At 70.6% G+C, this 57,671-nt stretch carries 40 protein-coding genes and 3 pseudogenes; 27 read left to right on the top strand and 16 right to left on the bottom strand.

Annotated features, from left to right (window positions below):
- Positions 1–330: 330 nt before the first annotated feature.
- A complete protein-coding gene (locus IE294_RS37775; RefSeq protein ID WP_189893757.1) occupies positions 331–1,041 on the bottom strand; it encodes a DUF4232 domain-containing protein in 711 nt (236 codons plus the stop codon).
- Between the two features lie 288 nt (positions 1,042–1,329).
- On the opposite strand from IE294_RS37775, the gene IE294_RS37770 reads away from it, so the two are divergent.
- A complete protein-coding gene (locus IE294_RS37770) occupies positions 1,330–3,645 on the top strand; it encodes an ATP-binding protein (protein WP_189893755.1) in 2,316 nt (771 codons plus the stop codon).
- Between the two features lie 223 nt (positions 3,646–3,868).
- Here IE294_RS37770 and IE294_RS37765 read toward each other — a convergent pair whose 3' ends face one another.
- Positions 3,869–5,980, bottom strand: coding sequence for a LamG domain-containing protein (locus IE294_RS37765; protein ID WP_189893770.1), 2,112 nt, complete (start codon positions 5,978–5,980; stop codon positions 3,869–3,871).
- Between the two features lie 439 nt (positions 5,981–6,419).
- Between IE294_RS37765 and scoE the strand changes: the two genes are divergently transcribed.
- The 11 genes from scoE (at position 6,420) to IE294_RS48180 (ending at position 23,517) form a co-directional block, all read left to right on the top strand.
- Complete coding sequence (scoE, locus tag IE294_RS37760) at positions 6,420–7,301, top strand: (3R)-3-[(carboxymethyl)amino]fatty acid oxygenase/decarboxylase (protein ID WP_435858141.1); 882 nt, start codon at positions 6,420–6,422, stop codon at positions 7,299–7,301.
- On the top strand, positions 7,298–7,858 hold the full coding sequence (locus IE294_RS37755) for an FcoT family thioesterase (protein WP_189893753.1): 561 nt from the start codon (positions 7,298–7,300) through the stop codon (positions 7,856–7,858). Before scoE ends, IE294_RS37755 begins: the two co-directional genes overlap by 4 nt.
- Entirely contained in the window at positions 7,848–13,301 is a 5,454-nt protein-coding gene (locus tag IE294_RS37750) for a type I polyketide synthase (protein WP_189893751.1), read from the top strand. The genes IE294_RS37755 and IE294_RS37750 overlap by 11 nt, the downstream gene beginning before the upstream one ends.
- A complete protein-coding gene (locus IE294_RS37745) occupies positions 13,291–14,721 on the top strand; it encodes a beta-ketoacyl synthase N-terminal-like domain-containing protein (protein ID WP_189893750.1) in 1,431 nt (476 codons plus the stop codon). The genes IE294_RS37750 and IE294_RS37745 overlap by 11 nt, the downstream gene beginning before the upstream one ends.
- A gap of 65 nt (positions 14,722–14,786) precedes the next feature.
- The gene (locus tag IE294_RS37740; protein ID WP_189893748.1) at positions 14,787–16,373 is read left to right on the top strand and encodes a long-chain-fatty-acid--CoA ligase; all 1,587 of its coding nucleotides are present in this window, start codon (positions 14,787–14,789) and stop codon (positions 16,371–16,373) included.
- 11 nt (positions 16,374–16,384) lie between these two features.
- Positions 16,385–17,641 carry a cytochrome P450 gene (locus IE294_RS37735; protein WP_189893746.1) on the top strand — a complete coding sequence of 419 codons (1,257 nt, stop codon included), beginning with the start codon at positions 16,385–16,387 and terminating at the stop codon, positions 17,639–17,641.
- Positions 17,642–17,916: 275 nt separating this feature from the next.
- Entirely contained in the window at positions 17,917–19,164 is a 1,248-nt protein-coding gene (locus tag IE294_RS37725) for a cytochrome P450 (protein ID WP_189893742.1), read from the top strand.
- A 38-nt stretch (positions 19,165–19,202) separates the two neighbouring features.
- Positions 19,203–20,729 (top strand): UbiD family decarboxylase, encoded by a 1,527-nt coding sequence (locus tag IE294_RS37720; protein ID WP_229917732.1) that lies wholly within the window; start codon positions 19,203–19,205, stop codon positions 20,727–20,729.
- A 138-nt stretch (positions 20,730–20,867) separates the two neighbouring features.
- On the top strand, positions 20,868–21,347 hold the full coding sequence (locus IE294_RS37715; RefSeq protein ID WP_189893740.1) for an HIT family protein: 480 nt from the start codon (positions 20,868–20,870) through the stop codon (positions 21,345–21,347).
- A 341-nt stretch (positions 21,348–21,688) separates the two neighbouring features.
- Positions 21,689–22,075 carry an EthD domain-containing protein gene (locus IE294_RS37710; RefSeq protein WP_189893738.1) on the top strand — a complete coding sequence of 129 codons (387 nt, stop codon included), beginning with the start codon at positions 21,689–21,691 and terminating at the stop codon, positions 22,073–22,075.
- Between the two features lie 701 nt (positions 22,076–22,776).
- Positions 22,777–23,517, top strand: a complete 741-nt coding sequence (locus IE294_RS48180) for a PQQ-binding-like beta-propeller repeat protein (protein ID WP_306433505.1) — start codon at positions 22,777–22,779, stop codon at positions 23,515–23,517.
- Positions 23,518–23,712: 195 nt separating this feature from the next.
- Here IE294_RS48180 and IE294_RS37700 read toward each other — a convergent pair whose 3' ends face one another.
- A complete protein-coding gene (locus IE294_RS37700; RefSeq protein ID WP_189893736.1) occupies positions 23,713–24,678 on the bottom strand; it encodes a trypsin-like serine protease in 966 nt (321 codons plus the stop codon).
- A gap of 376 nt (positions 24,679–25,054) precedes the next feature.
- A pseudogene (locus IE294_RS48175) lies at positions 25,055–25,347 on the bottom strand (Rossmann-fold NAD(P)-binding domain-containing protein); the annotation flags it as partial.
- 2 nt (positions 25,348–25,349) lie between these two features.
- On the opposite strand from IE294_RS48175, the pseudogene IE294_RS48170 reads away from it, so the two are divergent.
- Positions 25,350–25,451, top strand: a pseudogene (locus IE294_RS48170) (transcriptional regulator); the annotation flags it as partial.
- A 588-nt stretch (positions 25,452–26,039) separates the two neighbouring features.
- Here the strand turns inward: IE294_RS48170 and IE294_RS37695 are convergent.
- Positions 26,040–27,305 (bottom strand): ROK family transcriptional regulator, encoded by a 1,266-nt coding sequence (locus IE294_RS37695; RefSeq protein WP_189893734.1) that lies wholly within the window; start codon positions 27,303–27,305, stop codon positions 26,040–26,042.
- Positions 27,306–27,495: 190 nt separating this feature from the next.
- Here IE294_RS37695 and IE294_RS37690 point away from each other — a divergent pair, with 190 nt between their 5' ends.
- From IE294_RS37690 to IE294_RS37665, 6 genes are all read left to right on the top strand, one after another.
- Positions 27,496–28,623, top strand: coding sequence for an MFS transporter (locus tag IE294_RS37690; protein ID WP_189893732.1), 1,128 nt, complete (start codon positions 27,496–27,498; stop codon positions 28,621–28,623).
- Between the two features lie 127 nt (positions 28,624–28,750).
- On the top strand, positions 28,751–29,914 hold the full coding sequence (locus IE294_RS37685; protein ID WP_189893730.1) for a sedoheptulose 7-phosphate cyclase: 1,164 nt from the start codon (positions 28,751–28,753) through the stop codon (positions 29,912–29,914).
- On the top strand, positions 29,911–30,705 hold the full coding sequence (locus IE294_RS37680) for an SDR family NAD(P)-dependent oxidoreductase (RefSeq protein ID WP_189893728.1): 795 nt from the start codon (positions 29,911–29,913) through the stop codon (positions 30,703–30,705). Before IE294_RS37685 ends, IE294_RS37680 begins: the two co-directional genes overlap by 4 nt.
- A 23-nt stretch (positions 30,706–30,728) precedes the next feature.
- On the top strand, positions 30,729–32,267 hold the full coding sequence (locus IE294_RS37675; RefSeq protein ID WP_189893726.1) for a GMC family oxidoreductase: 1,539 nt from the start codon (positions 30,729–30,731) through the stop codon (positions 32,265–32,267).
- Between the two features lie 16 nt (positions 32,268–32,283).
- Positions 32,284–32,889 carry an HAD family hydrolase gene (locus tag IE294_RS37670; protein ID WP_189893724.1) on the top strand — a complete coding sequence of 202 codons (606 nt, stop codon included), beginning with the start codon at positions 32,284–32,286 and terminating at the stop codon, positions 32,887–32,889.
- A gap of 14 nt (positions 32,890–32,903) precedes the next feature.
- Positions 32,904–34,133, top strand: coding sequence for a DegT/DnrJ/EryC1/StrS family aminotransferase (locus tag IE294_RS37665; RefSeq protein ID WP_189893722.1), 1,230 nt, complete (start codon positions 32,904–32,906; stop codon positions 34,131–34,133).
- A gap of 101 nt (positions 34,134–34,234) precedes the next feature.
- Here IE294_RS37665 and IE294_RS37660 read toward each other — a convergent pair whose 3' ends face one another.
- The 3 genes from IE294_RS37660 to IE294_RS37650 form a co-directional block, all read right to left on the bottom strand.
- The gene (locus IE294_RS37660; RefSeq protein WP_189893720.1) at positions 34,235–35,005 is read right to left on the bottom strand and encodes an SDR family NAD(P)-dependent oxidoreductase; all 771 of its coding nucleotides are present in this window, start codon (positions 35,003–35,005) and stop codon (positions 34,235–34,237) included.
- Entirely contained in the window at positions 35,005–36,645 is a 1,641-nt protein-coding gene (locus IE294_RS37655; protein WP_189893718.1) for a flavin-containing monooxygenase, read from the bottom strand. The genes IE294_RS37660 and IE294_RS37655 overlap by 1 nt, the downstream gene beginning before the upstream one ends.
- Before the next feature lie 114 nt (positions 36,646–36,759).
- On the bottom strand, positions 36,760–37,659 hold the full coding sequence (locus IE294_RS37650) for an alpha/beta hydrolase (RefSeq protein ID WP_189893716.1): 900 nt from the start codon (positions 37,657–37,659) through the stop codon (positions 36,760–36,762).
- 305 nt (positions 37,660–37,964) lie between these two features.
- Between IE294_RS37650 and IE294_RS37645 the strand changes: the two genes are divergently transcribed.
- Positions 37,965–38,687, top strand: a complete 723-nt coding sequence (locus IE294_RS37645) for an SDR family NAD(P)-dependent oxidoreductase (RefSeq protein WP_189893714.1) — start codon at positions 37,965–37,967, stop codon at positions 38,685–38,687.
- 661 nt (positions 38,688–39,348) lie between these two features.
- Here IE294_RS37645 and IE294_RS37640 read toward each other — a convergent pair.
- Positions 39,349–41,025 carry a sigma-54-dependent Fis family transcriptional regulator gene (locus tag IE294_RS37640; protein WP_189893712.1) on the bottom strand — a complete coding sequence of 559 codons (1,677 nt, stop codon included), beginning with the start codon at positions 41,023–41,025 and terminating at the stop codon, positions 39,349–39,351.
- Between the two features lie 168 nt (positions 41,026–41,193).
- Entirely contained in the window at positions 41,194–41,868 is a 675-nt protein-coding gene (locus IE294_RS37635; protein WP_189893710.1) for a GntR family transcriptional regulator, read from the bottom strand.
- A 227-nt stretch (positions 41,869–42,095) separates the two neighbouring features.
- On the opposite strand from IE294_RS37635, the gene IE294_RS37630 reads away from it, so the two are divergent.
- The 3 genes from IE294_RS37630 to IE294_RS37620 are packed head-to-tail and all read left to right on the top strand — an operon-like array spanning position 42,096 to position 45,795.
- Positions 42,096–43,586: an NAD-dependent succinate-semialdehyde dehydrogenase gene (locus IE294_RS37630; protein WP_189893708.1), complete on the top strand. Its 1,491-nt coding sequence runs from the start codon at positions 42,096–42,098 to the stop codon at positions 43,584–43,586.
- Positions 43,583–44,821 (top strand): iron-containing alcohol dehydrogenase, encoded by a 1,239-nt coding sequence (locus IE294_RS37625; RefSeq protein WP_189893706.1) that lies wholly within the window; start codon positions 43,583–43,585, stop codon positions 44,819–44,821. The genes IE294_RS37630 and IE294_RS37625 overlap by 4 nt, the downstream gene beginning before the upstream one ends.
- The gene (locus IE294_RS37620; protein WP_229917730.1) at positions 44,818–45,795 is read left to right on the top strand and encodes a 3-hydroxyacyl-CoA dehydrogenase; all 978 of its coding nucleotides are present in this window, start codon (positions 44,818–44,820) and stop codon (positions 45,793–45,795) included. The genes IE294_RS37625 and IE294_RS37620 overlap by 4 nt, the downstream gene beginning before the upstream one ends.
- Before the next feature lie 236 nt (positions 45,796–46,031).
- Here IE294_RS37620 and IE294_RS37615 read toward each other — a convergent pair whose 3' ends face one another.
- From IE294_RS37615 to IE294_RS37600, 4 genes are all read right to left on the bottom strand, one after another.
- Entirely contained in the window at positions 46,032–46,826 is a 795-nt protein-coding gene (locus tag IE294_RS37615) for an SDR family NAD(P)-dependent oxidoreductase (RefSeq protein ID WP_189893705.1), read from the bottom strand.
- A gap of 232 nt (positions 46,827–47,058) precedes the next feature.
- Entirely contained in the window at positions 47,059–48,417 is a 1,359-nt protein-coding gene (locus IE294_RS37610; RefSeq protein WP_189893704.1) for an MFS transporter, read from the bottom strand.
- A 40-nt stretch (positions 48,418–48,457) separates the two neighbouring features.
- Positions 48,458–49,546: a mandelate racemase/muconate lactonizing enzyme family protein gene (locus IE294_RS37605; RefSeq protein WP_189893703.1), complete on the bottom strand. Its 1,089-nt coding sequence runs from the start codon at positions 49,544–49,546 to the stop codon at positions 48,458–48,460.
- Positions 49,534–50,490, bottom strand: coding sequence for a 2-dehydropantoate 2-reductase (locus IE294_RS37600; RefSeq protein WP_189893702.1), 957 nt, complete (start codon positions 50,488–50,490; stop codon positions 49,534–49,536). The genes IE294_RS37605 and IE294_RS37600 overlap by 13 nt, the downstream gene beginning before the upstream one ends.
- Positions 50,491–50,669: 179 nt before the next feature.
- On the opposite strand from IE294_RS37600, the gene IE294_RS37595 reads away from it, so the two are divergent.
- Entirely contained in the window at positions 50,670–51,365 is a 696-nt protein-coding gene (locus IE294_RS37595; protein WP_189893701.1) for a GntR family transcriptional regulator, read from the top strand.
- A 395-nt stretch (positions 51,366–51,760) separates the two neighbouring features.
- Here IE294_RS37595 and IE294_RS37590 read toward each other — a convergent pair whose 3' ends face one another.
- On the bottom strand, positions 51,761–52,048 hold the full coding sequence (locus tag IE294_RS37590; protein ID WP_189818996.1) for a hypothetical protein: 288 nt from the start codon (positions 52,046–52,048) through the stop codon (positions 51,761–51,763).
- A 234-nt stretch (positions 52,049–52,282) separates the two neighbouring features.
- Here IE294_RS37590 and IE294_RS37585 point away from each other — a divergent pair.
- A pseudogene (locus IE294_RS37585) lies at positions 52,283–52,546 on the top strand (serine hydrolase domain-containing protein); the annotation flags it as partial.
- Between the two features lie 618 nt (positions 52,547–53,164).
- Here IE294_RS37585 and IE294_RS37580 read toward each other — a convergent pair.
- Positions 53,165–54,169, bottom strand: a complete 1,005-nt coding sequence (locus IE294_RS37580; RefSeq protein WP_189893700.1) for a GlxA family transcriptional regulator — start codon at positions 54,167–54,169, stop codon at positions 53,165–53,167.
- Between the two features lie 587 nt (positions 54,170–54,756).
- On the opposite strand from IE294_RS37580, the gene IE294_RS37570 reads away from it, so the two are divergent.
- Together IE294_RS37570 and IE294_RS37565 are read left to right on the top strand one after the other, a co-directional pair.
- The gene (locus tag IE294_RS37570) at positions 54,757–55,725 is read left to right on the top strand and encodes an alpha/beta hydrolase (RefSeq protein WP_189893699.1); all 969 of its coding nucleotides are present in this window, start codon (positions 54,757–54,759) and stop codon (positions 55,723–55,725) included.
- A 333-nt stretch (positions 55,726–56,058) separates the two neighbouring features.
- On the top strand, positions 56,059–57,378 hold the full coding sequence (locus tag IE294_RS37565) for an epoxide hydrolase family protein (protein ID WP_189893698.1): 1,320 nt from the start codon (positions 56,059–56,061) through the stop codon (positions 57,376–57,378).
- The last annotated feature ends 293 nt before the right edge of the window (positions 57,379–57,671 follow it).

Here is a 57,671-nt window from a genome sequence, read left to right as displayed (position 1 = left end):
CGTACGCGGCCACGGCATCGACTCCGGGCATCACGTAGCCGAAGAGGCTCCACGGGCGGTCGCTTCTTCCCTGGCGGACTTCTTCGCCGGACGGTCCGGGTGAGAAACCTCTGGGCCGCCTCCCGCCTGGCGTGCCGGTCCACCAGGCGGGAGGCGGTGGCGCGTTCGCACCGGTCAGTGGTCGGTTCGACGGCAAGCACGCGGTTCGCCGCATGAGCGGGGGCCGGCCCCCGCTCTCGCGCCTGCACCAGACCGGAAACCCGGTCGTCGCACATCCCTGTCCGGCCCGCCGCATCCGACTCGGAGACCTGCCGTTCGGTGGGGCGGGGCTCAGAAGTCGTCGGCGCCGTTGCGGAGTTCCGGGGTCCAGTAGCCGGTGAGGGCCTTCGCCGGGTCGACGGCGATGCCGTCGCTGCCGGGCGCGGTGACGGCGATGACCGTGGAGTCGCCCTCCAGCATGACGGAGAACGCGGACACGGGTTCGTTCGCCTCGTCGACCCCGCCGTCCGACAGCTTCACCAGGGCGTAGGCCGGGGCACCGGCCGCCAGCACCACGGGGGTGGCCGGCTTGCTCTTGGCCACGGCCGGGACGTCCTGCTTGTGGCTCTCCAGGAACTGGATGTGCGGGAAGCCCGTCAGCCGGCAGGAGCGCCCGGAGGTGTTCTTCGCGGTCAGGACGATGTGGGTGTAGGGCGGCCCGTCCTGCCTGGCGGCGGTGACGCGTACGTCCCCCGCGGTGCACACCGGCGTCGAGGCGGTCACCTGTCGGCCGGACGCACCGGTTGAACCTGTGGAGGCAGCGGTGGAACCGGCCGACTCCTTCGATCCCTTCGACCCCGCCGAGTCGGCCGACCCCGCCGAGCCGGCCGATTCCTTCACGTCGGAGGTGCCGGTGGCCGCCGGGGACGTCGCCGCCGTGGCCGCGGGGGCCGTCGCGGACGAGGACGTGGTGTCCGAGTCGCTCTGGCAGGCGGTGAGGGACAGCGTGAGAGCCGTGCCCGCGACGGCGAGCAGCAAGGAGGAGTGGCGGAAGGTGGTCATGGAGGGGTCCCCCGTGTGGTGCGGGGCCGCGGCTCGGTGCCGTCGGCCGGTATCGGACTGCTTGCTTGGCCTTTTCGGGTGGTCAGTCGCCCGTGCCCGGCGGGTGGCCGCAGGGCGGGTCGGTACATGCGGCGGTCGGCCGGTGCCGCCGGCGCGTTCCGCGTCTGCCATCAGTTGATCATTTCCGGTCGCTCTCGCCCAGGCGGTTCTCCCGGCAGAAGTAACGTCGTCCATACTTCTGCCGGGGGGCTCGCATCCGGACGGGCCGGATGATCGGGGACTTCGACGGTGCGGGACGGCACGCCTTGCGCGGGGGAATTCGGGCAGCAGTTGCGGGATCTTCGGGCCCGCTCGGGGATGAGCCAGGAGGCTCTGTCGGATGCGGCCGGGGTGAGTGTCAGGGCGCTGGCCGACATGGAACGCGGGCGTACCCGGGGTCCCCAGCACCGTACCGTGCAGGCGCTGGCCGAGGCGCTGGGAGTGGACGAGGCCGGGGCGGCGCGCCTGGAGCAGTCCGCCGCAGCCGGCCGTCCGCGTCCCCGCACGGCCACCGGTCCGGCGGGCTCCGGCACCCTGGCCCTGCCACGCGACATCCAGGACTTCACCGCGCGCGGTGACGCCCTGGCCCGGCTGGCGGAGCTGGTACCCGACGCCGGCGCGGGCCTTCCGGCGGTCACCGTGGTCGCCGGGCAACCCGGCCTGGGCAAGACCGCGTTCGCGGTGCACGCCGCGCACCGCCTGGCCCCGCACTTCCCGGACGGGCAGTTCGCCCTGGACCTGCACGGCATGGATGCCGAGCCGACCAGCCCGCGGGACGCGCTGGCCCGGCTGCTCGGCGCGGTCGGGGTCGCCGACGCGGCGATCCCCTCGGGCACCGACGACCGGGCCGGTCTGTGGCGGTCCCTGGCCGGCGAGCGGCGCCTGCTCCTGCTGCTCGACAACGCGGCCGGCGAGTTCCAGGTCGAGCCGCTGCTGCCGGGTACCGGTGCGTCCTTGACGATCGTCACCAGCCGTCAGGCGCTGGCGGGTCTGGAGTCCGTCCACCGTACCGACCTGGCCCTGCTGCGGCGCGAGGAGACGGTGGAACTGCTGAGCCGCATCATCGGCCCGGACCGGGTCGGCGCCGAAGCGCAGGCCGCACGTGACCTCGCCGACCTGTGCGGGCACCTGCCGTTGGCCGTGCGGATCGCCGGCCAACGGCTGCTGAGCCGGCCGCACGAACGCCTCGGCAAGCTCGTCGCCCGGCTCGCCACCGAGGCCCGCAGGCTGGACGGCCTCCAGGCCGGAAGCCTGCGGGTGCGTGCGGCCTTCGCGTTGTCCTACCGGCAACTGCCGCCCCGCTCGCAGACCTTGCTGCGCCGCGCCGCGCTGGCCGCCGGAACGGACTTCAGCCCCGAGACCGGCGCCCTCCTGGCCGGCCTGACCTGCGACGAGGCGGCCACGTGCGCGGAGGAACTGACTGACGCGGGGCTGCTCCAGAGCGATCCCACCGGGGAGCGGTACCGCTTCCACGATCTGCTCAGGCTCTACGCCGCCGAGCAGATCGATGCCGAGGACGGCCCCGAGGTCCGGGATGCCGCCCTGGACCGGACCGCGCTCTGGATGCTGCGCCGGGCCACCGCCGCCGCACTGCACTTCGACGTCGACCACGAGCAGACTGCGTCGCGAAGCGACCCGGACCCGGACCCGGACACAGCGCCCATCGGCCGGGAAGAGGCACGGGCCTGGCTGGAGGCCGAGCGGGCCGAGTGGCTCGCCGCGCTGCGCCGGGCCCACGACACCGGCCGGCATCGGCAGGTCCTGGACGCGGCGCAGGCGATGCACTGGTTCTCCGACCTCAACCAGCACTGGGAGCAGTGGGTGGAGGTCTTCCGGCAGTCCGCCGACTCCGCCCGGGCGCTGGGCAGCAGGCAGGAGGAGGCCGTCCACCTCAACTACCTCGCCTGGGCCTACAACCTCTGTGTGCACGACCCGCTTGCCGCGCTGACGGCCGCCGACAGTGCGCTGGCGGCAGCCCGCGAGTGCGGGGACGGGCTCCAGCAGGGCTGGGCACTCGGTTACGGCGCGGGGGCCCTGCACCGGCTGGGCCGGACGGAGGAAGCCCAGCAGCGCTTGCGGGACAGTGCCCGCTGCCTCGCCTCGCAGGAATCCCCGCAGGGCCGGCTGGCCGAGCTGACGACCCTGAACAGCCTCGGCACCCTGCTGCGCCAGGCCGGCCGGGCGGCCGAGGCTCTGGAGATCCACCGCCGCAGCGAGCGGATCTGCCAGGCGGGGGTACCGGGCCGCACCATCGAGGTGGTCGGGCTGTATCACGCGGTCGCCCGGCAGCAGATCGGCAACGACCTGGCGGCCCTGGGACGCTGGCACGAGGCCGAGGAGCCGTTGCGGCAGGCCCTCGCCGCCTTCGACGCCGCGCAGATGCCGGCCTGGTCGGAGCAGGCCCGGCTCGATCTGGGGCGGGTACTCGGCGCCACCGGGCATCCCGAGGCCCGCACGACGCTCCTCGCCGCCCGCGACGCCCTGGTCGAGCTGCGCAACCCGCGGCAGGTCGAGGCCGCCGAGGCACTCGCCGCACTCGACGCGGACGGCGCCCGCACCGCCTGACCCCGCGGCAGTGCGGGCCACCCGTCACGCCGGCCCCGAGGACCCGGTTGTCCCCATGAGCGCCCTCCCGCCGGCGCCGTACCGTCCGCGGCCGACGGGTGTCCGGCCACCGCCTTACTCCACCGCGTCCAGCGTCGCCCCCTCCCCGCCCGGGACGAGGCAACACATGGCACGGCACCGCGTACCCAGGGAGTCAGAGGGCTCCGGGCTCAGCACCGGCGGATCAGCACAGGCAGGGATCCGTCCCCAAGCCGAGGCCCGGCACGTCCGTGTCCCGCAGTGCGCCGGAGAAGGCCTGGACCTCGTCCACGTCACCGTGGAGGTACTCGCCCCAGCCGTCACCGACTCTGCCCCGACCGATCTGGAGGGCACCGGTGCTGTGCCAGCCGTCGGGGAGGCTCGCGGTCGCCTCGGCGTTCGTCTGACCGTCGAGGTAGAGCGTGATCGTGTCGGTTCCGTCGTCGTAGGTCACGGCGAGACGGTGGCCCAGCCCCTCGCCACCGTCCGCGCCCTCGATCTGGCACACCACCGTCTCGTGGGCACCGGCCTCGTCCTTCTCCGGCATCACCAGCTGCCAGGTGTGCGTGGACGGCTCGTAACGCACCTTGAACGCGTCCGTGTGGTCGCCGGCCTGCGACAGCACGGTCATCGGGTGGGCCGGTTCGGAGTCCGCGAGGCGTACGACGACACCGAGGGTGAAACTGTCCCCGGTGTCCACGACGGGTCCGTCGGCAGCGGCGTGGCCGGATGCGCCGTCCAGGTGCAGATGCCCCTCGCCGACGAGGGCCGGCGGGCCGTAGGCGCAGTCGGGGTCGATCTCCGGGAGACAGCCGTTGCCGGAGTCGCGGTGGATCGAGGCTCCCCCGCCGAGCCGCAGCGGCGCGCCGTCCGACTGCTCGGGGCTCGTGCCGTCCGCCTCGGTCTCCAGCGACCAGTGGCCGAGTGACTCCGGCTTTCGCCGCGCCAGTTCGGCCGCCTCGCCCGGTACGACGACCCGGTCGTGTACCTGTACGTCACCGATGTCGCCCTGCCACCGGTCGCGGTACCCGGTGGCACCCTGCGCCCGTCCGATCTGGAACGCGCCGGGCGTCCCGGCGGGAGTCGCCTCAGCCGGGCTGCCGACCTCATGACCGTTGACGTACAGGTGCGCGCGACCCGTCTCGGCGTCGTACAGCCCGAGCAGATGGGCCCACTCTCCGGTCTCGGGTGCGCCGCCGGACACCGTCGTGTCCCCGATCGTGAAGGACCAGGCGGGCCCGCTGCCCGGGGTGCGCAGCCCGAGGGCGAAGCCGGGCCGCACGTCCGCGTCCTGGCTGGCGACGGTCATGGCCCGGCCGGTCTCCGCGGGGCGCGCCCAGGCGCTGACCGCGAAGGACTCGCTGGTGTCGGCGACCGTGGCGTCCGGGGTCAGGAAGCCGTGGCCGCTGCCGTCGAGGCGCACGGTGGCGGTGGTCCCGGTCCCCGCGGGGGCCGGGCCGCCGAAGGTGACTCCGGTGCCGGCGCGGGCGGGGGCGCCGGTCTCGGCGGAGGCCGTCCGGGAACCTGCCGGGTCGTCCAGTTCCCAGCGGGCGACAGGGGGACGCCCGGACTTCACGTTGAAATCGTAGCGCGACTCTCCGCTGCTGCGGCCCGACCGGTCGATCGCGCGGACCGTCAGATCCTTGGGCCCCGAAGTCAGCGGCAAGTAGGGGATGGTCACGGCAGCGCCCGGCCGCTCGGGGGCCACGGTGCCATGAGGACCGCCCAGGAAACTGTACGTGTACGACACCACGTCGTCCGAGGGCGAGTCCACGGTGAAGTGCCCGTAGACGCCGACCCCGTCCACCCAGAACACGTCCTCGGGCCTGGGGTATTCGGGGGAGCTGATCGCCGCCTTCTCAGGGTTCGCGTCGTCGTACACGAACGAGCACACCGAGCCGTCGCCTTCATCGCTCCATGCGGACTTCGCCTGGCCGTCGTTTGCGCGGACGTGCCAGGAGACGACCGTGTTGGCGGGTGTGTCGTCCGGTAACGTCCAGTAGAACCGCGAGCCCGACGACAAGGTGGTGGTCGTGTAGGTACGGCGTTGCTCCGCCCCGGCCGGGTCGGTCCACCAGGCTTCGAACTCGCCCTGCACCGGGCTGGACTCGGAGGGCTGGTTGTCCTCCTCCGGGTCGTACAGCAGGGCACTGAGCCTGGGCGGCGCCGACACGTATGGCGTGTCGTCACCGGTGGCGCAGGCCTTGCTCTGTGACTGGAGATCCTGGACCAGCGGTTGCTTCGGCGGCAGGTTCTCCGCCGCGAACGCAGTACCGGAAGCAATGGCCAGCAGTGCCGCCGCGCAGCCCCCCACCACCGTCCGTCTGCTTCCGCCTGTCCTTGCGAACCTGGTCAAGTAGGCCTCCTCCGTGGGCGATCGACGCTCGTGGCCGACACGAACCGCATGAAGCTAACAGCCTCCACTGACAGCGCTGAAAGGGTTTTCCGTTCGCTCGAAGTGACGAAGCGTTTCCGGGCGGTGTCGTGGAGACCCAAGGGCCGTGAGTCGTTCGATCACCGGCCGGTCTCAGGCGGCGCCCTGGCTGGACTCGGGTACTCACACCGGTCACGAAGTTCACCGGCACCTTCGTGCGCAGTCGATCATCGCCGCGTGCGGCAGTCGACGGTGCCGCTCCCGCGGACACCCTGCTGTGCTTCAGATCACGTGTCAGGGTGTGAACCTCTTCTGGCGGTCCGTCAGTAGTGAGAGACGAGGGTGACTCGCTGGTACGCACCGGCCGACGAAGGGATGTCTTGTGAGGATCGACGCTGGGACCGACCGCCTGATGGGTGCGACGGTCACGGGTTTACACCTGAGCAGCGCCTCGGAGACGGAGGTGGCAGAGCTCAGGGAGGCCGTGTACAGCAACCGCATCTTGCTGATAAAAGACCAGAATTTGGCCCCCAAGGAGTTGGTGGAACTGGGCAGGGCTCTGGGCACCATAGAGGTGTATTACGAGCCGATGTACCACCATCCAGAACACCCCGAGATATTCGTGTCCGGTACGAAACCGGGCGAGAGTTTCGAAGGGGTTCCGCAGACGGGCAAGTTCTGGCACGCGGACTACTCCTTCATGGCCCATCCCTTCGGTATAACGATGACCTCTCCGCAGATCGTCCCGAAGGGAAAACGCGGGACCTACTACATCGACATGGCGAAGGCGTTCGCGGCGCTGCCGGAAGATCTCAAGGACCTGCTCCGCGGCACCAGGGTCGAGCACAGTCCTCGGCGGTATTTCAAGATCCGCCCATCTGATGTGTACCGGCCCATCCACGAGCTCCAGGCGGAGATCGAGGAGATCACGCCGGCGGTGTTCCACCCGACCGTCTTCCGGCACCCCGTGACGGGGGAGGAAATCCTCTACGTCAGTGAGGCAGCCTCTTTCGGTTTCGTCGACGAGGACGGGCGGCGGCTGGCACCGGAGATCCTGCACGAGGTGCTGGAACGGACCGGGCAGCTCGACCAGACCTTCACCCACCCGAACATCCACCTCCAGACCTTCACCGAAGGCGACCTGCTGGTCTGGGACAACCGCGCTCTCGTGCACCGCGCCCTGCACAGCCCCAAGCCCGAACCGGCCCAGTCGTACCGGGTCACGGTGCACGACCAGCACCCCTTCTTCGGAGCCGGCGCGTGACTCACGGGCCCCAGACCGACCAGGAACTGCTGGCACGCGTGCTGAAGCCGTACCGCCCGAACAGCCGGTACCTGATCGAGGCGCATGTGGCCGAGAAGCCGGACATGGCCGTCGCGGTGGGACGGTTCGAGATTCCCGAATCGTGTTACATCGACGACACCGGACACTTCAACGCGGTCGAGTTCAACATCTGCTACAACCAGCTCGGCTACTACCTGATCGCGAAGTGCGTAGCCGACGGCATCTTCCCGGAGTTCTCGGCATGGTCGCTCGCCGATTTCTGGGAGCACCAGTTGTCGGATGTGCTGATCCAGCAGATGAGCAGCCGGTTCAAGCGAATGATCGATCCCCGCTCGTTCGAAGGTGAGGTCGTCTTCCACAAGCCGGTCGTCTCCGAGCGCCCGGGGCGGCCCGCGATCATGCGGATGGAAACGGAATGCACTTTCCGTGACGCCGGCAGCGGATACGCGGAGGGTGAGGTGACCCTCGCCTTCACCAGGCTGATCCAGTCGGGGGGCCGGACGGAAGCGGCAGGGGAGGGCGTCCGTGCGGAGTAGCACCAGGTTGGTCGAACTGCTGGAGCTGGTTCGGTCCACGGTGGCTGACGTGCTGGGGTACGCCTCCTCGGAGGACGTCGACCCGGACGTGCCGTTCCAGGACCAGGGCGTCGGCTCGCTCCTGGGTGTGGAGGTGCGTGAACGCCTCTCCGATGCGCTCGGTGTCACCCTGCCTTCCACTGTCGTCTTCGACGCACCCACTCCGCAGGCGGCAGCTGTCTACCTGGAGCGCCTGCTGGATCCGGAGGCGGGTGAGGAGCAGTCGGTGGACGGGGGGCGGACGGCGGTCGACGACGACCCCGTGGTCGTCGTCGGTATGGCGTGCCGGCTCCCGGGCGGGATCGCGTCCCCCGAGGACTACTGGAGGATGCTCGCGGACGGCCGGGAAGGAATCGGACCGCTTCCCACGGACCGTGGCTGGGACATCGACGGGGTGTACGACCCCGACCCCGCGGTACCAGGCACCATGTACGTGCGCGGTGGGGGGTTCCTCGACCGCGCCAAGGCGTTCGACGCCGCGTTCTTCGGCATCTCACCCCGTGAAGCGCTGGCGATGGACCCGCAGCAGCGACTGCTGCTGGAGACGTCGTGGGAAGCCGTGGAACGGGCCGGCATCGCGCCGGACACGCTCTCGGGCACCGAGACCGGCGTGTTCATCGGCACCTACGACTCCCAGTACTCCACCCTCCTGGCGCCCGTCTTCGACCAGGTCGAGGGCCACCACAGCACGGGCACGCTCATCGGGGTCGCGGCCGGCCGCACGGCCTACTGCCTGGGACTGCAAGGGCCCACGATGTCCGTCGACACGGCCTGTTCGTCGTCGCTGGTCTCCCTGCACCTGGCCCGCCGGGCACTGCTGAACGGCGAGTGCGACGTGGCGCTGGCCGGCGGCGTGACGATCATGGCCGAACTCACCCCGCACATCGAGTTCTGTCGTGAACAGGCGTTGTCCCCCGACGGCCGCTGCCGCTCGTTCGGGCAGGACGCCGACGGATTCGGTCCGTCCGAGGGCGTCGGCGTCCTGGTCCTGCAACGCATGTCGGACGCGAAGCGCTCGGCGCGTCGGATACTCGCGGTGGTACGCGGTTCGGCCGTCAACCAGGACGGCGCCTCCAACGGGCTGTCCGCTCCCAACGGCACGGCCCAGCGGCGGCTGATCCGCAAGGCACTCAAGGACGCCGGCCTGACCGTCACCGACGTCGATGTCATCGAGGCGCACGGCACCGGCACCCCGCTCGGCGACCCGATCGAGGCGCACGCGCTGCTCGCCACGTACGGGCAGCGGCCCGCCGACCAGCCCGTACTGCTCGGTTCCGCCAAGTCCAACATCGGCCACACCCAGGCGGCGGCCGGTGTCGCAGGTGTCATCAAGGCCGTCCTGTCGATGCGGCACGGTGTGGTACCCAGAACACTGCACGCCACGCAGCCCTCCAGCGCGATCGACTGGTCGGCCGGTGCCGTGCGCCTGGTCGACGAGGCGCAGCCCTGGCCCGATCGCGGGCACCCGCGCCGGGTGGGCGTGTCGGCCTTCGGGGTGAGCGGCACCAACGCCCACGTCATCCTGGAGCAGGCCCCCGCCCGCGGTACGGCGCCTTCGGCCTCGCCGGGCGCCGACGGGCCGGCCGTCTGGACGTTCGCCGCCAAGACCTCGTCGGCCCTGCGCGCCTACGCCGAACGCCTGCGTGAGCTGGCGGACGACTCACCCGACCTCGCGGCGGTCGGACGGGCGCTGCGGGAGAGCCGTACCGCGTTCGCGGAACGCGCCGTCGTATTCGGAGCCGACCGCGCCGAGTTGGTGCGGGGCCTCGCCGCGGTGGCGGCCGGGGCGCCGGCGGGCCGGGCCGTGGTGGGTACGGCACGGCACGGTGCGGATCCGGTGTTCGTCTTCCCGGGGCAGGGATCGCAGTGGGCGGGAATGGGCCGGACACTGCTGGCGGAGTCCTCCGTGTTCGCCGAGTGGATCGAGAGGTGTGAGGCGGCGTTCCGCCCGTACGCGGACTGGTCGTTGACCGAGGCCCTGCGCGACGGCACCGGTCTGGACCGGGTGGATGTCGTGCAGCCGGCGTTGTTCGCCGTACTGGTCGGGCTGGCCCGGCTCTGGCAGCATCACGGGGTGCGACCGGGTGCCGTCGTCGGGCACTCGCAGGGCGAGATCGCGGCGGCGTACGTGGCCGGTGCGCTGTCTCTCGACGACGCGGCACGGGCGGTGACCCTGCGCGCGAAGGCCATCAGCACGCTCGCCGGCCGGGGCGGCATGGCGGCGGTGATGTCGAGCCGCACGGAGACCGAGGAGCGGCTGCGTCCCTACGGCGGCACACTGTCGCTGGCCGCCGTGAACGGTCCGGCCGCCATGGTGGTCTCCGGCGACGCGTCCGCGCTGGACACCTTCCTCGCGGAAGCCGACAGCGACGGTGTCTGGGCCCGCCGCGTACCGGTGGACTACGCGTCGCACTCGGCGTCCGTCGACACCGTCGAAACGGCGGTCCGCGAAGCGCTCGCCCCGATACGTCCCCGTAGCACCGATGTGCCCTTCTGCTCCACCGTGTCGGGTGATGTCGTGGACGCGGCCGGACTCGACGCCGACTACTGGTACCGGAACCTGCGGCAGACCGTACGGTTCGAGGCGGCGGTACGCACCCTCCGGGCCCGGGGCCACCGCACGTTCATCGAGATGAGCCCCCATCCCGTCCTGGCCAACGCGCTGCACCAGATCGACGACGAGGCGCTGGTGCTGCACTCGCTGCACCGCGAGCGGCCGTCACTGGCCGACTTCCTGGTGCAGGTGGGCGCGGCCTATGCCGGCGGCGTCGAGGTCGACTGGGAAACGCTCCTGCCGCCGGGTGAGTCCGTGCACACGGACCTGCCGACCTATCCCTTCGACCGGCGGGAGTACTGGCCGGCCGCCTCCGCACCCAGGACCTTGCTGGGCCCTGCGCTGACGCACGCGGGGTCGGGCGAGACGCTGCTGAGCGGCAGTGTCGGGCTGGACAGCCACCCCTGGCTGGCCGACCACGCGGTGGGGGACCTGGTGCTGTTCCCGGGTACGGGCTTCGTCGATCTGGCGCTCCAGGCGGCGCGGGCGGCAGGGGCCTGTGGCGTGGACGAGTTCACCATCGAGGCGCCGTTGATCCTCTCCGACACCGTGCGCCGCGACCTCCAAGTGATCGTCGGGACGGGCCGGACGGATGCGGTGAACATCTACTCGCGCCCGGCCGGTGCCGGGTGGGACCAGCCGTGGACCCGCCACGCCTCCGGGACACTGGCGGACACTCCCGGCGTCGTCACGGCGCCCGCGGTCAGCCGGCCGCCGGCCGGGGCGGAACCCCTGGACCTGCCGGCCCTCTACGCCGACGCCGAGCGGCGGCAGTACCGGTACGGGCCGGCCTTCCGACGGATCTCCGCCGCCTGGCGCACCGGGGACAGCGTCTACGCCGATGTGACGCTCGACCCGGCCCAGTCGTACGAGGCGGCGCACCACATCCTGCATCCGGCCCTCCTCGACGCGTGTCTGCACCCGATGGCCGTGGCGCTCGACGGGACGGCGGGCCCGAGCCTTCCCTTCCTCTGGCACGGAGTCAGGGTGCACCGGCCAGGTGCCGCCCAGCTCCGCGTACGGCTGCGACGGGTGGCCGCCGACGAGGTGACGCTGACCGCGACCGACCCGCAGGGGAACGCGGTGCTGTCGGTCGAACGGCTGCTGGTCCGGCCGGTCACCGTGGACCAACTGATGCGGGACACCGGTGCCGCCCGCGAGGGGCTGTTCCAGGTGTCCTGGAAACCGGTGGCCGTACGGCCGTCCCGCAGCGAGCCCCGTGTCCTCGATCTGGGCACGACGGGGCTGGACGAGCTGCGCGCGTCACTCGCGGAAGGCGCCCCGGCGCCCGAAGCCGTGGTGGTCATGTGCCCCTCCGCCGACGGACCGCCCGCCGAGGCGGGCGAACACGTCACCGCCCGTGTCCTGGCATGCCTCCAGGACTGGCTGGAGCGGGACGAACTCAGCGGCTCGCGGCTGGTGTTGGTGACGCGTGATGCCGTCGCCGCGGTGGACGGTGATCCGCTCACCGGCCTGTCGCAGGCACCGGTCTGGGGCCTGGTCCGCAGCGCCCAGGCCGAATATCCGGACCGGGGCCTGGTGCTGCTCGACCTGGACGACGAGACGCCGCCCGGCGACGTGCTCGGCACGGCCGCCACCGCCGAACACCCCCAACTGGTCGCGCGCAAAGGTGTCCTGCTGGCACCACGGCTGGCCCGCGCGGGCGCGGGAGGAGAGGTCCCGGACCTGGCGGACGGCACCGTCGTGATCAGCGGGGGGCTCGGCACCCTGGGCTCGCTGGTGGGCGCCCACCTCGTCCGTACCTACGGCGTCCGTCACCTGCTGCTCCTCGGCCGGCGTGTGAGTGACGGCAGCCAGGCGGTCGTCGCGGAACTCACCCGGCTCGGCGCCGAGGTGACCGTCGCGGCTTGCGACGTCTCCGACCGCGACGCCCTCGCCGCCGTCCTCGCCGATGTCACCCCTCCGCTCGTGGGGGTCGTGCACGCCGCCGGCGTACTGGACGACGCGCTGTTGCGCGACCAGGACGAGGAGCGTCTCGGGCGGGTCATGGCAGCCAAGGCACGAGGTGCCTGGAACCTGCACGAACTCGCGGGCGACGTCCCCTTGTTCGTGTTGTTCTCGTCCGCTTCGGGTGTGCTCGGCTCGCCCGGCCAGGCCAACTACGCCGCGGCCAACACGTTCCTGGACGCCCTGGCGGCGCGGCGCCGGGCCGAGGGCCTCAGCGCCCACTGTCTCGCCTGGGGTTTCTGGGAGGAGGCGAGCGGCATGACCGGCCACCTCGACGAGAGTCACGTGCGGAGGATGCGCAGGCTCGGAGTGGTCCCGATGTCCACTCCGTACGGTCTCGCCCTGTTCGACGCGGCCCTGGGCGCGGACTGCGGCGCGTTCGTCACGGCGCGCCTGGACCTGGCCGGTGTGCTGGAACAGACGATGCCCGTGATGTTCGAAGGCATGGTCCGCCGGTCGACGGCCGGGCCCGGCGCCGCCCCGGCCACACCGCGTGTGGAGCTGGTCGGCGTGGCACCGGAACGACGTCAGTCCGTCGCTCTTGAGCTGGTCCGGACGACGATCGCCCAGGTGCTCGGTTACGAGAGCGTCGACGAGGTGCCGGTCGAACGGGGCCTGCGCGAGCTGGGCGTCGACTCCCTGACCGGTATCCAGCTGCGCAACCAGCTGAACGCCGCGACCGGTGCGCGACTGCCCGTCACCGTCGTCTTCGACCATCCGAGCCCGGCGGAGCTGGCGGACGGACTGCTGGAGGCACTGGGGCTCGCCGAGGTGCCGCCGGCACCGGAACCCGTCCGCGCGTCCGTCCCGGAGTTCTCGACGGACGAGGAGCTGTTCGCGTTCCTCGACCGCGAGCCGCGGGAGGCAGCGGATGGCAGGTGAGAACGAGCTCCGCGACTATCTGCGGCGGGCCGTGGCCGAACTGCATGAGGCGCGGGAGATGATCCGGGCCAGGACCGAGCCCGTCGTCATCGTCGGCGGCAGTTGCCGGTTACCCGGAGACGTCACGAGCGTCGAGGCGCTGTGGAGCATGGTGACCGACGAGCGTGACGCCGTCTCGACGCCGCCCGCCGACCGGGGCTGGGACCGCGCCGAGGCGGAGCCGACCGGAGCGTTCCTCTCCGACGTCACCGCCTTCGACGCGGAGTTCTTCGGCCTGACGGAGCGGGAGGCGGCGCTGCTCGACCCCCAGCACCGGCTGCTGCTGGAGACCTCCTGGGAGGCACTCACCAGGTCGGGTTTCGACCCGCCCGCGCTGCGCCGCAGCCGCACCGGGGTGTTCACCGGCCTGATGTACGGCGACTACTACCACAGCATGCGGGACCGAGTGCCGGACACCGAGCGAAGCACCCTCATGCTCGGCAGTTCGACCAGTCTCGCCGCCGGTCGCCTCGCGTACTCGTACGGGTTCCACGGTCCTGCCCTCACCGTGGACACCGCGTGCTCGTCCGGGCTGGTGGCGCTGCACCAGGCGATATCGGCCCTGCGCAACGGCGAATGCGACCTCGCCCTGGTGGCCGCCGCTTCGGTGGCGTCCTCGCCGGTCGTCTTCGACTTCTCACGCTCCCAGGGCTTGCTTTCGAGCGACGGACGGTGCCGGTCGTTCGCGGCCGACGCCGATGGCTGGGGGCTCGGCGAGGGCGTGGCGGTACTGGTCCTGCAACGCCTCTCCGACCACGAACGGACGGAGCTGCCGGGGCTCGCGCTCGTGCGTGGTTCGGCGGTCAACCAGGTGGGCCGGGGTCCGGCCCTGACGCAGCCCACCACGGCCTCGCAGCGGCAGGTCATCGAGGCGGCGCTGGGCAGCGCCGGTCTCGGTGCCGCCGACATCGACGTGGTGGAGGGGCATGGCACCGGTACGCCGCTGGGTGATGCCGTCGAGGTGCGGGCGTTGGGTGCGGCGTACGGCGCCCGCCGCCCTGCCGACAGGCCGCTCCTCCTCGGTTCGGTCAAGTCCAACATCGGGCACACCCAGGCACCGGGAGGGATCGCGGGCATCATGAAGACGGCGCTCGCGATGCGACACGGTGTGGTGCCCAGGTCGCTGCACGCGGACAAGCCCTCCGAACTGGTCGACTGGCAGACGGCGAACGTCCGGCTGGTCGACGCGGCCACCGACTGGCCCGAGCGGGACGGCCCGCGCCGGGCAGGTGTGTCGTCGTTCGGCATCAGCGGTACGAACGCCCACGTGATCCTCGAACAGCCGGCTCCCGAGGTCGTCGCCCGCGCCAGTGGGCAGCCCGATCCGGTTTTCCGCCGGCGGCGCCACTGGCCCGACCGGCGCGGGACGGGAGACCAGTGATGACGACCGGTGGGAGCGGCCTCACACCGGCCGGCCCGTTCACTTCCCAAGACGACGGAGAAAGCATGGACAGTCTGGATCGGGTGCTGGCCCGGCACGCTGTGAGCCGTCCGGACCAGCTCGCCTACGTCTGTGACGGGCGCCGTGTCACCTTCGGTGAACTGCATGCGGCGAGCGACACGTGGGCGCGGGCGTTGCACACGTACGGCTTGGGTGTCGGCGCGCGTGTCGCCTATCTCGGCAAGGACTCCGTCGACTTCGTCGTGCTGCTGTACGCCTGCGCGAAGGCAGGTGTCGTCCTCGTCCCCGTCAACTGGCGGCTGGCACCGGCCGAACGGACCTATCTGCTGAACCACTCGGAAGCTGAACTGCTGTTCATCGAGGCCGAGTTCATCGACCCGGAGGACAGGACACCGGTCGCGGACCGGCCTCTGCCCAGGGTGGTCCTGCCCAGCACGCCGCAGGAGGACGACAGTGCCCAGCCGAAGGACGCGGTCCTTCTCGAGCACTGGCTGCGCAACGCGCCCGACATGACAGGCGGTACCCGCGCGCACCGTTCCGGCGCGGACACACCCGTGGTGCAGATGTACACCAGCGGCACGACCGGATTTCCCAAAGGGGTGGTACTGGCCCACCGTTCCTTCTTCGCCGTCCGGGAGGCGCTCGACCGGTCCGGTCTGGACTGGATCGACTGGCGGCCGGACGACGTCAGTCTCGTGTGCGCGCCCGCTTCGCACATCGGTGGCCTGTGGTGGACCGTGCAGGGGGTCAACGCCGGCGTCACCAGCCTGGCGATGCGCGTGTTCGGCAGCCGAGAGGCCGTGGAACTCATGGAGGGGTACGGCGTCACCACGATGTGCCTCGCCCCGGCCATGCTCACCATGCTGCTGCGGGAGCCCGAACGGTCGGACGCCACCTTCCGCCGTCTGCGCAAGGTCGTCTACGGCGGCTCCCCCATTCCCGAGGTTCTGCTGCGCCGCTGCATGGAGACGATGGACTGCGCGTTCGTGCAGATCTACGGGCTGACCGAGACCGGCAACACGGCCGTGTGCCTCCCGCCCGCCGATCACCTGCGGGACACCGCCCTGCTCCAGGCCGCGGGGCGGCCCTACCCGGGGGTCGGTCTGAAGATCGTGGACGACGACGGCGCGGAACTCCCCGCGGGTGAGGTCGGCGAGGTGTGCGTGCGGTCACCCGCGCAGATGGTCGAGTACTGGCGCGCGCCGGACGCGACCGACGAGACGGTGGTCGACGGCTGGGTCCGTACGGGCGACGCCGGGTACCTCGACGAGGACGGGTACCTCTACATCTCGGACCGCTTCAAGGACATGATCATCAGGGCGGGCGAGAACATATTCCCGGCGGAGATCGAGGGTGCGCTGGCCGCCCATCCCGCCGTCGCCGACTGCGCCGTCGTCGGCATACCCGATGAGCGCTGGGGCGAGGCGGTGCTCGCGTTCGTCGTGCCGGGCGCGGGCGCGGCGCCCTCACCTCGGGAGCTGAGGACCTTCTTGAGGGAGCGGATCGCTGACTACAAGGTCCCCACGGCCTTCCGAGTGGTGGAGGACCTCCCCCGGAGCGCCATCGGCAAAGTGCTCCGGCGCACCCTGCGCGCACCGTTCTGGGCCGGCCGGAGCCGGCACGTCAACTAGAAGGACTCGATATGACCGACGCCACGACAGGCCGGGCCGGACTCGACGAAGAGTTCGAGCCGGTGTTCCAGCCCTACACCGCCAAGGCGGACAGCCCCTGGCAGGAACTGGCCGTGGACCGTGCCCGCTGTCCCGTCGCCCACTCGCGGCATTTGAACGCCGTGCAGATCACCTCCTACAGCGGGGTGAAGGAACTGCTGCTCAAGCACGAGGACTTCACCGGTACCTACAGCACCCTGTGGCCGCTGGAACAACCCCTGGCGGTCGACAACCAGGTCTTCTCCTCGGCCGATCCGCCCCGGCACACCCGGCAGCGCAAGCTGTTCATCAAGGCGATGTCGGCCTCGCGCATCGGTACTCTTCGCACGTTCAGTGAGGAACTGGCGAACCGCCTCGTCGACGACATCATCGGCGCAGGCGAGTGTTTCGACCTGGCTTCCGCGTACGCGCGCCGCATCACCGAGGGCCACATCGCCGAACTCCTCGGGCTGCCCGAAGCCGAACGCGAGCGCTTCCTCTATCTGTCCGGTCTCTTCGAGCTCAGCACCGCGGACCCCGAAAGCCATTCGTACCAAGCCGAGATGCGGGAGTGGCAGGACACCCTCGCCCGCATGGTGCGCGAGCGGCGCCAGGCCGGCCCGGAGAGCGATGACCTGATCACCCAGCTGTGTTTCGCCGAGCACGAAGGGGACCGGCTGGCGGAGGGCGAGGTGGCATCGCTCATCCGCGCCATGATCAGGGCCGGCAACACCTCGACGGCGGCGGCGATCGTCAACACCGTGCACGCTCTGGAGGCACACCCACAGCAGAAGGCCCACTACCTGTCCGACATCGACCGGCTCACGCTGCCCCTGGTGCACGAGGGGTTGCGCTACGACGGTCCGGTCCTCGGCCTGTGGCGCAGGTGCAAACGGGACACCACCATCCAGGACCGTCCCGTCCGGGCCGGCGAGCGAGTCTTCACCGTGCACACCGCCGCCAATCACGACCCGGCCGTGTTCGAGCGGTCGGACGAGTTCGTCATCGACCGCGACTGGTCGCGGCTTCCCTCCCACCTGGCCTTCGGTTACGGGATCCACCACTGCATCGGTATGAACCTGGCGCTGCTCGAATGTGAGGTCGCCCTGTCGACGCTCTACAAGAGGCTGCCGGGTCTGCGGCTGCGCCCGGACTTCGTCGCGCCCCAGGCCCCGGGGCCGGTGGTCCGCAACTGGCTCAGCCTGGAGATGGAGTACGACCGCGAGGCGCTTGAGGGAGCCGCCGTATGAGTAGACGTCAGATCTCGGGCGAACCAGGGGTGCTGTCCGTCGACCACACGTTGTGCAGTGGCACCGGGCACTGTGTGGACAGACTCCCGCAGCTGTTCACCATCGAACATGGCCGGGCCTGGCTGGCAGACGCAGCAGCCCTGAGCACCGTGGACACGCAACACCTCCACGAGGTCGAAGCCGGCTGTCCCTGGTTCGCCATCACCTATCAGCCTCGTCCGCCGGCCCCGGCCGAGGAATCCTCGCCAGCTACCCCAGGACTGGAGTGACCAGCCGTGTCCGACACACCCCCCACCCCGCACGCCCCCGACGACAGCCTCCGCTTCAAGCCCTACACGGCCAAGGCGGCGTGGCCGTGGCAGGACCTGGCCGCCGATCGCGCGACCTGCCCCGTCGCGTACTCCGCCGAGCTGGACGCCGTCCAGGTCACCTCCTACTCGGGAGTCAAGGAAGCCCTGCTCCGGCACGACGCGCTGTCGAGCACCTACAGCGACCTGTGGCCGCTGGACGAGCCCCTGCCCGAGCACAAGCAGGTGCTCGGCGCCTCGGATCCGCCGCGCCACACCCGGCAGCGCCGGCTGCTGGTCAAGGCGTTGTCGGCCTCGCGCATCAAACACATGCGCCCGTTCAGCGAGAGACTCGCCGACGACCTCGTCGACGAGATCATCGCGACCGGGCCCGTGTTCGACCTCGTCACCGCCTACGCACGTCGGATGAGCGAGGGACATGTGGCGGAACTGCTGGGCATACCCGGCGAAGAACGCGACGCCTTCGCCCGGATGGCGCAGCTGTTCGAGGCGAGTATCGAAGACCGCGCCAACCACGGATTCAGCGCCGAACTCAACGACTGGATCACGCACCTGACGGAGCTCGTGCGCGCACGGCGCGCCGGCGAGGACACGGGCGACGACCTGATCACCCAGCTGTGTCTGGCCGAGGTGGAGGGCGACCGGTTCGACGAGAAGGAGATCGCCGCCCTCATCCAACTGCTGGCCGGAGCGGGCATCAGCACGACACAGCAGGCCATCGTCAACCTCGTCTACCTGCTGGACACACATCCCCAGCAGCGGACCGCGTACCTGGCGGACATCGACGGTCTGACGACGAGCCTCGTCAACGAGGGGCTGCGCTTCGACGGCCCGGTCCTCGGCCTGTGGCGCAGGTGCCTGAAACCGACCACCGTGCAGGACACCCGGATCAACGTACTCGACAAGGTGTTTCCCGTGGTCGCCGCGGCGAACCACGACCCTGAGGCATACGACCGTCCGGACGAGTTCGTCATCGACCGTGACTGGTCGGCGCTGCCGCCGCACCTGTCCTTCGGCCACGGCATCCACTACTGCGTCGGCATGAACCTCGCACTCCTCGAACTCCAGGTGGCGATCAGCACGCTGTACCGACGGCTGCCCGGGCTGCGGACCGTGAAGGGCTGCGAACCCCGGCAGATGCCCGGCCCCGTGGTGCGGAGCTGGCCCACCCTCTCGATGGAATACGACTCGCCGGCCGGGGTGCGGAACACATGACCACACACGACAGAGATCCCGGTTCCACCACGTCACGGATGACCGGACCACCCTCCGCCATGGACGCACCCCACTTCCACGACGACCTGCGTGGCTATCTGGACGCCCTGGAAAGGAGGGGGGACCTCAACCGAGTGACACGCGAGGTCTCCGCCCACCTCGAAGCCGCCGCCGAGACCCGGCTCAGCGTCGAACGCAGACTCCCGGCCCCCTTGTTCGAGAACATCGCCGGGGTGGCCCCGGGGTTCCGGCTGCTCGGCGGTGTGGCGGCACTGAGTTCGCACCCCGACAAGCCCATGGCCAGGGTGGCGACAACCCTGGGAATGCCCGTCGACACAAGCGCGGCCGACATCGTCGACCGTCTCTGCCACGTGATGGACGCGCCTGCCGTACCTCCGGTGGTGGTGAGCCGCGACCGGGCGGCGTGCAAGCAGAACGTCCTGCTCGGCGACGACGCGACGCTCGACCGTTTTCCCATACCCCGCGTCCACGAGGAGGACGGCGAACGGTATGTGAACACCTGGGGCATCGTCGTCACGTCCACCCCCGACAAGCGGTGGACGAACTGGGCCATCACACGCGTCATGTACCTCGACGGAAAGCGGATGACCGGACTGGTCCGGCCGACGGCACACCTGGGGAAGATCTGGCAGGAGTGGGTCGACATAGGCGAACCCATGCCCTACGCCCTCGTGCAGGGCGGACCCCCCGCCGTGTGTTATGCCGGGGGCCTGCCCATTCCCTACGAGGTCGACGAGGCGGATTTCGTCGGCGCACTGCACGGCCGCCCCGTCGAGCTCGTCGCCTGCGAAAGCGTGGATCTGCTGGTCCCGGCCACCTCCGAGGTGGTGGTCGAAGGACACGTCTCCGTCACCCGCGATGCCACGGAAGGGCCCTTTGGGGAGTACGCCGGCTACATGCCGACCACGACCTCCCAAGAACCCGTCTTCTCCGTGGAGGCGATCACCCACCGCGACGATCCCATCTGGCCGCTGGTGGCGGAGGGACGGCCGGTGGACGAAACACACACAGTGTCAGCCGTCGGACACGCAGCCGTCGTGCTCAGAGCACTGCGCCGGGCACATCTGCCGGTGACCCTGGCATGGATGCCGCCGTCGACCGCCGCGCACTGGCTCGTCGTCACCGTCGCGGACGACTGGCGCGAGCGGCTGCCCGGCCTGGACACCGCCGCCCTCTGCCACCGCATCGGAGAGGTACTGAGCGAGGTACCCTCCGGACGTCTCGCGTCGCATGTCTTCGTCCTGGACGACGACATCGATCCCACCGACGACGCCGAACTGATGTGGGCACTCGGCACCAGGGTCCATCCGACACTGCGCCGCGAGGAATGGACGGGACCGATCCTTCCCCTCGTAGCGTGCTACACACCGGAGGAACGCCAACGAGGCCGGGGCCCCGTAGTGGTGCACGACGCCTTGCAGGCACCGGCCGGAGCCGGACGCCAGGTACAGAGTTCGTTCGCCCAGGCCTACCCGGCGGAGATCCGGGCACGTGTGCTTGCCGCTCAGCAGAGGACGGCCAGGACCAGGCCGGAGTGTCGGTGATCAGGTGCGGCTTGCGTATGGCCGGTGCCCCCTGCGGGGGTGCCGGCCATGCGGATGTAGCGGTGCAAGGGCGCAAGCCGCCCAGGTCGCCAGTCCCCCTTGTTCCGGGTGGTGATCGCGACCGGGTAGGTTCTGGACATGGTTGACGACTGGCGGACGGATCGGATCGGGAGTGCCCTGCGAGGCGAGAACCCCGCAGTCGTGCGGCGCTTGACCGCGGGGTTCGCAGCGATCGGCGATGTGCAGTTCCTCCCGGGCTACTCGGTGCTCCTGGCGGACGATCCCAAGGTGGAAAGACTGTCGGACCTGCCCAGGGACAAGCGGCTGGCCTTCCTGTCCGACATGGACCGACTCGGAGAAGCAGTCGAGCGGGCATCCCGTCGCATGGATGCGGCCTTCCGGCGGGTCAATCTGGAGATCCTCGGCAACACCGACGGGTTCCTGCATGCGCACGTGTGGCCCCGGTTCGAGTGGGAGCCGACCGACCTGGCGCGCATGCCGGTATGGCTCTACCCCCGCGACAGGTGGACCGACGAGCAGTACTCACTCGGTCCGCAGCACGATCCGCTGCGCGAAGCCATCGGGGACGAGCTGGACCGTCTGCGCTCGACGACCTGACAGCAGGCGCATCCTGAGGCGGTCGTCTTGAGCACGCCCGGAAGGTGGGCGCGCAGGTGCTCGACCCCGACCGGATACGGCGCGGCGCCGCACGTGTTCTCCGAGCCGTGACACCGAGGTGACGGCGGATATGTGGCTCGTCAATGGATCTCCGAGATGGATGGGAGGGAGGGTCGGTCCGGGGTTGCGGCGGTGCCGGCGACCGCCGGACAGGTCCGCAGGTGTCGGTAAGATCAGCGCCCTACGAGTCACAGGAGCACCACCAGCCCGGGCGCCCAGGACAGCCAGACGACCACCACGGCCCCGCTGCGCCCACCCCGACCCCATACCGGAGATTCCTGATGGCACAACTCGTCAAAGGCGTCGCCTGCATCCGCCGCCGGGCCGATCTGCCCGCGGAGGAGTTCACACGTTACTGGCTGAAGAACCACTCGCGGATCGTGCAGGCAGTCGCCGGCACCCTCGCCATCCGCCGCTACGTCCAGAGTCACTTGCTCCCCGGCCCCCTCACCGAGCAGTTCACCGCCTCCCGCAATGCCATCGAACCCTTCGACGGACTCGCCGAAGTCTGGATCGACGCCGACGAGTTCGGCGACGGGACGACGATGACCGAGGAACGCCTCAAGGCCAACCTCGCCCTCCTGGAGGACGAGGGCAACTTCATCGACCTCGAACGCTCCGCGTTCTTCTTCACCGTCGAGTACGAATTCGTCAGCCCGGAAGCCTGACCGGAGACCGCCCCGCTCAAGGCGAGATCTCGCACGTAAACGGTCACCGGCTCGACGTCACTACCCAAGCCGTTCACGACGAGGTGCGGGGGTGCTGCCCCTTGGCCGGGACGACCGCCCCGGCCAAGCTTGGCGACGCGTTTTTCGGCCTCGTGCTGCGCGCTGTCGGTGGCGCGCCGGGTGGTCAGCTCGGCCAGGTCCCTGCGGACCTGGGCAGCCTTGTCGCGGATGCTGGCGGTGGGGTGGGGCTCTGCCCACGCGAGCTGCTGCTCCCATGAGCCGTCGACGGTCGTGACGCTGTCGGCCGGGACGGCTACCGCAAGGGGGGTAGCCGGGGGCCGTGTCGCACGTCTCGTCCGCGTCGAACCTGCGCTCCGGGGCACGAGGGCGGTGACCTCGTCCTCGGGCAGGCCGGTCGCCTCGGTGAGAAGTTCCTCGGCAGTGGGAGGGAGGGCGAACGAGGTGAACCCGCCCACACCGCGGATCTCGGCCAGGGTCTGGGCGACGTCATGGGCCGGCTGATGCCGGTCGAGCAGGTCGCGCAGCCGGATGAGCCACGCCGCCGGATCAGGGCGTCCCCGGCCAGGATGCCGCACGCTGCGCGGCTGGGATCTCACGACGGAGAGCTGCGTCCGGGAACACGTTGACCCGGCCCGTGCCTTCTTCCAGTTCCTCCAGTTTCCCCGGACGGGCGCACCCTCGTGCATGTGGGCGGGGAGCAGGTGCATGCCTTCGACGCCGCGACCGACCCCGCACTGTGGTCCCTCACGCTCGAAAACCCGATGGCGGAACCAGTGATCGCCGTCGGCGCGCGGCGGGGCGTCGTGGCCGACGGAACGGACATGCTTGTGTTCGACCCGGCCACCGGCCGGGTTGCTACGAGACTGAGGGGTCCTGCCAGGATCTACTCCCTTCGGCTCGAACAAGGACTACAACGCGACCAACACCGCGGGCTACCGGAACATCGTCTCGGTCACCCGCGGCACCGACGACCGGCAGGCCGTCATCGACCTCAAGGGAGTCGACACGTGGTGGTCGAGCCTGTGCACGACGTTCCTGCATCCCAAGGCCGCCACGGTCGCCAACTTCAACGACGCCTATGTGAAGAAGGCGCATCCCGAATGGGACGCGGGTCCCTACACCGTCGGCACGGGCAGGTCGACTACGCGTCCACAGGCAGCGCCGAGGGCTTGAAGCAGATCAGCGGCGTCAACGGAACCGAGACCGTCGCGGCGGCGGCCCCTTCGAGTACTCGCTCTACGTCAACTCGAAGTCCGCGGTGCTCAAGGACGTCGACGTGCGCAAGGCACTGCTGGAGAGCATCGACAGGACACAGATCGCCAAGATCCAGTTCCAGGGCCTGGACTACTCCGAGCCCCTTCCCGGCTCGGCGCTGCTCTACAGTTTCCAGAAGGGCTACTCGGACAACGTCTCGTCGGTGATCAAGACGCGCCCGACGACGCCGAGAAGACGCTCGACGCGGCCGGCTGGAAGGCCGACGGCAACGGCGTCCGGGAGAAGAACGGCACCAAGCTCAGGGTGGGCTACATCCTGCTCGGCGACGACCCGCTGGAGAAGGCGACGGCCAACGTCGGCTGGCCGAAGTGACTCTTCATCACCCGTTGCGGCGGTTTCGCTCAGCGCGCGGTGCGGGTCTTGCGGCGGCGTACGGCGAGGGCGGTGCCGCCACCGGTGGCGATCAGCGCGGCAGCCACGCCGACGATTGCCGGGGTGTTGTCGTTCGTGCCGGTCTCGGCGAGGTCGGAGCCCTTGGCCGCGGTCGGCGCGGCGCTGTTGGTCTTCATGGTCTTGCCGATCCAGCCCGCGTAGACGGGCACGTTGGTGTAGAGGCCGGGGCCCTGCGAGCACGGCACGTTCGGGGCGCCGGGCCCCGAGGTGACGCCGATCAGCTCCCAGCGGCCGTTCCGGCCCTTTTGGATCTGCGGTCCGCCGGAGTCCCCGAAGCACGCCATGGCCTTGGGCACGGTGGTGATCGTGCACAGCCGGGTCCGGTCCGCGTAGCCGGGCGCGCACTCGGACTCGGCGCCCCTGCGGGTGTTCAGCTCCTGCAATCGGGCCGGGAACTTGAACGCGGTGTCGACGGTGGTGCCGAAGCCCAGGAGCCGGGTCGCGGTGCCGGGCGGCCCTGCCTGCTCGGCGATTTCGATGGGCTGCTGGGCGACCGGGCGGTCCAGGCGTATCAGCGCGATGTCGTTCTTGTTGGCGGCCTTGTCGTCGCCGTTCACATAGCCGGGATGGACGAAGGTCCGGTCGATCTTCCGGACGGTGCCGCCGGACTTGCGGTGGTCGCTACCGACGCGCACGATGCCGTCCAGCTTGAGCCCCTCGACCTTCACGCAGTGAGCCGCCGTCAGCACCCATCGCTGGTCGATCAGCGACGCCCCACAGTTCCCGTCGCGCAGTCCCTGGTCCGGGGCCGACGCCGGAATGACCGCCATGAAGGGGTAACTCTCGGTTGAGTCCGACCCGTTGACGATGGCTCCGGCGCTGCCGGCCATGACAGTGACGCAGGACGCGGCGACGAGAGCGCCGACGGCAACGGTGCGGGCGGTACGGCGGCGCGGCGGCTTGAGGCTGAACACAGAGGGTTCCCTTTTTGCTGGGTGGATCCGAACGCGTTCAGCCTCGCTGCCCGAAACCTGCCGCACCATCCGGCCAACGGGTCGCTCGATGGTACGGCCAGCCCCCCTCTGTACCGGGAAAGGAGAGCCTCCTGGACGGTCGGACGGTCCGCCGCGGATGTGGCGGCAGGCCGCGGTGGACGCAGGCGGCCTGTGCGGGGTGTCCGTCACCGTCTACCGAGTATCCGTCCAGCGGGGCCTGGGCGGCGGCCAGGCTGCTGACAGGAGCGGGTGTAGGCAGCTGGGGCTGGGCGCTCTCCCCGAGGATCTGCTCGATCGCGTGGACCACCCACCGCTGCGACACCCGTCCCCGGGGCCACCCATGACTGATGAACCATCACCAGGGCACGGGCGTTCCGTCCCAGGAGAAGAAGCCGCCGGTGGGACCGTCGTCCGGAAGCAAGGCCAGGTGGACGGCGCCCTGCGCGGCCTCGGCCGGGTCACCGCCGTCAGCGGCCCGGGGTTGAGATCGGTGACCCGCAGGCCGGGGGCGAACGAGTTGACCTTGACGCCGTCCTCGGCCGGCGTCTGGGCGTAGAAGACGGGGAGGGCGTTGAGGGCGGCCTTGGACGACCGGTAGGCGGCAGCGCGCCCGCTTCCCGGGGTGAACTGGGGGTTGGGTCGTGTGCTCCCTGCTCGTGCCCGAGGATGACCAGGAAGTTGTCCTGATCACCGCTGACCCCGGAACACCTGCCGAGCGGGCCCTGCGCGGGCCGGCCAGGCAGGCGCCCTGAGACGAAAGACACGCACACCGACGGCCCAGCGGACCGCCGACGGGCAGCCCCACGTGAGCGGCCCCGGCCCGCCCGCCGGTGAGAGCGGGGAGGACCTTGGCGCGCCCCCATGCCGGCCCGTCCCGCCACCTGCGCGCGGCGTTCAGCGCTCCCCCGGGCGTACGACCCGCCGTGCGCGAAGGCCGCACCCTCCACCATCACAGTGACCCAGGTCACATGAGGCCCCGGGAACTCCCCCGTTCTCGCCCCGACTCCTGTACTGCAACGCCGGCCAGGTTGCCGCCGATACAGGGAGAAGAGGGTCCGAGATGCCCGAACGCCGGATACCGCCGGACGCGCGGGCCGCACCGGTGAGTCAGGCCGTGAGCCCGGAGCCGGGCGCGGACGTGCCACCGTCGCCCCGCCCGGCGGGCGAGCCGACCACCAGCGTCGCCCCCCGTGCGGTGCCGGGGCTATGGAGCACCCTGCGGCCCCTGTGGCGAAGACGGGGAGAACGGTGAGGGTGTGGTCGGGGCGGGGCGTCTCGCCGAAGTCGTCGTCGGCCGATGCGGTGAGGCCGGCGGAGCCCCGCCCGGTCCGCCGCGTTGGTCAGCGGTTTCCCGGCCGGCTGGACGAAGCGGGCAGCAGGTCCGATTCGATGGCTTCCAGTGCCATACAGGCGCCTCCGACGGCAGCGGCCTGGTTGTGCAGGGAGGACAGGGCGAGGGGCGGGGGCAGCAGGGTGCGGGAGACGAGTTTCTGCCGCAGGACGTCGAGCACCCAGGTGCCGCCCTGGACGACGCCTCCCCCCAGCACCACGATGTCCGGGTCGAGGACGAGGATCAGCGGTGCCAGTCCTACGGCGAAGCGGGTGATGAAGTCGTCGGCGATCGCCCGCGCCACCGGGTCCCCGGCCTGGGCGGCGGCGAAGACGGTGGTCGCCCGAACCGATGCGGCGTCTCCGCCGGCGAGTGCGCGCAGCGCCTGGCCGTCGGGGCGTCGTGCGGCCGCTCTGCCGAGCGCCGCGATGGCCGCCGCGCCCACCGCCTGCTCGAAGGTGCCCTGGTCGGAGGAGTGGCGGGCGCGGGACGTGTGCGGGGAATCGAGAACCATGTGTCCTATCTCGCCTGCCGCCGACGAGGCGCCCGTATGGAGGCGGCCGGACACCAGGATGCCCGCCCCGACACGGGTTCCCCAGTGGACGTAGGCCACGGTGCCGAGTCCCCGTGCGGCTCCGCGCCGCGATTCGCCGATCACCGCGAGGTTGACGTCGTTCTCGAAGAACACCGGGAAGCCGAACCGTTCGCGCAGCCGGGTGCAGTGGTTGTCGCTGTTCCACCGGACCAGGCGCGACCCCTGGGCCAGGGTACGGTTCCGGTGGTCGACGAGACCGGGGACGCCCACCACCAGCCTCCTGACCATGCCGTGCTCTATTCCGGCCGCCGCCAGCAACGCCTCGATCTCGGACTGGAGTTCCGTCACCAGGTCGTCCATGCCCCGCGCCGAGGCAGGGCGTGCTTCGCGGCCCGTGACGATGTGACCGGCCATGTCCATCACGACGAGGAGCAGGCGACTGGGGCCCACCTCCGCCCCCAGCACGTAGCCCGTCTCGGCACGGAAACGCACCAACCGTGCCGGCCTCCCCAGGCGGGGACCCTCCGTCCCGGCGGTGCGGTCGTCGACGTATTCCACGAGGGCGTCGGCTTCGAGGGAGGCGACGAGTTGGGTGACTGTGGGGCGCGAGATCCCGGTCCGGTCCGATATGTCACTGATGCGCAGCGGGCCGGAGTCCCGCAGGACGCGGAGGACCTCCTTGGCGTTCGCGCGCCGAAGGTCGGCCGGTGTTCGATTTTGGCGATTATTCAACTCCGGCACGACCGGGTCCCCCTTGACACTCCGTTGCCCCGTGCATATATAAAGTAAGGTACTTAATAAAGTCTTCCGCTGCAACGAAGCCGCTCGCCCCTACCACATGCTGCGCGAGGGAGTACGGATGGAGTCCGCGGCCAAGCCGCCACGATTAGACGCTTCTGTGCAGGTGGGGCGGCGATTTCACCGGGACCGCGTGACGTGGGTGCTGTTCGCGGAACTGTCCGCCGTCGGGTACTTCATGTACGGCTTCGGCCCCTCGATCCCCTTGCTCATCGACGAACTCGGGTTCTCCCCGCAAGCGGCGGCCCTCCACGGCGCGGCCCTGGGCATCGGTGCCGTCGCGGCCGGCAGCAGCAGCGCGCTGCTGGCCTCGTGGCGAGGGCGCGACGCCGTACAGCGGGCCGCCCTGTGCACGCTGGCCGTCGGCACGGCCGTTTACTACGCGGGCGGCACGTTCGTGGTCACCCTGTGCGGCGCGCTCATCGCCGGATACGCGGCCAACGTCGTCGTCAACACCACCGCGGCCGCTCTGTCGGACCACCACGACAGCGCCGCACCCGCCGCGATCAGCGAAGCCAACGGCGTCAGCCTCGGCGTGGGACTGCTCGCTCCGCTCGCCCTGGGGACCGCGGCCACGGTCGGCCTCGACAGCCGGGCCGGACTCCTTCCGGTCATCCCGTTCGTCGCCGTGGTCCTGTTGGCATCCCGGCGGACACGGCTGCCCGACACGCGGCGGGCTCCGGACTCCCCCGGCGACCGGTCCCCTGCGGGAGGCGGACTCGGGTATGCCTTCTGGGTCTCCTGGTGCGTGTTCCTCCTGTGCGCCGGGGTGGAACTGGCGATGACGTTCTGGGCTTCCCAGGAGCTGCGCGACCGTGCGGGGATGAGCAGCGGCGCCGCGACCATGGGCGTCACGGCCATGCTCCTGGGCATGGTCTCCGTCCGCCTGGCGGGCAGCCGGCTGACGAACCGCTGGTCGAGCGGGCTCCTGCTGGCAGGGAGCATCGGCGTCAATCTGCTCGGCTTCGCGGTCTTCTGGTGGACGACCACTCCCTGGACAGCGCTGTCCGGACTCGTGCTGTGCGGCTTCGGAATAGCGCTGCAATTCCCGCTCACCGCTTCCCGGGCGATCGCGGCTTCACACGGCCGGCCCGACCGGGCGATGGCCCGCATCGGCGTGGGCGAAGGTCTCGCCGCCGCCGGAAGCCCGTACATCCTGAGTTCCCTCGCCGACTCGGTGGGAATACACCTCGCCTTCCTGATGATCCCCGTGCTCCTCTGCGGCGCGACGCTCGGCCTGCTGCTGGGCTCCAGAACCTGACCAGTCGACCGGCCCGCCGGAAGCAGACCCCTCCGCGCTCCCTGCCCTCCCGTCCCCCAACTCCCGCCATGTGCCGGTCAGTCATGCCCGGCCGCCCGTACCGGAAGCACCGGAAGGAAACCACCCCATGCCCCCCAGTCGCTGGACGGTCAGTACCCGACTCGACGTCCGCTACGACATCCGCGAAACGCCCGGTCTCCTCGACCCCGCCAACCCCACGCTGGCCGACATCCTCACCAGCGACGCACGAGGCGGTCTCAGGCTGGTATTGGTCGACCACGCGGTCGCCCGCTTGTACGGCGCCCGCATCGAGCAATACCTCAAGGAATACAACATCTCCCACCGATTACTTGAGCTCTCCGGTGACGAGAACCGCAAGACGATGGGCCAGGTCCTGGGGATCATCAGCGCCCTCAACGATGTCGGCACCCTGCGCGTGAGCGACGCTCCCGTGGCCATCGGGGGCGGCGTCGTCCTGGACGTCGTCGGCCTCGCGGCGAGCCTGTACCGCCGTGGCATACCGCACACGCGCATTCCCACGACCCTGCTCGCCCAGGTCGATGTCAGCGTCGCTGCCAAAACGGGGGTGAACTACCAGGGCTACCGCAACCGCATCGGCTCGTACAACCCGCCGCCGCTCACCCTGATCGACCCCACCTTCCTGCGTACCGTGTCCGCACGGCACATCAGCAATGGCGCGGGCGAGATCTTCAAGATGGGGCTCATCAAGGACGCCGCCCTCTTCGAACTCCTGGAGCGCTGCGGCCCAGCGCTGGTCGCGGGGAAGTTCCAGTCCACGACGGCCGCCGAGGCGATCGGGCGGGCGATCGCCGGCATGATCGACGAACTGGAGAACAACCTCTGGGAGAAGGAACTCCGGCGCGCGGTGGACCACGGGCACTCCTTCAGCCCTCTGGTCGAGATGCGCCACGTCCACGAACTGCTGCACGGTGAGGCCGTGGCCCTGGACTGCCTGCTGTCCGCGGTCATCGCCCACGGACGCGGATACCTCGGCCACCACACGATCGACAGGATCGCCGCGACAGCCGCAGGACTGGGACTTCGCACCTGGCATCCCGCTTTCGGCGACACCGCTCTCCTGATGCAGGCGCTGACCGACACGATGCGTCACCGCAACGGCAACCAGAACCTGCCCGTCGTGCGGGAGATCGGCCGTGCCACCTTCCTCAACGACGTGAGCACCGAGGAGATCTCCGACGCCGCACAGCACATGCGGCGCCTGGGCGAGCGTCAGGAGCCGAAGCTCGCTCACCACGGGACGAACCGGTGAAGGCCCGTGCCCGTCTCAGGGATCTCGTCGACATACCCGCCCGCCTCGCCGACCGCGTCGTGCTGATCACCGGTGGGAACGCCGGAATCGGTCGCAGCACGGCCCTCGCGGCTGCCGAATGCGGGATGAAGGTGGTCATCGCCGCTCGCCGCGCCGAACAGGGGCAGGCCGTGGTCGACGAGATCAGGGAACGCGGAGGTGAGGCGACCTACGTGTCCACCGACGTCACCAGCGCGGAACAGGTGGAGCGGGCCGTGGACATCGCCGTCCGCGCCTACGGCCGGCTCGACTGCGCGTTCAACAACGCCGGTGCGTCGGCGACCGGCCGGGTGGCGGACCTCACCGAGGACGTCTTCGACGGCGCCATGGCGGTCAACGCCCGCGGTCTGTGGCTGTGCATGAAACACGAGCTGCACACGATGACGGAGGCCGGCACCGGATCCATCGTCAACAACATCTCGGTCCACGGGTACCGCACGGTCTTCCCCGGAGTGGGCGCCTACGCGGCGTCCAAGAACGCGGCAGTGGCGCTGACCAGATCCGCGGCGCTGGAATACGCGGAGTTCGGCGTGCGCGTCAACGGCATCGCCCCGGGCCCCATAGCGACCGACATGTACCTGAACTCGGTCACCGCCGACGAAGGGGCCGCGAACTGGAGTCGACTGGTACCCGCGGGCAGGGTGGGGGAGCCCTCGGAAGTCGGCGCAGTGGTCCTGTTCCTGCTCTCCGATGCCGCCTCCTACGTCAACGGCCAGGTCGTGGGGATCGACGGCGGCTTCCTGGCCTCTTGAACCCATCGTCTGCGAGGGCTGACATGTCCCACCGGCACCGACTTCGGTACGACTACATCATCGTGGGCGCAGGCCTGGCCGGCTGCGTACTCGCCCACCGCCTCTCCGCCGACCCGGGAAGCACCGTCGCCTTGATCGAGGCCGGCCCCGATGCGAGCGCGGATCCGAGGGTGACCCAGCCGTCCAGGTGGCCCCAGCTCATGGGCAGCGAACTCGACTGGGCCTATGTCACGGTCCCCCAGCGTCATCTCAAGGGGCGGCAGATCCGCTGGCCTCGCGGACGCCTCGTCGGGGGATCGAGCTCGATGCACGCCATGGTGTACGTCCGGGGCCACGCGAGCGACTTCGACACCTGGGCGTCCTTCGGCGGAGCGGAATGGGGAAGCCGGGGAATCCTCCCCTGGTTCGCCCGGGTCGAAGGGACCGCCGACGACCGGCCTCTGCTCTGCGTGGAACCCCCGTCCGAGCCGCACCCCCTGGCGGAGGCGTTCGTCGCCGCGGGGGAGGAACTCGGACTCCGCCCCAACCCCGACTTCAACAGCGGCCGGCAGGACGGGATCGGCCTGTACCGGCTGATGCGCCGGGCAGGACGACGGTGCAGTTCCGCCGACGCCTATCTCGCACCGGCCCTCTCCCGGAGCAATCTCACCGTGCTCGCCGGTACACGGGTCAGCCGGCTGCTGGTGCACAGGGCGACCGCGACCGGAGTCCAGGTCTGGCGGGCGGGCCGACCGGTCACCCTCCACGCCGAGCGGGAAGTGATCCTGTGCGCCGGCGCCGTCGCCACTCCGCACCTGCTGCTGCTCTCCGGTATCGGTCCAGCCGACCAGTTGAGGTCCCACGGCGTCCCGGTGGCGGCGGATGTGCCCGGCGTCGGAGCGAATCTGCACGACCACGTGCAGGTCTCGGTGAGCTTCCCCACCAACCGCACCCTCCCGGTCCCGGGGTCCTCGAACCTGGGCGAGGCGGGCGGGTTCGTCAGCAGCAGGACCGGGCTGCCCGCTCCGGACATCCAGCTGTCCTTCGCCCCCATGATCGACCTGAACGACGCCTCGGGTTTCGGTCAGGGTTTCACGATCGGCCCCGCCGTCACCCGCCCGGTGAGCCGGGGCCGGCTGAGCCTGCGGTCCGCCGACCCGTGGCAGCCCCCGGCCATCGACCCCGACTACCTCTCGCGGCAGGAGGACGTCGACACGCTCGTCGAGGGAGTCCGGCTCGCCCATCGTCTGGCCGGCACCCGCAGCCTGCGGCGATTCCGCGACAGTAGCCGGGACCAGGACCCGCCCGCCGACCTCGCCGACTTCTGCCGCTCCCACGCCCAGACACAGTTCCACCCGGTCGGGAGCTGCCGGCTCGGGAAGGACACCGACGCCGTGGTGGACAGTGAACTGCTGGTGCACGGACTGAGCGGACTGCGCGTCGTCGACGCCTCGGTCATCCCCGCGGTGACGACGGGGAACATCTCCGCGCCCGTCTTCGCCATCGCCGAGAAGGCCGCCGCGAAGATCACCGGCCGGGACGCCACGCCGGTCCCCGCCGATGTGCCGCCCGTATCCGCCTGACAAGGAAAGGCACCAGATGCCGAGTATCCATCAGCTGCCCGCCGACGACTTCGACGCTCTCGTCTTCGACTGGGACGGGACACTCGCCGACACACTCACCGCGCACTACACGGCGATGAGCACGGTCCTGGCCCCCCACGGCCTCACCGTGGACGCGGACTGGTACGCGACCGCCACGGGCATGTCGACGGACGAGGCGGTCCTGTGGCTCTCCCGTCACCAGAACGTCGCACTCACGCTGCCCCTGGCGGATCTGGTCGAACAGTGCGAGGCGGCCTACCTGGGGCAGCTCGACAAGGTCCGCGAGATCACCGCGGTGGCCGACATCGCACGCGCCGGACACGGCCGGATGCCGATGGCGGTGGCCTCGGGAGGACGCCGCCAGAGCATCGTGGCGACCATGGAACACCTGGCGCTCGACGGGCTCTTCGACGTCGTGGTGTCCCGTGAGGACGTCCGCCGGGGAAAGCCCGAGCCGGACATCTTCCTGGCCGCTGCCGCGGCCCTCGGCGTACCACCGGCCCGGTGTCTCGTCCTGGAGGACAGCGAAGCCGGGCTCGTCGCCGCCGAGAGGGCCTCGATGACCGTGATCGACATCCGCCGACACCTCCACCACGCCTGAGAGAGGACAGCATCATGCCCGGACCTGGATACGCGTTCCTCGGCACCGAAGAAGCCGCGAACGTCGAAGCGGTGCTCAAGGACTGGCAGTTGACGCGGTACTCGTACGACAAGCCTGAGACCACGTCGTTCGTACTCCGCTTCGAGCAGGCGGTGCAGTCACTGTTCGACGTTCCGCACGCCGTCGCGGTGAACAGCGGCACCTCGGCCCTGATCACCGCTCTCGCGGCGATCGGCGTCGGCCCCGGCGACGAGGTCATCGTGCCCGGATACACCTTCATCGCCTCGATCGGAAGCATCGTCTACAGCGGGGCCACACCCGTCCTGGCCGAGATCGACGAGTCCTTGACCCTGGATCCCCGGGACGTCGAGGCCAAGATCACCCCCAGCACCAAGGCGATCATGGCGGTGCACATGCTGGGAGCGCCCTGTGACCTGGCCGCCCTGCGGGAGATCGCCCAGCGGCACGACCTGGCCATCGTGGAGGACGTCGCGCAGGCGTGCGGCGGCTCGTACCGCGGCCGGCGCCTGGGAACGCACGGCACGGTAGGTGCCTTCTCGCTGAACCCGTTCAAGGTGATCACCAGCGGGGAAGGAGGATTCGTCCTGACCTCGGACGCGCATCTGTACCAGCGGGGATACTCGTTCCAGGACCAGGGGTGGTTCCCCCTGCGTACCGACACCGGAGACGGTGACATCCTGTTCGGTCTGAACCTGCGCATGCCCGAACTCTCGGGCGCCGTCGCCTGCGCGCAACTGGACAAGCTCGACGAGGTACTCGCAGCCACGCGGTCCGTGAAGCACGCTGTCGCCGCGAGGATTCCTGCACGCGACGGAGTGCGGCGACGCACGCTCCACGACCGCGAGGGCGAATGCGGAACCCTGCTCATCCACATCTTCGATCACCCGGCTGACGCCACGTCGGTCGCCGACGCCCTCGGGACGAAGACCATGCTGCATTCGGGACGCCACTACTACGGGAACATGCCGCAACTCGCGGCTCTCACCGACGGTACGGCTTCGCCCGCCCCGTTCCGCGCACCGGGAACGGAATCCAAGCACGACTACCGTCGGGGCAGCCTTCCCCAGACGGACGACATCCTCGCCAGGGCAGTGGCCATCTCCATCGGCGTCTCGGACAGTTACCTCGGCGCGGGCTACGGCGTCACCGTCCAGGCCACCGAGTCCGACATCGAACGCGCCGCCGACCAGTTCACCGCGACGGTGGACGCGGTCCTGGGCTGATCACCCGAACACGTCCCCGACAGGTGAGGGCCTTCCGGGTCGGGCGTGGGCTGACAGCCACGCCCGGCTTCGGGAGGCCCCCGGTCCCGCCAACGGGATGATCAGCGCGCCGTGTAGCCGCCGTCGATCGGCAGGTTCACGCCCGTCACCCAGTCCGCTTCGTCCGAGGCCAGGTACAGGACCCCGTAGGCGACGTCGATCGGGCGGCCCAGGCGGCGCAGCGACTGGTTTCCCGTCATGTGGGCCTCGTAGGCCGGCAGTCCGCCGGGGAAGTCCGCCGCGATGCCCTCGACCAGCGGGGTCAGGACCGTGCTCGGGTGCACCGAGTTCACACGGATGCCGTACTTGCCGTAGCCGGCCGCGTCCTGCCTGGTCTGCATCGTGACCGCGCCCTTGGCCACGTGGTACGCCGTGAACTCGTCGTTCCCGATCATTCCGTAGATGGACGAGTAGTTGACGATGCTGCCCTTGCCCCGCTCGATCATGTGCGGCACGGCATGCTTGGTGCAGAAGAAGACGCCCTTCACGTCGACGGCGAACACGGCGTCCCACTCCGCCTCGGTGAGCTCGTGGGTCGGCTTGTCGACACCGATGACGCCGGCGCAGTTGACGACGATGTCGAGGCCGCCGAATGCCGCTGCCGCCGCGTCGATCACCGACTTCGCCTCGGCCTCCCGCGCGACGTTCAGGCGCCAGAACTCCGCGGTCCCTCCCGCCGCGCGGATCCCCGCCACGACCTCCCGGCCCTTGACCTCGTCCAGGTCCGTGACCGCGACCTCGGCACCCTCGGCCGCGAACAGCTCGGCGGTCGCCCGGCCCATGCCCATCGCGGCCCCGGTGACCAGGGCGACCTTGTTCTCCAGACGTCCCATCAGGATTCCCCGCCCACGGTCCCGGCCGGCTGGTTGGCCAGGAAGGAGCGGTAGCCGTCCGCCTCAGCCGCACGGCAGAACTCCTGGTACACGTGTCCGCCGCCCATGTAGACCTGGAACTCCTCCGGCTTGCCGGGAAGGTTGTCGCCCAGGAACCACGCCTTGGCCTTCTTGCCCTCGGAGTACATGACGGTGGCCTTGCCGGCCCGCTCGGTTTCCCGCATCCACCAGGTCTCCGACTCGGGGGTGGCCTCGAGGAACGGAACGTCGTGCTCACGCGCCCACGCGATGGCCCTCTGGAGCCACTGGGCACCGAGCTGGATGGGGACCGGCAGGTTCGAGTACGGCGTCTGCGGGCCGAGGGACATGAAGAAGTTCGGGAACCCGTTGGCGCTGATGCCGAGGTTCGACTTCAGGCCGTCGGCGAGCCACTTCTCACGCAGTGTCCGGCCGCCGCGACCCACGATGTCGATGTTGGTGAGGGTGCCGGTCATGGCGTCGAAGCCCGTGGCGAAGACCAGCACGTCGAGTTCGTACTCGGTGTCTCCCACCACCACACCGCGCTCGGAGATCCGGCTGATCGGCTGCGCGGCGACGTCGACGAGGTGCACGTTCGGCCTGTTGAACGTCGCGTAGAAGTTATGGCCGGTCGGGACACGCTTGCCGTTGAACGAGTAGGTGGTCGGCGAGAGGAGGTCGGCGACGGCCTGGTCCTCGACGATCTCGTGGATCTTCCCGCGGATGAACTCCGAGGCGAGCTCGCTGGCTTCGTGGTCGGTGGCAAGGTCGTTGAAGCACTCGTTGGCGAAGTGGAATCCGCCCTCGTTCCACTTGCTCTCGAAGATCCGGTCGCGCTCCTCCGCGGAAACCTCCAGGGCGCTGTGCTCGGCCGGCTCCATCGCGACGCCGAAGGGGTGTTTGGCCGCCTTCTCGTAGATCTCGTCGTAGTGGTCGCGCAGGTAGGCCATGTCCTCCTCGGTCAGCGGGTCGTTCGTGGTCTCGACGACGAAGTTCGGCGTGCGCTGGAAGACGTAGAAGTCGCCGGCGACCTTGGCGATCTCCGGCACCATCTGGATGCCCGAGGCACCCAGCCCGATGATGCCGACACGCTTGCCGGTCAGGTCCACGCCGTCGCGGGGCCACGTCGAGGAGTGGTACTTCTCGCCCTCGAACGTGTCGATGCCGTCGATGGCGGGGAAGATCGCCTGCGAGAGGACACCCATGCCGGAGACGAGGTAGGTGGTGGTCAGGACGCTGCCGTCACCGAGGTGGACGGTCCACGTGTTCGCGTCCTCGTCGTAGACGGCCTTGTTCACGCGGGTGGACAGGCGGATGTCCTTGCGCAGGTCGAGCCGGTCGGCCACGAAGTCGAGGTACGCCAGGACCTCCGCACCGGTCGGGTACCGCTCGGTCCAGGTCCACTCCTCGCGGACCTCCTTGGAGAAGGAGAAGGAGTAGTAGCTGTACTCGCTGTCGGTGCGGACGCCAGGGTAACGGTTGATCCACCAGGTGCCGCCGATGCCGTCCTCGCCGTCGACCACGAGGGTCGAAAGACCGATCTCGCGCAGGTGGTGGAGCATCGCCAGGCCGGAGAAGCCGGCGCCGATGACGATGGCGTCGTAGTCGGGCTTGCTGGTCATGTGTGTGTCGGTCCTTTCACCGGGTGATGACGGATGGGGCCCCAAAGGGCGCGCGGCGCGGGGAAGGCGACGGGGCGCCGTCGGACGTCCCGCCGGAGCGCCGGCGGGCCTTGTTCACGAGCGGTACCAGGCGGCCATGGAGGCGATCTCCTCGTCGGCACGCGCCAGTCGCCCGGCCTGGAGGGGGAAGACGTGCTGCATGCCCCTGCCCACGGAGAACGTCACGTCGACGCCGGCCTTCTCGGCCAGGGCGACCAGGCGCTCGGAGTCCTCGAAGAGGGATTCGGTGTCGGCCGCGCAGACGTAGAGCCGCGGGAACCCCTCGTAGGTGGCGTAGAGCGGGTTGACGTACGGGTCCGTCGGGTCAGCGCCCCCGGAGAGGTACCGGGCGATGTTCCCGGCGAGGCCCTCGCGAGTGATCAGGAAGTCGGTGTCGTTGTTGGTCTCGATCGTGGCACCGCTGTTCTCCATGTTCAGCCACGGGGACATCGTCAGCACACGTCCGGGCAGCGGGCGTCCGTCGCGGCGCAGTGTGAGCGTCATCGCGACCGCGAGGTTCCCGCCGGCGCTGTCGCCGACGAAGCACACGTCGTCGGCCTCGACGCCCCGGTCCAGGAGGGCCTGGTAGACGGCGAGGCCGTCCTCGATCTGCGCCGGGAACGGGAACTCGGGTGCCAGCCGGAAGTCGAGGACGAACGCATGCGTTCCGCAGGCCCTGGCCAGGTGCCCGGCGAGCTTGCGGTGGCTGGCGGAGGATCCGAGCGCGAACCCCCCGCCGTGCATGACCACCATCACCTGGGAGGGATCCGCGTCGAGCGGGGTCACGAGGACGCCCGGTACACCACCCATCGTGGTCGTGGCGTAGGTGACCCCTTCGGGCTCCGTGGTCGCTCGCTGCCAGTCCTCGAAGACCCAGCGCATCAGTGGGAGCGACATCTGCGGGTTGGCCTCGAACTCCACGCTCCACGCGGCGTAGATCTCCCCAAGGGGGTCTGAGGGACGGGGAAGGGGCATGCGTGCTCCTCAACGTCATTGTTGATGCCATCGGCTGTTCCTCGGGCCGGAACACCACCGGCCCGGCAAGCCGAGCATCGCCACCCCCGGGCGGCGAAGGTGAACGCTGTCGCAAAATGAGGCACCGCCGTCTCACGGTGACTCGCGTCACGCGGTCCTCCGCGCGACAGCCTTCTCCCGAGGCCCTCGCGGGGCCCGTTCCCCTCACCCGGGCGATCACTCCGACGCCGAAGCACGACGCCTCGCCGCCGGCCGGCGCGATCCTCTCCTCCAGCCCGACCACCGACCAGATCAAGGGAGCATCCATGAACCGACTCCAGGGCAAGGTCGGCATCGTCACCGGCGCCTCACGAGGCATCGGCCGTGCGATCGTCGTCGCCATGGCAGCCGAGGGCGCCACCGTCATCGCGACCAGCCGCGCCGCCGCCGACGACTCCTTCGGCGCCGGGGTCACCTACGCGGCCCTCGACGTGGCCGGCGAAGCCGACTGGCGGCGTGTGGTCGCCGAGGTCGTCGACCGCCACGGGCACGTCGACTTCCTCGTCAACAACGCCGGCGTCATCGCCTACGAAGCCGTCCACGACCTCACCACCGAGGAGTGGAACCGGGTCGTCGCGGTCAACCAGACGGGCACCTGGCTCGGCATGCGCGAGGTGATCCCACAGATGATCGCCCAGGGCGGCGGCAGCATCGTCAACGTCTCCTCGATCTGGGGCAGCGCCGCTGTCGCCGGTGCGCACGCCTACCACGCGACCAAGGGGGCGGTGCGCAACATGTCGAAGAGCGCCGCCGTCAGCTACGCCAGGGAACGCGTCCGCGTGAACTCGGTCCACCCGGGTTTCGTCCGGACCCCGCTGACAGAGGCACAGGCCCCGGAGGTGAACGAGTACGTCATCTCCCGAACCCCGATGGGCCGCGCCGGACGACCCGAGGAGATCGCCGCCGGAGTCGTCTTCCTCGTCTCCGACGAGGCCAGCTTCGTGACCGGGTCCGAACTCGTCATCGACGGCGGCTACCTCGCCCAGTAACGGGCCCGCCGACGCCCCGGGCACCGGCCCGGCCCGTCCCGGTACCGTCGCGCGGCGAGCCAGGCCGAACAGGCGCGGCCGAGCGACTCGTCGTGACCGGGCTCCGCGGTCCCGGCTTCGACGACATCTCCCTGACCGTCCGCTCCGGCCGGGATCGCCGGCCCGGCCGGGATTCAGGACGACGGCCAGGACGGACTCGTCGGTACCCCGGCCGGGAGGGTCCCGACGCCGGGTCGAACCGCCGTCGGCGGGCAGCGGGTTCAGGGCGGAGGCGTCTTCCTGCCGCTGGGCGTGAGCGACTGCATCGTGGCGCGCACCTTCCGCGAGGTCTCACCACCCCGGCGTCGTCCGCGACGTGCCGACCGGGGCCACCGCGGAAGGAACGGACTGCTGCGCGCCGCCGAAACGGGTCGTTCCAGTCCGGCGAACGGGGGAGCCGGCCGGGTCGCGTCAGGAACAGCGCCCCGATGCCACCCCGATGCCACCGCGATGCTCGCGGTACGCGCGGACCGCCACCGTATCGACGCAGACGGGCGTCGCTCACGGTCGGCTGACGACCGCGCCGGGGTAGGCGCGTGGTCCGGTGGCCCCGCTTGCGGACCACGCTCTGGCGCCGTTCCCTCGTGACGGCTGCGCGCGGCGGGCGCTTCGGCGACGCCCGTCACGAGTCGGTGAGCTTGTATGCCTTCATCTTGCGGTAGATCGTCGCCCGGGACAGGCCCAGCATCTGCGCGGCGCGGGAGCGGTTTCCCTCGGCTTCCCGCAACGCCCGGGAGATCGCGTCGAGTTCGGCACGCTCGATCATGGTCAGCGTACGGGCGCCCTGGATCCGCTCCGGCAGGTCACCGGGGAGGACGTAACCGCGCTTCCCCGCGAGCGCCAGCCCTTCCACGACGTTCCGCAGTTCCTTGAGGTTGCGGGGCCACGCGTACCCGGTGAGCAGGTCCAGGGTCTCCGAACGTGGCTCCAGGCCGACGCCCGGCATGGCCCGGTCCGTGAAGTGACGCCACAACGCGAGCAGGTCGGCGGTACGCTCCCGCAGCGGAGGGACCCACACGTGGGTCGCCCCGAGGCCCACCGCCGTCTCCTCGGCCTCCGCGGCCGAGCGAAGCGTGGCGGTGAGCAGCACCGGGCCCCTGGGAACGCTCCTCTCCAACAGGCCGGCCAGCGCGAGTCTCGCGGCGGGGTCGAGGGCGTCGATCCCCTTGACGATCACGGGTGCTCCGCCTTGCAGCCGTTCCGCGATGCCGCGAAGCCATCGCTTCCCCCCGATGAGGCTCCGCTCCACCGTGTCGATCACGATGTGGGCGCCCGGTCCGGGCTCCCCGGGCCGGAACGGCAGACCCAGCGCGAGTGAGGTCTTCCCGACGCCGGCCTCGCCCGCGATCACCACCGGCCGTGCCGCCTCCCGCCTCCGTGCGACCGCGTGCCGGGCCGCCATCCAGTCCGGCGAGCGTCCGATCAGCTGCGTCCGGACCGGGCCCGACGCGGTGGTGGCCGGGGTCCTGCCCCCGTGGAGGGAGACGATCGCTCCCGCGCCCGCCTCGACCGGTGCCACCCGGACCTCGGTGAGGCCGCCGGAGAGTTCGATGACGAACCGGCCTCCGGATCGCCGCCGCGCCAGCTCTCCGAGGGCCGTGACGTCCGCGCTGGACAGCCGGGCAGCGCCCTGGTTCTGCATGATCAGTCCCTGCGGACCGAACCCGACCATCGCGCCGTCCTTCGCCTTCGAGGCGTCCAGGAACGCCTGGAAGACCGCTCGGGCCTTGGGTGAGGCCGCGTCGAGGAGGTGCTGCCGCAACTGGTCGGCGACCGTCTTGACCATGGGCCGCAGCAGCGACCGGCCCTCGATGAGCCCGCTCGACAACGTCACCACGGCGACGATCTTCCGGGTCAGCGGGTGCCTGATCGGCGTTCCGGTGCACAGGGCGTCGCTGTACATGTCCGCGTAGTGCTCCGAACCCGTGATCTGCACGCTCTGCCCGGTCGCCAGGACCGTGCCGACGCCGTTGGTGCCCACGAGCGACTCGTCCAGGACGGCTCCGCGGTCGGTTCCCACCGTCTCGAAGTGACGCGACGCGTCACGGTCCGCGGCCCAGCGCCCGAGGACACGACCGTGGGCGTCCGCCAGCAGGAGACCGACACCCGTTCCCGACAAGTCCGCGGAGAAGCGTGACATCGGCGCCTGGAACAGATCCAGGAGATGCTGATCGAGATCGTCTTCCGGCACGTACGGGACCTCGCGGACATTGGACGGCGCACCGAGCGCCTCCCGGGAACGCTCCCAGGACCTCAGCAGCTCGGGCGCGACGCCTGTGCCGTCGGTGCTCCCCGTCAACCATTCGTCTTTGAACGCGTGGACTGGCGCAGTCGACATGCCCTTCCCTTTCTCGTGCAGAGCCGCAGCATAAGGCGATATGGCCGGTATGCCACCCCTCCGCGTCATCTCGTCATACGAGCAGACAGCTGAAGGGGCGGTTCCCGACCGTGCGAGCGGCTCGTCACCTCAGGACAGACGGCGGCGGTACTCGTCGACGGCCAGCGCCGCCGCACCGCTGACATGGTGCTCGCAGGCGGCTCGCGCCGCGGCGGCGTCGCAGGCGACGGCCGCGGCTTCGACGATGCGCCGGAACTCCCCGAAGGAGATCCGCGCCCGCTCGTCGTCCACGAAGGCGTAGCGGCGGAAGATCTGGACCCGCGCGTGGATGCGGGCGACCTCCTCGGCGAGGACCGGATTGCCGGCGCCTTCGAGCAGGAGTCCGTAGAACCGCTCGTTGGCCTCCTCGCGCGTCTTGACGGTGCCCCTGAGATAGGTCGTCTCCATCTCGGTCAGGAGCTCCCGCAGCCCGGTCCTCACCTGCTCCGAGGCGTGCACGGCGAAGAGTTCGCCCACCAGGCCCTCAAGGGCGCGCCGCACCTCGTAGATCTTCTCGATGTCCTGGGGCGTCAGCACGGTCACGACAGGCCCGTGGTGGGCGACCACCGTCACCAGCCGCTCGGTCTCCAGTTGACGCAGCGCTTCCCTGACCACGGTGCGCGAGACTCCGTAGGCCTCGCACAGGCTGCTTTCACGCAGGGCGTCGCCGGGCTGGAAGGCCCCGCTGAGGATGTCTTCACGGAGCAGACGTGTGATCTGCTGCCGCAGCGGTGCCGCATGCCGGATCAGCCTCGTAGTGCTCATGAGGATCTCTCAACCTCCGCCGGTAGCCCGCCGGCCCCGGCGGCTCCCGGGTCCGTGAGGCCACTGTCTCAAATCGATGCACCGGGCCGGATCCGGCGCTGCGCACCGTAGCGTAATACGAGATGACGGTCATACGTCACCGCGCGTTCGCGCGGTGCGGCACCCGCGGCGGCTCCGCCGAGCCGGCCGGCCGCATCCGTTCCCGCCCACAGAGGAGGACGCCTTCCATGCCGACACCGATCGCGCCCGTCACAGCGCAGGTCCGCGGACGACGGATCCCCGTCGATCTGTACATCGACGGCGCGTGGACACACGCCGCCGAGACGTTCCCGGTCCTCAACCCGGCGACCTCCGGGACGATCGCCGAGGTCGCCGACGGCACCGTCGCACAGGCACTCGCCGGGCTGGACGCGGCCGTCGCCGCTCAGGACGCCTGGCGTCACGTGCTGCCGCGCGAGCGCGCCGACCTCTTCCACCGCGCGCACCGACTGCTCCTGGAGCGCGCCGACGACATCGTCGAGACCATGACGCTGGAGAGCGGCAAGCCGTTGAGCGAGGCCCGGGGCGAGTTCCAGCTCTCGGCCGACTTCTTCCTCTGGTACGCCGAGCAGGTCGCCCACCTCCACGGCACCTACGCGCACGGCTCCCGGGGCGCGTACCGCGTCGTCACCACCCACCAGCCGGTCGGCCCCTGTCTTTTGATCACTCCCTGGAACTTCCCGCTGCTGATGATCGCCCGCAAGGCCGGCGCGGCGCTCGCCGCCGGATGCACGGTCGTGGTGAAGTCCGCGAAGGAGACTCCGCTGACCTGCGCCTTGTTCGTACAGGCACTGCACGACGCCGGCTTCCCCGCGGGCGTGGTCAACCTCGTCCACACGACGGCCTCGTCCCAGGTGTCGGCGGCGCTCATGGCGGACCGCCGCCTGCGCAAGGTGAGCTTCACCGGCTCGACCGGTGTGGGCAGCACCCTGCTGAGCCAGGCGGCCGCGCACATCACCAACGCCTCGATGGAACTCGGCGGCGACGGTCCGTTCATCGTGCTCGACGACGCCGACCTCGACCTGGCGGCCGAGCAGGCGATCGTGTGCAAGTTCCGCAATGCCGGTCAGGCCTGCGTGGCGGCCAACCGGATCATCGTCGACAGCCGCGTGGCACAGGAGTTCACGGCCAAGTTCGTCGCGTTGACCGAGAAGCTGAAGGTCGGCGACGGGTTCGACCCGGCCGCGGAGGTCGGCCCGATCATCTCGGCCCGGCAGCGCGAGACCGTCAAGGAACTCGTCAACGGCTTCCTGGACATCGGGGCGACCCTGCTGACCGGGGGCAAGGAGGTGCCGGGCGACGGATTCTTCTTCGAGCCGACCGTCTTCTCGGTGACACAGGCCGACGACGACCTCTGCCACCGGGAGTTGTTCGCCCCCATCGCGACCATCTACACCGTCGATTCGGTCGCCGAGGCGGTGCGGGTCGCCAACGACACCTCCTACGGCCTCGCCGCGTACGTGTTCACCCGCAACCTGGACCGCGCCGTCGCCGTGAGCGAGCGCCTCGACTTCGGCATGGTCGGCGTCAACCGCGGGATCATGGCCGACCCCGCGGCGGCGTTCGGCGGTATCAAGGCCTCCGGGCTCGGCCGCGAAGGCGGACACGAGGCGATCTACGAGTTCCTGGAGCCCAAGTACCTGGCCATCACCGTGAACGAGGCGGAGGCGGGCCTGTGACGTCCCGCATCGCCTCCCTCGGCGTCCTGCGCCAGCCCAGGACCGTTCTCTTCGGTCCCGGTGAGCGGCGCCACCTGCCCCGGCTCCTTGCCGAGACCGGACGGCACGTCCTCGTCGTCACGGACGCCCGCATGGCACAGGCGACCGAGTTCAAGGACATGATGACGGCCATCGAGGCACAGGGGATCACGGTCTCGGTGTTCTCCGGGGCCGAACCGGACCTGCCACGCGAGAACGTGGTCACCGTCGTCGACCGGTACGGCGACACCGGCGTGGACGCCCTGCTGGCGGTCGGGGGCGGCTCGTGCCTCGACCTGGCGAAGGTGTCCGCCGTCGTCCTCGCACACGGCGGCGACGTCCGGGACTACTACGGCGAGTTCCTCGTCCCGGGCCCCGGGCTGCCGGTCATCACCGTGCCCACCACCGCCGGTACCGGCGCCGAGGTCACCTGCGTCTCGGTCGTCTTCGACCGGGAGAAGGGCATGAAGGTCGGCGTCGCCAGCCCCCACCTGGAGGCGTACGCCGCCGTCATCGACCCCGAGCTCACCCTGTCCTGCCCGCCGGCGCTCACCGCGGCCACGGCCGCCGACGCGCTGACCCACCTGGTCGAGACGTTCACCGACCGCGTCAAGGAGGTGACGCCGGACTTCCTGGCCCGTCACCTCTACGTCGGCAAGAACCCGCTGACCGACATCTTCTGCCGCAGCGGCCTGACCCTGCTGAACTCCTCCCTGGAGGACGTGGTCGCCGACCCCTCCGACATCGCGGCACGCTCCGCGACCATGCTGGCCGCGTACAACGCGGGCATGGCCATCAACACCGCCGGTACCGCCGCGGCGCACGCCATCCAGTCCCCGATCGGGGCGCTGACCCACACCCCGCACGGGTTCGGTGTCGGGGCGCTCCTGCCGTACGTGATGCGCTTCAACCTGCCGTCCCGGATCGCGGAGTTCGCGGAGATCGGGACGCTGCTGGGTGTCGCGGACCCGGAGTCGGCCCCCTTGGACCAGGCGAAGGCCGGCATCCTGCGCGTCGAGGCGCTGCTGGAGACCGTCGGCTGCCCGACCGACCTGAAGACGCTAGGGCTGGACCCGAAGGACTTCTCCTACGTGGCCGGCCAGGCCATGCTCGCGACCCGCCTGACGGCGAACAACCCGCGCGAGCTCACCCACGAGGCCGTCGTCGAGATCCTGCGGCGGGGTCACGACGACGACCGTAGTTGGTGGTCGGTGTGACGGGCCCAGCCGTGCCCCCGGCACCCGGCCCGAGGGAGCCGCTCGCCGTCGCGGGCGCCGGCTCCATCGGAGTCGCCTTCGCCCTCGTCCTCGCACGAGCCGGACACCCGGTCCAGGTGTGGGATCCGTTCCCGGACGCTCTGGCGCGCGCCCACGACGAACTCTCCGACCGCCTCGACCTGTTGGCCGTGCACGGCCTCGTCGAGAACCCGGTCGCCGTGCGGGAGCGGGTCGCGTTCACCCACGACCTGGCGGAGGCGGTCGCGGGGGCGGCGCTGGTGCAGGAATGCGCACCGGAGCGGTTGGACGTCAAGCAGGAGGTGATCCGGCGCGCGGCCCACAGCGCGCCCGACCGGGCGGTGTTCGCCAGTTCCAGCTCGGCGATACGTCCCAGCCTCCTCGCGGCCGGCCTGCCCGACGGGCTGCGGGAGCGCGTCCTGGTCGGCCACCCCGGCAATCCGCCGTACCTCCTGCCGGTGATCGAGGTCGTCCCCTCCCCCGGCACCGCCGCCTGGGCCGTGGAGCGCGCCCGCACCCTCTACACCGGCGTGGGGCTGCGGCCGGTGACGGTCCGTCACGAGCCGGAGGGGTTCGTGTTCAACCGTCTTCAGGGTGCCGTACTGCGTGAGGCCTACTGCCTGGTCCGGGACGGGGTGGCGACGGTCGACGAGATCGACGAGGTCGTCCGCAGCGGTCTCGGACGCCGGTGGAGCCTCATCGGCCCGTTCGAGACGGTCGACCTCAACACCCGCGGCGGTCTCGCGTCACACGCGGAGACGATGGGACCCGCCTATGCGCGCATGGGCGCCGAGCGTGGTCAGCACGACCCGTGGACGCCGGACCTCGTGTCGAGCGCGGTGCGCCAGCGTCGCGGCCTCCTGCCGCACGACCGGTGGCAGGAGCGGGTTCGCTGGCGGGACGAGCAGCTCATGCGGCTGACACCCCTGTGGGAGGACATACGTGACACGTCCTGAGTCCCGCTCGGGTCCCGGACACCGCGCCCGTGGGCGGGGGCGACGCGCCTCGGGCCGCCCCCGCTGAACGCCCGGTCGAGTGGAGTACGCGCGCACGACACAGGTGACGGGAAGGACACCGGCGCGGGACGCGGCCGGGTCGCCGGGGCGTCCTTCGACGCCTGGCCCCGACGAGGCGCACGGCACGCGCCCCGGCCCTCCCCTCCTGCCGCCCGAGGCGCAGGCGGTCGCTGCTCTCATGGCCGCGGCGGCAGCCTCAGTCCCTGCATCCCGCCGTCGACCGCGAGGTCCGTGCCCGTGGTGGCGCCCGAGCCGGGGCCGGCCAAGTAGGCGACGGCGGCGGCGACTTCCTCGGCGCTGACCAGTCGTCCGCTCGGCTGGCGGGCCGCCAGGGCGGCGCGCTCTGCGTCGGCGTCGTCCGCGGCTGAGAGGAGCCGGCCCACCCAGGGCGTGTCCACCGTGCCGGGGTTCACGCAGCACACCCGGATGCCCTCGCGCAGGTGGTCGGCCGCCATGGCACGGGTCAGGGCCAGGACGGCGCCCTTGCTCGCCGAGTACAGGGCCCGCCGGGGCAGCCCGGCGGTGGCTGCGATCGAGCACATGTTGACGATCGCGGCATGCCCGGCGCCCCCTGCGGCGGCCTTGCGCAGCGCGGGCAGGGCGGCCGTCGTGACGCGGGCGATGCCGATGACGTTGACGTCGAGCACGCGGCGCCACTCGTCGGGGGTGTTGTCCTCGACGGTGCCCTGGGCTCCGATCCCCGCGTTGTTGACGAGTACGTGGATGTCACCGAGTTCGTTCGTCACCGTGTCGACGGCCGTACGGACGGCCTCGTCGTCGGTGACGTCGCAGTGGACGTGCAGGAACGGCTCGTCGGTCGCGGCCAGGTCGAGTACGGCGACCTCCGCGCCTCGCGCGTGCAGTTCGCGGGCGGTGGCCAGGCCGATGCCGGAGGCGCCGCCGGTGACTACGGCGACGAGGCCCTCGTACTCGGCGTGGGGGGTGCGGTGGGGGTCGGTGGTGCGGGGCATCGTCCGTCCTTCGCTGCGACCGTCGTCCGGGCGCTTCCTGCCGTGTCCGCCGCCGTCGGCGGTCGGTGACGCCGGCGTTCGAGCAGGGGGAGCGTTCTGCGGGGGCGACGCCCTGCGGGGCGCCGCTGAGGACGAGGTCGCCGGGTTCCAGGGTTCGTGAACTGGCTGAGTGGGTGCTGGGTGTTCCGTCGAGGGGCTGTCCGGTCCGCGGGGTGCGTTCGGTGGCGTGGGGTCAGCGGTAGGTGCCGGTCGACTCCCGGAGCGCGTCGACGGTGGTGGCGGTGAGGTCACGGCCGCGGGTCTCGGGGCCGAGGCCCACCGCGAGACCGCCGATGGCGCAGGAGGCGACGACGAACAACGCGACGCTCCAGGAGCGGCCCCCCGTCGCGGCGACGAGCGCGACGGCGATGAGCGGAGTCAGTCCGCCGGTGACGGCGCCGGCGACCTCGCGGTACAGGGCGAGGCCGGTGAATCGGGACCGTGCGGTGAACAGCTCGCTGTAGTAGGCGGCCTGCGGGGCGAACATGCAGCCCACGCCGATGCCCATGCTCACCACGACGGCAAGGGTGACGGTGAGCGAGGTGTGCGCGTGGTCGATGATCCAGAAGTACGGGAAGACGAACGCGCCGGAGAAGACGGTGCCGGCCAGGGCGATCGGCTTGCGGCCGACGCGGTCGGTGAGATGGGCGAACAGGGGGAGGGTGAGGGCCGTCACGGCGGTGCCGACGGTGACGGCGACGGGGCCCGTCGAACTGGAGAGTTCCAGTGTGTCGGTGAGGTAGGCGGCCAGGAACGTCAGGTTCAGGTAGGCGACGACGTTCTGTGCGGTTTGCAGGCCGAAGACGACCAGGCCGGCCTTCCATTCGGTGCGCACGACCTCGCGTACGGGGGACACCTCGGCGCTTTCCGAGCGTTCCTGGGCTGCTTCGAACGCCGGGCTCTCGGTCAGCCGCAGTCGGATCACCAGGGCCACGGCGATGACCAGCACGCTGGCCGCGAAGGGGACGCGCCAGCCCCAGGCCAGGAACTGGTCCTCCGGCAGCTGGGTCACCAGCGCGAAGGCGCCGGAGGCGAGGAGGATGCCGACGTAGACGCCGACGCTGGGCGCCGCACCGAACAGTCCGCGTCGTCGCGGCTGGGAGAATTCGGCCGCCAGGATGGCCGCCCCGCCGTACTCGGCTCCGGCCCCGAGCCCCTGGACGGCACGCAGGAGGACCAGCAGGACGGGGGCGAGGACGCCCACCTGCCCGTACGTCGGGACCAGGGCCATGCCGACGGTGGAGGCGCCCATCACCACGAGGGTGATGACCAGGACGCGTTTGCGGCCGAACAGGTCGCCGAGGCGACCGAAGAGGAGACCGCCGAGCGGCCGGACGAAGTAGCCGACGGCGAGGGTGCCGAAGGAGGCGAGGAGCGAGGCCGTGGGGTCGGACGAAGGAAAAATGATCTTGTTGAAGACGAGGGCCGCCGCCGTGCCGTAGAGGTAGAAGTCGTACCATTCGAGGGCCGAGCCGACGAGGGAGGCCAGCAGGACTCTGCGGCGGTACGCGGTGGCGGTGGCGGAGGGCTGCGCCGTTGAGAGGGTGGACATCGTCGTCCTCCTGTTGCGGGAAGGGGCGGCGGGCGGCGGCTCAGGCCACGCGCCGGTCGTCGATGGCGTCGCGGTCCCAGGCGATGCCGAGCCCCGGCTCCTGGGGTGCGTGCGCGAAACCGTCGACGATGCGGAGCTGACTACGCGTCACGGCGCGGAGCTGAGGGATGTACTCGACGTAGCGGGCGTTGGACACGGCGGCGGTGAGGCTGACGTGGATCTCCATCAGGAAGTGCGGGCAGACCTCGACCCCGAACGCCTCGGCGAGATGCGCCACCTTCAGCCAGGGGGTGACGCCGCCGATCCGCGCGACATCGGGCTGCACGATGCCGGCGGCGCCGCGCTGGAGGTACTCGCGGAAGTGCCCCAAGGAGTACACGGACTCCCCGACCGCCACGGGGACGGTCGTCGAGGCGGCCAGCCGTGCGTGCCCCGCCACGTCGTCGGCGGGCAGCGGCTCCTCGAACCAGCCGACATCGTAGGGTTCCAGGAGGGCAGCGCGCCGTACCGCCTCGGCGGAGGTGAAGGCCTGGTTGGCGTCGACCATGAGGTCCATGCCGGGGCCGACCGCTTCCCGGACGGCCCGGATGCGCGCCGCGTCCTCCGCGGGGGACGGCTTGCCGATCTTCACCTTCACTCCGCGGAAGCCCTTCTCACGCGCCTCCAGCGCCCCCGCGACCAACTCGTCCTCGCCCAGATGGAGCCAGCCGTGCTCGGTGTCGTACACCGGCACGGCCGAGCGGTGTCCGCCGGCGACACGCCACAGCGGCTCCCCCGCCCGCAGGCAGCGCAGATCCCACAGCGCCAGGTCCGCGGCGGCCAGGCCCAGCGCGGTGATCGCGCCGACCATCGTGGCCCGGGTGCTGTCGTACATGGTCCGCCAGGCGCTCTCGATCTCACGGGAGTCGTGACCGACGAGCGAGGGCAGCAGGTGGTCGCGCAGCATCGCGAGGACGGCGCGGCCACCGGTGCCGATCGTGTACGAATATCCGGTGCCGGTCAGGCCGTCGTCCGTCGTGACCTCGACGAAGAGGGTCTCCTGCTTGAGGAACGTCTGTGTGGCGTCCGTGCGCACCGTCTCCACCTCGATGTCCGCGAGGTAGGCCTCCGCCTTGATCACTCGTGCCACTGCTGCTCCTGGTTCTCGAAGGTGTCGTGTGTCGCTGCCGGCGCGGCGTCGAGAGCGGCGATGAGCGCCAGCACCGCCGTGCACACCGGCACGGCGAGCCCGTGCCGGTGCGCCCTGCGGACGACCGCGCCGAGCAGCCCGTCGTACTCGAGGCGGCGGCCGGCGAGGCGGTCGGCGAGCATCGACGAGCCGGCGCCGGCCGGCCGGGCGTCGATCCAGGCGAGGACGTCGTCGACGGCCGCGGCCGGAAGCCGGGCGCCCTCCGCCCGGCCCACCGCGGCGACTTCCGCGAGCATCGTGGCCGCCAGGTCCCGGACGGCCGGGTCGCCGAGGACCTCGACCCGGCGGCAGGTGAGCGTCGTAAGGGGGTTGGCCACGGCGTTGACCATGAGCTTGCGCCAGGCGGCGGTGGTGAAGTCGGAGACGGGGCACACGCCGAGCCCGGTCCGGTCGAGGAGCGGGCGGGCGCGGCGCCCCGGCGCGTCGTCACCGATGACCAGGCCCGGGCCGTCCTGTCGTACCTCCACGCGGTCCCTGCCGTGCCGTTCGGCATGGAAGTGGACCAGGGCGGGCACGACTTGGCGGGGTGTGACGTGGGGCGGGACCAGCTCCCGGTGCTCGATGCCGTTCTGCGCCACGATGACCAGGCTGTGGCTGTCGACCAGCCGCTCCAGCCAGGCACGTGCCGCATCGCGCTGATGCAGCTTGGTCGCCACCAGCACCCAGCGGAAGGGGTGCACGCGGGCTGGTTCGCTGTGCCACTCCACGTCGGCGGTCCGCATCCCGTGCTCGTCGCTCGACGTCACCGCGGACAGTGGCACCGTGCCGGGCCGTCCGCACAACGTCACCGGGTGCCCCCGCCCGGCCAGCCGGGCCGCGAGCGCAAGGCCGACGGCTCCTGGACCGACCACGGCGACGGGGTCGGTCCCCGGGGTGCTCAGCATCCCCTCCCACCCCACTTTCCTATAGGAAATGGCGACAGGGGGAAGGATGCTATAGGAATACAGCTGTGGCAATGGCTGAGGGAGCTGCGGCACGGGAGAGCGACGGACAGGGCGAGCATCGACCGGGAGCGGGCTCGTACGCGGACCCCTATGAGCAGGGATTCTCTATGATTCATGCCATGACGGACGGGACTCGACAGGATGCGCTGACCGATCGCGCGTACGAAAGCGTCAAGGCGATGATCATGGACCACGAGATCGCCCCTGGCGCCCGCCTGAGCATCGAGGGACTGGCCCGTCAGCTCGACGTGTCGGCGACCCCGGTACGCGAGGCCCTCGCCCGGCTCGAATCGGAGCGACTCGTGGTCAAGCGGGCCAACGCCGGCTATCGCGCCACCGACCTGCTCGACCCCGAGGCCCTGCTCGACCTGTTCGAGATGCGGCTGCTGCTCGAACCCCGGGCCGCTTCACTGGCCGCGGAGAACGCGAGCGACGAGGAACTGCGCCGACTGCGCTCCATCGTCGAGGAGATGCGCCGCCAGCCCGACCTGGGCGAGAGGTACTCGGACTACCGCCGGTTCGCCTCGCTCGACCAGGAGTTCCACGATCTGCTGGCCCGGGCCGCGGGTCGGCCGCTGCTCGCGGACGCGGTGAACCGCCTCCACGCCCATCTGCACATGCTGCGGCTGAACAGCGCGCCCGGATCCGTCGACGCCACCGTCGCCGAGCACGAGCACATCCTGGACGCTCTCGTACAGCGCAACCCTGAGAAGGCGGCCGAGGCCATGGCCACCCATCTGCGTTCCAGTCGGGTGCGCCACCGCCCACAGCCCCCGGCGCCCCGCCCGGCACGTGGCCGGACCGCCTCCCGCTGAGCACCGGCGCGCGTCCGCGCACACGGCCTCGACGGGTGGGAATCCGTCGCCCGGGCGGCGAAGATGCTCGCCGGGCGGACGGCGGGCCCAACCCACCCGGGAACGGGCCCAGCGCTGCGTCGGCGAACTCGCTGGTGCGGCGCCACGGTTGCCGATCGGCGGAGGAGAGGCCGGAACCGCGTCCGCCCGGTCGTGGAGGGGGCGCGAGGTCCCGGTCGTGGAGGGGGCGCGAGGTCGTCGCGGGCCTCCTGGTCCGCGTACGTGCCGCCGGGGGTCCGTGAGGCAGTGGCCGGCCGAGATGGCGATCCGGGCCCGAAGATCCGTCCTCCCCGGCCGCGCCGCGAGGGGCGAAGTCGTCCGGGGCTGCCACCGTCCGTCGTCGAGTCGGACCGGGCTCAACCGAGACCACGATGGGTGGCCCACAGCTCCCCGGCACGGCTGGCGGCTTGGGAAATCAGGGCCGCCAGTTCGGGTCTGTCGGGGACAGGGAACGAGACGTATGCGCCCCGGCCACCACCGACTGGCCTGCCGTAGGCCTTCACGGCGAGGTGACCGTCCGGGAGGAGCCGGACGTTGAGCGTGGTCAGCGTGAACTCTTCACCGCGTCGAGTGTCCGTCCAGCGGAGCGGCTGCGGGATCGTGACATTGATCGCCAGAGCACTCACATCCAGGTCGCTGCTCATGGACGGATGATCTCACGCGAGTCGCCGCAGGCGGTCGCCACCGGCGGTCGCCACCGGCTCGTGCACGTGCGCCCCGCTGCCGCGGGAACGGCGCTTCCGTTTCCGTCGCGGCAGGCCGCGAGAGGCCGCGGGAGGGGCGTGTACGGGATAGTCGATCCCCGACGAGGCCCGTCAGACCCTGCTCACCGCCCACGACGCGCTGTGCGAACCCGACGATCCCGGCCAGGTGGAAGCCGGAATCTGCCCTGCGGCGTGACGGTCTACGGTCACACCGGCACCGTGCAGGGCTACTACACGTACGCCTTCACGACGGCCGACGGTGACCGCAGCATGACGTCGATGGCGAACACGTCCAACAACGGCACCGTCAACACCGTGCTGGCGGGCACCCTGGAGGCCGCGTTCTGCGGCGTCGACCCGGTCAGGAACAGCAAGGTCGCCCGCTCCGGCGGTGCGGCCTTCACCGAGGACATCGCTCCCCAGGTCGTCCGCCACTGACCCTCCCGCACACCCGCGAGGCGTTCGACGGGGCGGTCGCCGCGTTCTACGACCAGGCGTCCGGCGGACACTCGGTGATGCTCACCGGGCGGGCGACCGTACCGCACAGTGGGGCCCCGGCCGAGTCCTCGGCCGGGCCCCGTGCTCAACGCACGCCGGTCACCTGACGAGACGGGCGTAGGCCCGCGGTCGTGGGGCCGCCCGACCGACACGGCGGAAGCCGCCCCGACGCCGACGACGGCGGCCGACCGCAGGAAACCACGGCGCGAGCGCGCCGCAATCGGCTCCTCGGCCGGCTCGGCGGTGTCATGGGGTGGTGTGATCTGAACACGGGTTCGCCCTCTGGGAGAGCGCGGTCCGGTGGGTCCGCGGGTCTGGTGGGGTGTGGGGTGGTCCTACGGGGCCGGTGGCTCCGCAGGTCTGGTGAGTGGGGTGGGGCCGGCGGGACGCATCCGGGCCTGTGATCCCGTGCGCCCGGCGGGGGCCGTAGCGCACACGTCGTACCCGGCAGGGTCCCTGGCGCGCACGTCCGTGCTCCTCGACCGTCGGGTTCCGCTCACCCTCGGCAGGCGAGCCTGCCGCGCGCCCGCCCCTCGCCGGCGTCCGAGTTCCGCCCGGTCAGCCGGGAACGGCCAAGTCACGCGAGGAGTACGGCGGGGGAAGAGGGCGGGACGCCTCCGCGGGCGGGAAGCACGGGACCCGGCGCTGGTAGACGCGCGGTGACACACCCAGTCGGCTGACGAAGGCACGGCGCTGTGCTTCGAGGCTGCCGAAGCCCGACATGAAGGCGCTGTCCGTGACCGACATCCCGCCGTCGAGCAGCGACCGGGCCGTGTCGAAACGCACCTGTTCGACGAATTTCGCCGGGGTGGTGTGCAGCGCCTCCCGGAAGAGACGGGACAGGTGCCGTGGGCTGACCGCCACCTTGGCGGCCAGGTCGGCGAGCGAGTACGGGGCGGTGGGGTCGGCGATGATCTGCTGCGTGAGCCTCCTGACCATCGGGTTGACCGTGGCGGGCATCGTCCGGGGGTCGTACTGCCCGCCGTCCTGGGCCGCCGCACCCAGGGCGCGGGCCTGCTCCTCGCCCTGGTCCTGGGCGACGAGCGTCGCGGCCAGGACTTTGGCAGCGTCCTCACCGGCGGTCGTGATGAGGTTCCCGTCGGTGGCGACCCGTGTCCCGGGCAGGACCTCGGTCGACGGCTGGAGGTTCCGCAACAGCCCCACATGCTCCTGACGTGCGGTGACCCTCCGCCCGCGGAGGAGGCCCGCGGCGCTCAGAACGATCGTTCCCGCGTCCACACCGGCCAGGCGGCGGGCCCGTCCGGCGATGTGCCGTACAGCGGACGCATGGGCGGCGGTGGGGTTGCCGTCGAGTGCGGGACCGCCACCGAGAACGACCGCCGTGTCCACGCGGCCCGCGCCGTGGGCGCTGGACGACACGTGGAACGGCAGGCCGCTGCGGGTGGTGATGTCCTCGCCATCGGGTGAGCAGACGACCACGTCGTAGGAGCCGCGCTCCGCGAGCGGTTCGGTCGCGGAAGCGATGTCGAGCAGCGACACCCCGTCCACCACGAGCAGGGCGATCCTGGGAAGTTCGTCCGCGACGAGACTCGACCGGTCCATGCGCTGATTCAAGAGGCAAATGGGTGACATGTCAACTCTCATCCATCCTTTCACGCACCGAACACCGCGCCGAAAGGCACTCATCCTGGATTCCCGACAACCGTCGCCACGGAAGCCACAGCGCCCGTCACCCGCCGCTGGAAGCAGCCGTTCCAGCCGTCTCACACGGCTGGGAGTAGCCTCTCCTTCGCTCACGATTCAGTTGACGTGTCATTCAAAACTGGCCGGTGGCCGAAGTGCAGGACATCGCCGGGTGGATCGACGCTTGCCGTGCTGCGACGTGTTCAGGCTGCGTGAGGGCAAGATCGAGTCCTTGAACTGCTACCCGTCCGGCACCGTCCTGTTCGGCCGGCTGGGCGTGCTGAACAACCTGGAGGCCGCCGTCTCCCGGTGACACGTCGCCCCTGCCGTCACCGTTCGTGCCCCTCGGCGCGGCTCAGCCGTGGAGCCGTGTGACCAGCCCCGCACGGATGCCCCACCTCCCACATCCGTCCCGATCCGTGGTGTTCCTGCCCTGATCCGAGGGGTATCGGCCGGAAAGGCACGCCAGTCTTGGTGGCGTCTCACGATCGACAAGGAGAACCACCATGGCCGGCAATCCACGCCACATCGCCCTGGAACCCGCCGCACAGGCCTTCGTTGATGCCACCTCCGAGCCGCCGTTCCTGTACCAGCTCCCGCCGGAGGAGGGCCGCAAGGCGGTGGACCAGGTGCAGGACGCGGAGATCTTCAAGCCGGAGGTCGACGAGGAGTGGCTGGAGGTGGCGGGCGGTCCGACGGACACCGTCAAGGTGCGCGTCGTCCGCCCCGTCGGTTCGGCCGGGACGACGTTGCCGGTCATCCTCTACGTGCACGGTGCCGGCTGGGTCTTCGGCGACGCCCACACCCATGACCGGCTGGTGCGCGACCTGGCCGTCGGTGTCGGTGCCGCGGTCGTGTTCCCCGAGTACGACCACGCGCCGGAGGCCGGGTACCCCGTCGCGCTGGAGCAGAGCTGGGCGGTGGCCCAGTGGGTGACGGCCGAGGGTTCGGGCAGGGGTCTGGACGCCGCACGGATGGCGGTGGCGGGCGACTCCGTGGGCGGCAACATGGCGATCGCGCTGACGCTGCTGGCCAAGCAGCGCGGTGGTGTGCGGTTCGTCAAGCAGGTGGAGTTCTACCCGGTCACCGACGCCGCCTTCGACACCGCCTCGTACGAGGAGTTCGCCGAGGGCTACTTCCTCGCCCGGGACGGGATGAAGTGGTTCTGGGACCAGTACACCACCAGTGAGGAGGAGCGCGGCCGTATCACCGTCTCTCCGCTGCGGGCGAGCCTGGAGGACCTCGCGGGTCTTCCGCCGGCGCTGATCATCACCGCGGAGGCGGACGTGCTGCGCGACGAGGGCGAGGCGTTCGCGGCGAAGCTGCGCCAGGCGGGCGTGCCGGCCACGAACGCCCGGTTCGGCGGCATCGTCCACGACTTCGTGATGGTCAACTCGCTGCACGACACCGAGGCGGCCAAGCACGCGGTCCTGCTCGCGGTCGCCAGCCTCAAGGCGGCCCTGCACGCCGTGTGACGTCTACGGGTGTTCACGCTCCTGGGCACGAACACCTGGCGGAGAAACTCCCGGGCACGAACACCTGGCGGAGAAACTCCCGGGTGCGAACACCCGGAGGAGAAACTCCCGGGTGTGAACACCCGGAGGAGAAACTTCCGGCACTCTCCGGGGTGCCTTCATCCCGCGCCGGCGGGCATGGACCCCCTCCCCACGCCCGCCGGGGGCCCGGCTCACGTCAGTGTCCCGCCCGGCGGTTCCCGGATCTCGACGCCGTGAACGGCACCCCTGACGGCCGCTCGCGTGGCACCCGCCGGTGCCTGTCGCGCGCACCTTTCGAAGTGGAGCATCTGCATGCGCTTGTCCCACCGTCCGGTTCCCGTTCCGGGGCCCGACTCGTCCCAGCCCTCGCGGCGCGCGATGCTGCGCACCGCCACCATCGCCGGACTGGCCACCGCGGTTCCGGTCGCGCTCGGTACGGACTTCGCGTCAGCCGACCCAGGCGTGCCCGGTCCGCTCGTGCTGCCCCCGGCCACCGAGGAGATCACCCGGCTGAACCTCCATGTGCCCGAGGCCCATCTGCGCGATCTGCGTCAGCGGCTGGCCGGCGTCCGGCTGCCGGAGCGGGAGACGGTCGCCGACAACTCCCAGGGTGTCCAGCTCGCGAAGCTGACCGGCCTGCTGGAGTACTGGCGCACCCGGTACGACTGGCGCCGTCTGGAGCGGCGGATCAACGCGCTGGGCCAGTACCGGACGCTGATCGACGGCCTGGGCATCCACTTCCTGCACGTCCGCTCCCGGCACGCCGACGCCACGCCACTGATCCTGACCCATGGCTGGCCGGGCTCGTTCGTGGAGTTCCTGAAGGCGATCGGCCCGCTGACGGACCCGACGGCCTACGGCGGCACCGCACAGGACGCCTTCCACGTCGTCATTCCCTCGGTTCCCGGCTTCGGCTTCTCCGACCGGCCCACCAGCACCGGCTGGACCACCGCGCGCATCGCCGCGGCCTGGGCCGAACTCATGGAGCGCCTGGGCTACCGCCACTACATCGCGCAGGGCGGCGACTGGGGCGGCGGCATCACGACCCAGCTGGGCAAGCTGCGCCCCAAGGGTCTGATCGGGGTGGAGCTGAACTTCCCCGAGTACACCTTCAGCCCGCCCGTGTCGGACGATCCCACGGCGGCGGAGAAGACCGCGCTGGCCCAGATCCAGACCTTCTCCACCCAGTACTCCGGGTACTTCCAGGAACAGTCGACGCGCCCCCAGACCATCGGCTACGCCCTCGCCGACTCCCCCGCGGGGCAGGCCGCCTGGATCTACGAGAAGTTCCTGGACTGGACCGACAACACCGGCCGGCCGGAGGGCGTCCTGTCACGGGACGACATGCTGGACAACATCACGCTGTACTGGCTCACCGACACCGCCGCCTCCTCCGCCCGCCTCTACTGGCAGAACTACGGGGCGTCCGGTCTGACCAGGCTCGACCTGCCGGTCGGACTGAGCGTGTTCCCGCACGAACTGGTCCGCGGCCCGAAGATCTGGGCCGAGCGCGCCTACAGCGACCTGGTCTACTTCAACGACCGGATCCCCTACGGCGGCCACTTCGCGGCCTTCGAACAACCCCTGCTCTTCACGCAGGAGGTCAGGAACTTCGCCCGGATCGTGAAGTGACACATCGCATGCGGTGAACACACAGCGCGTGTTCACGAGCCGCGCCGGCGGCGCGGTCCGGCAACGGAGCGGTGGCAGGTACGAGGTCACACCTGCCACCGCTTCGGCATGTCCGGCCGCACCACTCCCCCACCACCACCTCGCTGCGCAGGTAGATGACCCGTCATCCAATTAGTTGACACGTCATCTTTCGGGGGGCTACGGTGATTGAAGATTGAACGGAACGGTGGCCCCACCAGACCACCACCCCAGCAAGGAGACCACCATGGGACAGCTCGACGGCAAGACAGCGG

It is taken from the genome of Streptomyces canarius, from assembly GCF_014650735.1.
Taxonomy (GTDB): Bacteria; Actinomycetota; Actinomycetes; order Streptomycetales; family Streptomycetaceae; genus Streptomyces; species Streptomyces olivaceoviridis.
This window is presented reverse-complemented; position numbering and strand designations above follow the sequence as displayed.

Bases quoted from the DNA above. Each gene is read 5' to 3' on its own strand.
- IE294_RS37735 (WP_189893746.1), top strand. From the start codon at position 16,385: ATGACCGACGCCACGACAGGCCGGGCCGGACTCGACGAAGAGTTCGAG.
- IE294_RS37595 (WP_189893701.1), top strand. From the start codon at position 50,670: ATGACGGACGGGACTCGACAGGATGCGCTGACCGATCGCGCGTACGAA.
- IE294_RS37615 (WP_189893705.1), bottom strand. From the start codon at position 46,826: ATGCCCCGCACCACCGACCCCCACCGCACCCCCCACGCCGAGTACGAG.
- IE294_RS37715 (WP_189893740.1), top strand. From the start codon at position 20,868: ATGGTTGACGACTGGCGGACGGATCGGATCGGGAGTGCCCTGCGAGGC.
- IE294_RS37655 (WP_189893718.1), bottom strand. From the start codon at position 36,645: ATGACCAGCAAGCCCGACTACGACGCCATCGTCATCGGCGCCGGCTTC.
- IE294_RS37660 (WP_189893720.1), bottom strand. From the start codon at position 35,005: ATGGGACGTCTGGAGAACAAGGTCGCCCTGGTCACCGGGGCCGCGATG.
- IE294_RS37600 (WP_189893702.1), bottom strand. From the start codon at position 50,490: ATGCTGAGCACCCCGGGGACCGACCCCGTCGCCGTGGTCGGTCCAGGA.
- IE294_RS37740 (WP_189893748.1), top strand. From the start codon at position 14,787: ATGGACAGTCTGGATCGGGTGCTGGCCCGGCACGCTGTGAGCCGTCCG.
- IE294_RS37665 (WP_189893722.1), top strand. From the start codon at position 32,904: ATGCCCGGACCTGGATACGCGTTCCTCGGCACCGAAGAAGCCGCGAAC.
- IE294_RS37635 (WP_189893710.1), bottom strand. From the start codon at position 41,868: ATGAGCACTACGAGGCTGATCCGGCATGCGGCACCGCTGCGGCAGCAG.
- IE294_RS37670 (WP_189893724.1), top strand. From the start codon at position 32,284: ATGCCGAGTATCCATCAGCTGCCCGCCGACGACTTCGACGCTCTCGTC.
- IE294_RS37775 (WP_189893757.1), bottom strand. From the start codon at position 1,041: ATGACCACCTTCCGCCACTCCTCCTTGCTGCTCGCCGTCGCGGGCACG.
- IE294_RS37590 (WP_189818996.1), bottom strand. From the start codon at position 52,048: ATGAGCAGCGACCTGGATGTGAGTGCTCTGGCGATCAATGTCACGATC.
- IE294_RS37650 (WP_189893716.1), bottom strand. From the start codon at position 37,659: ATGCCCCTTCCCCGTCCCTCAGACCCCCTTGGGGAGATCTACGCCGCG.
- IE294_RS37710 (WP_189893738.1), top strand. From the start codon at position 21,689: ATGGCACAACTCGTCAAAGGCGTCGCCTGCATCCGCCGCCGGGCCGAT.
- IE294_RS37685 (WP_189893730.1), top strand. From the start codon at position 28,751: ATGCCCCCCAGTCGCTGGACGGTCAGTACCCGACTCGACGTCCGCTAC.
- IE294_RS37745 (WP_189893750.1), top strand. From the start codon at position 13,291: ATGGCAGGTGAGAACGAGCTCCGCGACTATCTGCGGCGGGCCGTGGCC.
- IE294_RS37675 (WP_189893726.1), top strand. From the start codon at position 30,729: ATGTCCCACCGGCACCGACTTCGGTACGACTACATCATCGTGGGCGCA.
- IE294_RS37580 (WP_189893700.1), bottom strand. From the start codon at position 54,169: ATGGACCGGTCGAGTCTCGTCGCGGACGAACTTCCCAGGATCGCCCTG.
- IE294_RS37630 (WP_189893708.1), top strand. From the start codon at position 42,096: ATGCCGACACCGATCGCGCCCGTCACAGCGCAGGTCCGCGGACGACGG.
- IE294_RS37565 (WP_189893698.1), top strand. From the start codon at position 56,059: ATGCGCTTGTCCCACCGTCCGGTTCCCGTTCCGGGGCCCGACTCGTCC.
- IE294_RS37610 (WP_189893704.1), bottom strand. From the start codon at position 48,417: ATGTCCACCCTCTCAACGGCGCAGCCCTCCGCCACCGCCACCGCGTAC.
- IE294_RS37570 (WP_189893699.1), top strand. From the start codon at position 54,757: ATGGCCGGCAATCCACGCCACATCGCCCTGGAACCCGCCGCACAGGCC.
- IE294_RS37720 (WP_229917732.1), top strand. From the start codon at position 19,203: ATGACCGGACCACCCTCCGCCATGGACGCACCCCACTTCCACGACGAC.
- IE294_RS37645 (WP_189893714.1), top strand. From the start codon at position 37,965: ATGAACCGACTCCAGGGCAAGGTCGGCATCGTCACCGGCGCCTCACGA.